The 57,671-nt window shown below is 59.0% G+C and carries 43 protein-coding genes and 1 pseudogene; 12 read left to right on the forward strand and 32 right to left on the reverse strand.

Annotated features, from left to right (window positions below; translation table 11 throughout):
- Positions 1-141: 141 nt before the first annotated feature.
- Positions 142-2,448: a GAF domain-containing hybrid sensor histidine kinase/response regulator gene (locus NY78_RS23740; RefSeq protein WP_082140021.1), complete on the forward strand. Its 2,307-nt coding sequence runs from the start codon at positions 142-144 to the stop codon at positions 2,446-2,448.
- A gap of 1,153 nt (positions 2,449-3,601) precedes the next feature.
- Here the strand turns inward: NY78_RS23740 and NY78_RS13355 are convergent.
- Positions 3,602-12,370, reverse strand: coding sequence for a glycoside hydrolase family 94 protein (locus NY78_RS13355; protein WP_197084246.1), 8,769 nt, complete (start codon positions 12,368-12,370; stop codon positions 3,602-3,604).
- A 412-nt stretch (positions 12,371-12,782) separates the two neighbouring features.
- On the reverse strand, positions 12,783-12,959 hold the full coding sequence (locus NY78_RS25515) for a S24 family peptidase (protein ID WP_331428927.1): 177 nt from the start codon (positions 12,957-12,959) through the stop codon (positions 12,783-12,785).
- On the opposite strand from NY78_RS25515, the gene NY78_RS13360 reads away from it, so the two are divergent.
- Positions 12,900-13,088: a hypothetical protein gene (locus NY78_RS13360; protein WP_082140006.1), complete on the forward strand. Its 189-nt coding sequence runs from the start codon at positions 12,900-12,902 to the stop codon at positions 13,086-13,088. The two genes, NY78_RS25515 and NY78_RS13360, sit on opposite strands and share 60 nt — an antisense overlap.
- 712 nt (positions 13,089-13,800) lie before the next feature.
- A complete protein-coding gene (locus NY78_RS23750; protein WP_197084247.1) occupies positions 13,801-15,600 on the forward strand; it encodes an NHL repeat-containing protein in 1,800 nt (599 codons plus the stop codon).
- Between the two features lie 418 nt (positions 15,601-16,018).
- Here the strand turns inward: NY78_RS23750 and NY78_RS13370 are convergent, their stop codons facing one another.
- The 10 genes from NY78_RS13370 to NY78_RS13415 form a co-directional block, all read right to left on the reverse strand.
- The gene (locus tag NY78_RS13370; protein ID WP_043636877.1) at positions 16,019-17,260 is read right to left on the reverse strand and encodes an ABC transporter permease; all 1,242 of its coding nucleotides are present in this window, start codon (positions 17,258-17,260) and stop codon (positions 16,019-16,021) included.
- 15 nt (positions 17,261-17,275) lie between these two features.
- Positions 17,276-17,680, reverse strand: coding sequence for a hypothetical protein (locus NY78_RS13375; protein ID WP_043636880.1), 405 nt, complete (start codon positions 17,678-17,680; stop codon positions 17,276-17,278).
- Entirely contained in the window at positions 17,677-18,342 is a 666-nt protein-coding gene (locus NY78_RS13380; RefSeq protein WP_043636883.1) for an ABC transporter ATP-binding protein, read from the reverse strand. Before NY78_RS13380 ends, NY78_RS13375 begins: the two co-directional genes overlap by 4 nt.
- Positions 18,335-19,585: an ABC transporter permease gene (locus NY78_RS13385; RefSeq protein ID WP_082140008.1), complete on the reverse strand. Its 1,251-nt coding sequence runs from the start codon at positions 19,583-19,585 to the stop codon at positions 18,335-18,337. Before NY78_RS13385 ends, NY78_RS13380 begins: the two co-directional genes overlap by 8 nt.
- A 21-nt stretch (positions 19,586-19,606) precedes the next feature.
- A complete protein-coding gene (locus NY78_RS13390) occupies positions 19,607-20,077 on the reverse strand; it encodes a Spy/CpxP family protein refolding chaperone (RefSeq protein WP_043636888.1) in 471 nt (156 codons plus the stop codon).
- Positions 20,074-20,592 (reverse strand): anti-sigma factor family protein, encoded by a 519-nt coding sequence (locus NY78_RS13395; protein WP_043636891.1) that lies wholly within the window; start codon positions 20,590-20,592, stop codon positions 20,074-20,076. The genes NY78_RS13390 and NY78_RS13395 overlap by 4 nt, the downstream gene beginning before the upstream one ends.
- Before the next feature lie 27 nt (positions 20,593-20,619).
- Complete coding sequence (locus NY78_RS13400) at positions 20,620-21,309, reverse strand: ABC transporter ATP-binding protein (protein ID WP_043636894.1); 690 nt, start codon at positions 21,307-21,309, stop codon at positions 20,620-20,622.
- A 3-nt stretch (positions 21,310-21,312) separates the two neighbouring features.
- Positions 21,313-22,515, reverse strand: a complete 1,203-nt coding sequence (locus NY78_RS13405; RefSeq protein ID WP_043636897.1) for an ABC transporter permease — start codon at positions 22,513-22,515, stop codon at positions 21,313-21,315.
- Positions 22,512-23,669: an efflux RND transporter periplasmic adaptor subunit gene (locus tag NY78_RS13410; RefSeq protein ID WP_043636899.1), complete on the reverse strand. Its 1,158-nt coding sequence runs from the start codon at positions 23,667-23,669 to the stop codon at positions 22,512-22,514. The genes NY78_RS13405 and NY78_RS13410 overlap by 4 nt, the downstream gene beginning before the upstream one ends.
- A 167-nt stretch (positions 23,670-23,836) precedes the next feature.
- Complete coding sequence (locus NY78_RS13415; RefSeq protein WP_043637128.1) at positions 23,837-24,391, reverse strand: RNA polymerase sigma factor; 555 nt, start codon at positions 24,389-24,391, stop codon at positions 23,837-23,839.
- Here NY78_RS13415 and NY78_RS25520 point away from each other — a divergent pair.
- Positions 24,335-24,481 (forward strand): hypothetical protein, encoded by a 147-nt coding sequence (locus tag NY78_RS25520; protein WP_231583998.1) that lies wholly within the window; start codon positions 24,335-24,337, stop codon positions 24,479-24,481. The two genes, NY78_RS13415 and NY78_RS25520, sit on opposite strands and share 57 nt — an antisense overlap.
- A 1,056-nt stretch (positions 24,482-25,537) precedes the next feature.
- On the opposite strand, the gene NY78_RS13420 is transcribed toward NY78_RS25520, so the two are convergent.
- Positions 25,538-25,999 (reverse strand): Lrp/AsnC family transcriptional regulator, encoded by a 462-nt coding sequence (locus NY78_RS13420; RefSeq protein WP_043636902.1) that lies wholly within the window; start codon positions 25,997-25,999, stop codon positions 25,538-25,540.
- A gap of 116 nt (positions 26,000-26,115) precedes the next feature.
- On the opposite strand from NY78_RS13420, the gene NY78_RS23755 reads away from it, so the two are divergent.
- Both NY78_RS23755 and NY78_RS13425 read left to right on the forward strand, forming a co-directional pair.
- Positions 26,116-26,739, forward strand: coding sequence for a LysE family translocator (locus tag NY78_RS23755; protein ID WP_082140010.1), 624 nt, complete (start codon positions 26,116-26,118; stop codon positions 26,737-26,739).
- Between the two features lie 38 nt (positions 26,740-26,777).
- Positions 26,778-27,095, forward strand: coding sequence for a cupin domain-containing protein (locus tag NY78_RS13425; RefSeq protein ID WP_043636904.1), 318 nt, complete (start codon positions 26,778-26,780; stop codon positions 27,093-27,095).
- Positions 27,096-28,515: 1,420 nt separating this feature from the next.
- On the opposite strand, the gene NY78_RS13435 is transcribed toward NY78_RS13425, so the two are convergent.
- Together NY78_RS13435 and NY78_RS13440 are read right to left on the reverse strand one after the other, a co-directional pair.
- Positions 28,516-29,856 carry an ATP-binding protein gene (locus tag NY78_RS13435; RefSeq protein WP_043636907.1) on the reverse strand — a complete coding sequence of 447 codons (1,341 nt, stop codon included), beginning with the start codon at positions 29,854-29,856 and terminating at the stop codon, positions 28,516-28,518.
- Complete coding sequence (locus NY78_RS13440) at positions 29,853-30,515, reverse strand: response regulator transcription factor (protein WP_043637130.1); 663 nt, start codon at positions 30,513-30,515, stop codon at positions 29,853-29,855. Before NY78_RS13440 ends, NY78_RS13435 begins: the two co-directional genes overlap by 4 nt.
- Before the next feature lie 100 nt (positions 30,516-30,615).
- On the opposite strand from NY78_RS13440, the gene dsbD reads away from it, so the two are divergent.
- Together dsbD and NY78_RS13450 are read left to right on the forward strand one after the other, a co-directional pair.
- Positions 30,616-32,391 carry a protein-disulfide reductase DsbD gene (gene dsbD, locus NY78_RS13445; protein WP_043636910.1) on the forward strand — a complete coding sequence of 592 codons (1,776 nt, stop codon included), beginning with the start codon at positions 30,616-30,618 and terminating at the stop codon, positions 32,389-32,391.
- 38 nt (positions 32,392-32,429) lie between these two features.
- A complete protein-coding gene (locus tag NY78_RS13450) occupies positions 32,430-33,065 on the forward strand; it encodes a DsbA family protein (protein WP_043636912.1) in 636 nt (211 codons plus the stop codon).
- 262 nt (positions 33,066-33,327) lie between these two features.
- Here the strand turns inward: NY78_RS13450 and larB are convergent, their stop codons facing one another.
- The 12 genes and pseudogenes from larB to NY78_RS13510 form a co-directional block, all read right to left on the reverse strand.
- On the reverse strand, positions 33,328-34,083 hold the full coding sequence (gene larB, locus NY78_RS13455; protein ID WP_043636915.1) for a nickel pincer cofactor biosynthesis protein LarB: 756 nt from the start codon (positions 34,081-34,083) through the stop codon (positions 33,328-33,330).
- A 21-nt stretch (positions 34,084-34,104) separates the two neighbouring features.
- Entirely contained in the window at positions 34,105-34,677 is a 573-nt protein-coding gene (locus NY78_RS13460) for an asparagine synthase-related protein (RefSeq protein ID WP_043636918.1), read from the reverse strand.
- A gap of 23 nt (positions 34,678-34,700) precedes the next feature.
- Positions 34,701-35,624 (reverse strand): annotated as a pseudogene (locus tag NY78_RS13465) (LarC family nickel insertion protein); the annotation flags it as partial.
- Between the two features lie 147 nt (positions 35,625-35,771).
- The gene (locus NY78_RS13470; protein ID WP_043636920.1) at positions 35,772-37,199 is read right to left on the reverse strand and encodes a lactate racemase domain-containing protein; all 1,428 of its coding nucleotides are present in this window, start codon (positions 37,197-37,199) and stop codon (positions 35,772-35,774) included.
- A 69-nt stretch (positions 37,200-37,268) separates the two neighbouring features.
- Complete coding sequence (locus NY78_RS13475) at positions 37,269-38,021, reverse strand: ABC transporter ATP-binding protein (protein ID WP_082140011.1); 753 nt, start codon at positions 38,019-38,021, stop codon at positions 37,269-37,271.
- Positions 38,022-38,116: 95 nt separating this feature from the next.
- Entirely contained in the window at positions 38,117-38,878 is a 762-nt protein-coding gene (locus NY78_RS13480; protein WP_043636924.1) for an ABC transporter ATP-binding protein, read from the reverse strand.
- Positions 38,854-39,666, reverse strand: a complete 813-nt coding sequence (locus NY78_RS13485) for an ABC transporter permease (protein WP_197084248.1) — start codon at positions 39,664-39,666, stop codon at positions 38,854-38,856. The genes NY78_RS13480 and NY78_RS13485 overlap by 25 nt, the downstream gene beginning before the upstream one ends.
- A complete protein-coding gene (locus NY78_RS13490) occupies positions 39,663-40,505 on the reverse strand; it encodes an ABC transporter permease (RefSeq protein ID WP_043636927.1) in 843 nt (280 codons plus the stop codon). Before NY78_RS13490 ends, NY78_RS13485 begins: the two co-directional genes overlap by 4 nt.
- Before the next feature lie 117 nt (positions 40,506-40,622).
- Positions 40,623-41,768, reverse strand: a complete 1,146-nt coding sequence (locus NY78_RS13495; protein WP_053062210.1) for an ABC transporter substrate-binding protein — start codon at positions 41,766-41,768, stop codon at positions 40,623-40,625.
- Positions 41,769-41,885: 117 nt separating this feature from the next.
- Entirely contained in the window at positions 41,886-43,841 is a 1,956-nt protein-coding gene (locus NY78_RS13500) for an alkaline phosphatase family protein (protein WP_043636929.1), read from the reverse strand.
- A 1-nt stretch (position 43,842) separates the two neighbouring features.
- Positions 43,843-44,919: an NAD(P)-dependent oxidoreductase gene (locus NY78_RS13505; protein WP_082140013.1), complete on the reverse strand. Its 1,077-nt coding sequence runs from the start codon at positions 44,917-44,919 to the stop codon at positions 43,843-43,845.
- A complete protein-coding gene (locus NY78_RS13510; RefSeq protein ID WP_053062211.1) occupies positions 44,820-45,833 on the reverse strand; it encodes a LacI family DNA-binding transcriptional regulator in 1,014 nt (337 codons plus the stop codon). Before NY78_RS13510 ends, NY78_RS13505 begins: the two co-directional genes overlap by 100 nt.
- A 426-nt stretch (positions 45,834-46,259) precedes the next feature.
- Between NY78_RS13510 and NY78_RS13515 the strand changes: the two genes are divergently transcribed.
- Entirely contained in the window at positions 46,260-47,009 is a 750-nt protein-coding gene (locus NY78_RS13515) for a sulfite exporter TauE/SafE family protein (protein WP_043636934.1), read from the forward strand.
- Positions 47,010-47,183: 174 nt separating this feature from the next.
- Here the strand turns inward: NY78_RS13515 and NY78_RS25525 are convergent, their stop codons facing one another.
- A complete protein-coding gene (locus tag NY78_RS25525; RefSeq protein ID WP_231583994.1) occupies positions 47,184-47,912 on the reverse strand; it encodes a glutaredoxin family protein in 729 nt (242 codons plus the stop codon).
- A gap of 60 nt (positions 47,913-47,972) precedes the next feature.
- Between NY78_RS25525 and NY78_RS13525 the strand changes: the two genes are divergently transcribed.
- The 3 genes from NY78_RS13525 (at position 47,973) to NY78_RS13535 (ending at position 52,816) form a co-directional block, all read left to right on the forward strand.
- Complete coding sequence (locus NY78_RS13525) at positions 47,973-48,596, forward strand: TetR/AcrR family transcriptional regulator (protein ID WP_043636937.1); 624 nt, start codon at positions 47,973-47,975, stop codon at positions 48,594-48,596.
- Positions 48,597-48,704: 108 nt separating this feature from the next.
- Positions 48,705-49,760, forward strand: a complete 1,056-nt coding sequence (locus NY78_RS13530; RefSeq protein WP_231583995.1) for an efflux RND transporter periplasmic adaptor subunit — start codon at positions 48,705-48,707, stop codon at positions 49,758-49,760.
- Positions 49,760-52,816 carry an efflux RND transporter permease subunit gene (locus NY78_RS13535; protein WP_047960186.1) on the forward strand — a complete coding sequence of 1,019 codons (3,057 nt, stop codon included), beginning with the start codon at positions 49,760-49,762 and terminating at the stop codon, positions 52,814-52,816. The genes NY78_RS13530 and NY78_RS13535 overlap by 1 nt, the downstream gene beginning before the upstream one ends.
- 289 nt (positions 52,817-53,105) lie before the next feature.
- Here NY78_RS13535 and NY78_RS13540 read toward each other — a convergent pair whose 3' ends face one another.
- The 4 genes from NY78_RS13540 to NY78_RS13555 form a co-directional block, all read right to left on the reverse strand.
- Positions 53,106-54,389, reverse strand: a complete 1,284-nt coding sequence (locus NY78_RS13540) for an MBL fold metallo-hydrolase (protein ID WP_053062212.1) — start codon at positions 54,387-54,389, stop codon at positions 53,106-53,108.
- A 270-nt stretch (positions 54,390-54,659) separates the two neighbouring features.
- Positions 54,660-54,908 (reverse strand): hypothetical protein, encoded by a 249-nt coding sequence (locus tag NY78_RS24715; RefSeq protein ID WP_043636940.1) that lies wholly within the window; start codon positions 54,906-54,908, stop codon positions 54,660-54,662.
- Positions 54,909-55,189: 281 nt separating this feature from the next.
- Positions 55,190-56,860 carry a PocR ligand-binding domain-containing protein gene (locus tag NY78_RS13550; protein ID WP_043636942.1) on the reverse strand — a complete coding sequence of 557 codons (1,671 nt, stop codon included), beginning with the start codon at positions 56,858-56,860 and terminating at the stop codon, positions 55,190-55,192.
- A 92-nt stretch (positions 56,861-56,952) separates the two neighbouring features.
- Positions 56,953-57,612, reverse strand: coding sequence for a response regulator (locus tag NY78_RS13555; RefSeq protein WP_043636944.1), 660 nt, complete (start codon positions 57,610-57,612; stop codon positions 56,953-56,955).
- Positions 57,613-57,671 lie beyond the last annotated feature (59 nt).

A 57,671-nucleotide genomic window follows, 5' to 3' on the forward strand; every position in this document is an offset into this window, starting at 1 on the left:
CACAGTGACAAGTCATGGTTGGATTTGCTGCATTTATTTGAAGGAAGTGCTTGTAAGTAGCTCCCTGAACGTTGGTGCCACGTGTGCCAGGACTGTTTTGAAGTGTCTTTGTCCGCGAAATTATATACGAAGAGGGTCGGTATGAATGGTGCCGCGAAAACACGAAATATTTCTAGTGGTGAACATCTCAATCTAGAGGGTGAACACGATTCTGTTGTTGAAAAAAACAATGATACCTGTCCGCCTCGGTCCTGCCCTATTGGTGGCTGGCGTGACGCTTCATTAGATGAAGTCTTGCGTAAAACGAAAAGAGCTGTTCGTGCGTTTAGTGCTTCATCAGCTTTAATTGCGAAAGTAACGGAAGAAGAAGATCTTTTGAACCGCGTTTGTCGTCTGATGGTTGATGATGTTGGTTATCGTATGGCGTGGATCGGTGTAGCTGCCAATGATCAACAGAAATCCGTTAAGCCCATTGCCCAGTATGGTTTTGAAGATGGGTATTTGGAAAAGATTCATATCTCCTGGGATGATAATGAAAAAGGCCGGGGGCCGACTGGAATGGCTGCGCGCACGGAAACTCCCGTAGCTTGCCATAACATGTTGACGGACCCCAGACTCATTCCTTGGCGCGATGAAGCAGGCCGACGGGGCTATGCCTCTTCGATTGCACTTCCTTTGATGGTCAATGGCAGCTCTTTGGGTGTGCTCACAATCTATGCGAGTGAACCAGATGCTTTTGAAGGCGACGAATTTGATCTTCTGGTTGAGTTATCCAACACTCTTGCCTTGGGTCTGTCTTCTTTGAGAGCGCGCGTCGAAAAACTAAAAGTTGAACAATTGTTGCATCAAAATGAAGAGAACCTTCGCTCATTATACTCTTCTATGAATGATGGGCTATGTATCCATGAGATTGTTTACGATGAAAGCGAACAGCCTGTCGATTATCGGATTCTGGAAGTCAACCCTAAGTATGAATCAATTCTTGGGATTAGCCGAAGCGAAGCTATTTATGCATTAGCTACATCTCTTTACCGTGTTGAAAAACCGCCGTATCTTGATATTTATGAACGTGTTGCCAGGACTGGTGAACCGACTGCTTTTGAAACGTATTTTTCTCCTTTAAATAGATATTTTTGGATTTCAGTCTTTTCTCCTCGAAAAGGTCGATTTGCAGTGCTGTTTAATGACATTACTGAGCGTAAATGCACAGAGGAGAAACTATATCAGCTAAATATAACACTTGAACAACAAGTTTTAGACCAGACTAAAGAGCTTAGGATAGCCAAAGAGGAAGCAGAGGCGGCCAACAGAGCTAAAAGCGAATTCTTGGCCAACATGAGTCATGAGATCAGAACTCCCATGAACGGGATATTAGGCATGACTCAATTAGCTCTGAAACGTGAATTACCTGATGAAATTAGGGAATATCTTGAGCTAGTCAAACAATCTGGGCATTCGCTGCTGGCCATCATAAATGACATCCTTGACCTCTCCAAGATCGAGGCTGGAAAGGTCGTGCTTGAAAAAAGCAACTTCGACCTCATCGAGATGGTCCAGGCTTCCTTGAAGCCACTGGGGGTGATTGCCAAGGACAAAGGACTCGCATTCCGTTATTTCATCGCGCACGACGTTCCGGCCAACGTCGGGGGCGACAGTGGACGGCTCCGGCAGATTCTGACCAACATCGTGGGCAATGCCATCAAATTCACCCGATGCGGCAGTGTTGAAGTTACGGTGCATACGAGTGAAACCAAGGATCCGACAAAGCCACGCCTACTGTTTCAAGTCAGGGACGAGGGTATCGGCATCTCCCAAGATCAAGTTCACGCCATCTTCGACAAATTCGAACAAATACCTTCCTCGGCGCACATCCAGTATGGCGGGACTGGACTCGGACTGGCAATTTCCAAAGCCCTTGTGGAGATGATGGGTGGTTCCATCTGGGTTGAGAGCGAAATCAACAAGGGGAGTACTTTTTCCTTTATTGTTGAGTTCGATCAAGCCATTGAGACTGATTCGCCACCTCAGGACACCCCAGCACCTATACCCGACTATTTCTCCCCCCTGAAGATACTTCTCGTCGAGGATAATGAAGTTAATAGATTGTTTACAAGCTATATGATTAAAAGCTGGGGCCATAACGTTAAAGTTGCCGTAAACGGACAACTCGCCATAGAAAAATTACAGGTCGAAAAGTTCGATCTCGTGCTCATGGACGCTCTCATGCCCGAGATGGATGGAATAGAAGCCACGAAACTCATCCGTTCCGGCCAAGCAGGCTCCCCAGATATCCCTATTGTGGCCCAGACTGCCTACGCTCTCCAGGGTGATAAAGAACGATTTCTAGCCGCCGGAATGGACGACTATATATCTAAACCGATAGACCTGGAGGAATTGCAAAATGTTTTGGGAAAGATTATGAAGAAAAAGAATTGTAAGACAGCTTGATCATGTTGTGTGTAGACGAAGTCCGGGACTTTAAAGATCATTTGGTGCTTGATAAGGTGAGCCTCCGTCTCCAGAGATCCCCCCTTCCCAATCTACATTGCTTCCGTTTCCCTACAATTTGTTCCACTCGGCAGTCCCGACGATGCCTTTGAATCCACCGATCACCTTCGGTTCCTTCTCCTTTTTCCCACTTTTCCGATTTGCGCAGGTTCCTGCACTTTTTTATCATACTGTTATCATAGTATTCTTTTGATAACGGCTGTGCCACCGTAGGAGAGGGACTCTGTGTGTCAGGGATTTCCTACTGGATAACACTGAAATAGGTTCTCCAGCCCTGAAGAACCGGCATTTTGGATAAACTCTGGAGAACCGGAAATGTCCCAGCGGGGATCGATTTTGTCCAAGGGGCGGTAGTTGTTATTCTGAAAAATTAAATGATTTCAGTATATTAAAAATTCAGTCGCGGCCTTCTAAGCAGACGGCCACAGGTTCGAATCCTGTCGGACGCACCACAAGTATTTCAAGGGGTTAGGTCGTTTTCGGCCTGACCCCTTTTGTCATGTGGATAACCGGGGTGGATAACATCTTGGCCAACCCTACGGGATAACGCGGGAATTTTGGATAACATTCGGGCAGATGCTATCCTGCGTATGGGCAGACGGCTGGGGAGGCGGCCCGGAATTACGGATTTTTCTAATCGGACTGTGTTGCGCGGGCACTTTGCGGGACCGCTGTTGGCCAACGGCGCGGGGCTTGATGCCGCCGCACGGGGCCTTGCGGTTTGTATCGTCTGCGGAGCACTTTTGTTGTGCTGCCAGCAATTGAGGCCTACCAGTTTCAGAAAATGTAGTAAATAATCAAGGGATGCCAGGGGTGCTGACAATGTCCAGGTGCCCCTGGCCAGAGGGCTATGTCTTCCTCCTATGCCGGATAAGGGACCTGTCCGGGCAGATGCTGTTCCGTGTTGAGGCAGACTGGCACGAGTGTCGCTGAATATGAGATTCCAGGTGTCCATGGTGCTGCTCTTCCTCCTGAATTTTGGGGAGATCCAGGTGGAAGGAGCAGCCGGGGCAGGATCACGGGCACGACGAGGCCCTGGAAATCGGACTTTTAGGCCGGGGGCTTCCTGCGTTTATGAAGGGGAGGGGGTGCGTTATGCATCCAAATGTGACGTCGGCGTCCCACATGCGCTCCCGCAGCCGATATGAATCTTGACGGCGTGCTCACGGTGGTCGTCAAGAAGCGGGACGGATTTGTCCGTCTGCTCAACACCATCCGCGATCACACGCATAGGCCCGCTCTCGCCATCGGCTTTCATAACCACGATGTGGTAGACGGTTTCCAGATAGCGGTAGTGCATGGTGAACCCTTCCCAATGCTGTGGCAGACACAGCTCAAACCGCAATCTGTCCCCTTCCAGCCTGACCCCCAGCAAAGACTCCACGATCAGCCGGTACATCCAGGCGGCGGACCCCGTGTACCAGGACCAGCCGCCGCGTCCGACATGGGGGGCGGAGGCGTAGACGTCGGCGGCAACCACGTATGGTTCCACCTTGTACAGGGCCGTTTCCGCCTCAGAGCGGCCATGGTTGATCGGGTTTATGAGGGCAAAGAGTTCCCAGGCGCGGCGCGCGTCGCCCATTTGGGCAAAGGCCATGGCCGCCCAGATGGCTGCATGGGTGTATTGTCCGCCGTTTTCCCGTACCCCGGGGACGTAGCCCTTGATGTAACCGGGTTGCAGGGACGAAGTGTCGAAAGGCGGCGTCAGCAGCTTGATCAGACCGTGTTCGCGGTCGACAAGCAGCGCCTCCAACGCTTCCATCGCTTGGTGCGAACGGCCGGCGTCCCCCCCCCCGGAAAGGACGGACCAACTCTGGGCAATGGAATCAATCCGGCATTCGGGGTTGTTCGAAGAACCAAGTGGCGTGCCGTCGTCGAAATAGGCCCGGCGGTACCACTGGCCGTCCCATCCATGGACGTCGAGATTGCGGCGAAGCTCTCCAGCGTGCGTCTGACAACGTTGCGCAAAGGCCATATCGCCGCGTTTGGCGGCCAGCGGCTCGAACTGCCTGAGCACCTCAAACAGGAAGAACCCGAGCCAGACGCTTTCACCTGCACCCTTTTCCCCCACCAGATTCATGCCGTCGTTCCAGTCGCCGGAGCCCATGAGCGGCAGGCCGTGGGCGCCGAACCGAAGGCCGTTGGCGATGGCCCGTGTGCAGTGCTCGTAAAGGCTCGCCGTCAGCTCCGAGCGACCGGGCAGATCGTAGGAGGATTCTTCCTCCTCGCCAAGCGTGCGGCCCAGGAGAAAATGGACGGGTTCGTCCAGCACGCCAATGTCGCCGGTAGCCTGGACGTAGCGGCAGGCGGCCAGCGGCAGCCAGAGGTAATCGTCGCTGCAACGCGTGCGTACTCCGCGTCCTACAGGCGGATGCCACCAATGCTGGACATCGCCTTCCTCAAATTGGTGCGCCGCGCACAGCAGCAGGTGCTCACGCACCAGATGCGGTCTGGCGTGGATCAGCGCCATCACGTCCTGCAACTGGTCGCGGAAACCAAATGCGCCCCCGGATTGGTAGGTGGCGCTGCGCGCCCAGAGGCGGCAGGCCAGGGTCTGGTAGAGAAGCCAGCCGTTGGCCAGCACATTAAGGGCCGGGTCAGGGGTTTCCACATGCACGGCGCCCAGGGTGTGCGTCCAGTGCTGCCAGGCCACGTCCAGGGCGTTTCGGGCGGCAGTTGAGCCTCGAAAGCGCAGGACCAGGGCTCTGGCCTCGTCGGCATCGCGCCCGACGCCGAGCCGAAAGACGATTTCCCGTTCTTGTCCGGCAGCCAGATCAAAGGCTACTTGGAGAGCGCCGCAGGGGTCGAGGGCCGGTCCCACCCGACCGGAAAGGTGTCTGCGGGTCATGGCGGCCGGGGCGCGCAGGGTTCCGTTGCGACCCAGAAATTCCAGGCGGTCGCCGCTGACGGTGCGCATGGTTTCGTCTACGTCGAAAAAGGCCGTGCGGTTGCGAAACTCGGTGTTGTAGGGATTTCGGGCGAAAAGCGCGCCGGTTTCCGAGTCGATGTCCGTGACGACATGCATGGCCGTTTTCGACCGCAGGTCGCCAAGCACCCATTCGGCGTAGCCGGTGGCGGAAATCCGGCGGGAGCGGCCCGAATCGTTGCGGACCTTGAGCACCGAAAACTTGATGGCCGCGTCCATGGCCACATACACCCACAGTTCCGAGCGGATGCCGCGTTCTGTGTGTTCAAAAACGCTGTAGCCGAAGCCGTGGCGGGTGACATACGGCGTGGCCCCGCGGCAGGGCAGAGGCGTTGGCGACCAGTAATGGCCCCGTTCCTCGTCGCGAAGGTAGAAGGCCTCGCCTTCGCCGTCGCTCACGGGGTCGTTGCCCCAGGGCGTGAGTCGGAACTCGTGTGCGTTTTCGCTCCAGGTATAGGCCGAGCCGCTTTCTGAAATAACCGTCCCGAAATTGGGGTTGGCCAGGACATTGACCCAGGGCGCAGGCGTTAACTGCCGACTGGCGGTGGTGATGACGTATTCCCGGCCGTCCGGGGTAAAGCCGCCCAGCCCGTTGTAAAACGTCAGGTCATGGCGCGGCAGGGGCGCAACCGGCACAGGCTCGCTCCGATTGGTCCGAGTCGGGATCAGAGGGAGTACGCCAACGCCCGGCATGGGGCGGCCGTCGGCCTGATCCGATAACGTCCCCCGGCTGTCGGTAAGGATGGCGCGGGCCACCGTCTGGAACAGCACCCGGTCCTCGGTTGCGATTTGGTCGATGGAGCGGACAAAAATACCGCCAGGCCGGTCAGCCAGGTCGGCCTCGATGCCGGCGGCGATCAGACTCATGATCTGGTCGGTAAGCAGTTGCCGGTACCCGGCGTGGTCCATGTTCCAGATCACCAGATCCACGGCCAGTCCCTTGAGCCGCCAGTAGGCGTGGGCCTGGACAAGCTGGCGCACCAGATCAAGGTTGGCCGGATCTTCGATTTGCAGCAGCACGATGGGCAAATCCCCGGAAATGGAATAGCCCCAAAGCCCGGATTGTCCCTGGGTGTTTTGCAGCAATGCCGGCTCGGCGCGCAAAGAGGCATTGGCATAGAGGATCGAGCCGGCGATGCGGCAATAGAGCTGGGCATCGGCCTGGGTGGCGTTGATCTGGCGCAGGAGCACCTGGCTGTGCGTCCAGGCCAGATCGAAGACGCGATCAGCCAGCCGGCGGTCCTGGTATTTTTCCACCAGGTCCAAGGCGACATCCCGGTTTTCGCCAACGCCGGACACGATGTTTATAGTGGCTGATTGTTCCGGCTCGATGGTGATCCGGTAGCGGATGGCGACAATGGGGTCGAGCACCGACCCCTGGCTGTCCGAGAGCGGCCCTGGCGCGTCGCTTACGGCCTGGGGATCGGCCACGGTGTTGCCCCGCCCGATAAAGCGCATTCGGTCGGTCTCGTAGGAGATACTCCCCACGGTGGCCTCATGGGCGGCCATCAGGTGCAGCAGGCAGGGCGACGGCTCGCCAAGGGACCGGGGGCGGCGGGTGCAGAGTATCGCCCGCTGTTCCGGGATGATCTCGGTCTGGACAAAGAGATTGCTAAACGCTGGATGGAGCGCGTCGGCGGCCGGCGGGGCCAGGACCACTTCGGCATAGCTCGTGACGTCAATAATTCTGCGACGGCGGGAGCGGTTGGTGATGGTGATGCGCCGCACTTCGATATCGTCTTCGGGCGACACCACGACTTCGGTATAGGCGTCAAGGTCGTTGTGGCGACAACGGAATTCGGCCCGGCCTTCCGAAAAAATCGTTTCAAATTCCTTGGAACGCCGCCGCGTCGGCTGGTAGGTCGTGGACCAGAAGCTGCCATTGTCCACGTCTTGGATATAGCAAAACGATCCCCAGTTGTCGCAGGCGCCGTCCTCGCGCCATCGGGTGACGGCCAGATCCTTCCAGCGGCTTGAGCCGCCGCCGGCATTGGTGAGCATGACGTGGTAGCGACCGTTGGAGAGCAGTTGCACTTCGGGAAACGGGGTGTCCGGGCTGGGGAAAACCCGCATGGGCATATCCGTGCCGCCGCCCGGCCCCAGTTCGGCCAGTTCGGTGGTGTGGGCGAGAACAGCCGTCGTCTTGGGCACCCGTTCCTGGAGCAACAGCATCGTGGCTTGAAACTGCGGCTGGGCGGCGAACCGTTGCTGCATGGGGCGGCCAAGGAGCTGGTAGCTCAGGGAGAGCAGGCTCATGCCCTGGTGGTGGGCCATAAACGAGCGGACCACGGCGCTGGTTTGCCCATGGGGCAGGCGCGAGGCCGTGTAGTCCACGGCTTCGTAGAAGCCGTACGGCCCTTCAAAACCCGCTGCGGCCAGCTGTTCCAGGTTGGCGCAGGCCTGTTGCGGCGCAACCATCAGCGCCAAGGCCGTGGCATAGGGCGCAATCACCAAATCCTCGGACAGGCCGCGCTTGAGGCCAAGGCCCGGGACGCCAAAGGCCCGGTACTGATAGTTCTGGTGCACGTCGATGGCGTTGTAGCCGCATTCCGAGATGCCCCAGGGCGTCCCGACCTGCTTTCCATACTCGATCTGGCTGGCCACGGCCGCCCGGCAGGTCTGGTCGAGCAACGTGTTCTCGTACATCGGCATGACCAAAAGCGGCATGAGGTACTCAAACATCGACCCGCTCCACGACAACAGGATCGGCTCGCCGCCTGTGGTGGTGAACAGCCGGCCCAAGGCGAACCAGCTCTCCTGGGGCAATTCTCCTTGGGCAATGGCCACAAAGCTGGAAAATCGCGCTTCCGAGGCGAGCAGATCGTAGTAGCTGGCGTCCTGGCGATGATCGCTGACATTGTACCCGATGGACAGGAGTTGGCGGGGCTTGTCAAAGAGGAAGCCGTATTCCATCCGGGCCAAGGCATCCGCTTGGCCGGCCAGAGTTTCCAGAAGCGCCATTCTTTCCGTGGCCCGGCGACCGGCTTTAACGAGGCAGGGGCGAAGGGCGTCAAACCAGGTCTGCAGTTGCGGCGTCGCCTCTTGGGCCAGCCGGCGTTCGAGGTCCGGCAGATAGGTTTGGGCCAGGACGGCGATCTGGCGTACGGTTGCCAGGCCGTCCAGGCCCGAAATATCCCGAGGCCGGTGCGGCGACGACAGGAGCGACGTCCACGGGGCCAGCAACGAAAGCTCGTCCAGGCCGTCGCGGCACTGCTCGATGAACGCCTGCCCCCACCAGCGCAAGGGACTCCCCACAGAGGTGTTTCCGGCTTCGATGGCCGCAGCTGTTTGCGCCGCCACGACGGCCAACCGTTCAAGCAGCGCCCGGGTCGCCTCAAGGCTTTCCGGCCAGGGACCGGCCGTGAGATCCGGTTGCAGCCGTTCCAGCTGTTCTGCCAAATCCGGCTCGGTCTTGCGGGCGACATCCAGCAGGACACGCACGGTGTCGGCTATCCCGACAAAGAGGCGCGGACCGACGATGGGATCGTCGGCAAGGGCGCGCAGCCCTTGCCCGAGCGTCAGCAGATGGCCGGCCAGATTGCCGCTGTCCACCGATGAGATGTAGCGGGGGGACAGCGGGGTGCGCGACAGGGTGTCGTACCAGTTGTAGAAGTGGCCCCGGTAGCGTTCCAGGGAGTCCATGGCGCGAAGGCCGTGCCCGGTTCGGTCAAGGCACTTTCCGGCTGTGATGTAGCCAAAGTCGTAGGCGGTCAGGTTGGCCAGCAGGGAAAATCCCATATTGGTCGGTGAGGTGCGGTGGGCGATGACCGGGGCGGGCTGCTCCTGAAAGTTGTCCGGCGGCAGCCAGTTCTCATCGGCGCCGACGAAGGTTTCAAAAAAGGACCAGGTTTTTCGGGCGATCTGGCGCAGAAACAGGGTCTGCCCGTCAGTGAGTCGCGCTTCGCGGCGGGTCAACGGCCGGCTGATCCACCAAGCAACCACGGGCGAGATACACCAGAGCGCCGCAACGGGCACGGCCACGGCCAGGACGTCGGGGCGCAGGAACCACAAGGTCGCGGCCACGGCTGCGGCCAGGACCGGGCCTGTCCACATGGCCCGGCACGAGCCGGCCAGACTGGTGACGACACGACGATTCGGACTTCCCGAAGGGTTCCATTCGAGCAACCGGCGGCGCGTGACCAGCAGACGCCACAGGGTGCGCAAGATTGCATCCAGACTGTACGCGGCTTCGAAGGGGAGGCAGGCTACCGTGAAAAGCGCCTGGACAAGGTGGCGGCCGGTTGCCTGCATGGTCAGGCCGAGGTGTTGGGCCAGCGTCATCTCGGCGGGCTTTTGCAAAATACCCACGGCAGTCGCGAGTAATGACGGCAGCAGGATGATGCCGAGCACTGCCATGGTGGCCAAAAAGGGCGCGGGCGACAGGGTCCAGCCCAGCGCCAGCAGGAGTGTTAAGGCCGCAGGTTCGAGGCTGCGCCGTAGATTGTCAAAGATCTTCCAGCGTGAAAGTATGGTGAGCGGATTGCGATGCAGGCTTCCATCCGGGCCGGCAATGATCGGCGTCGCCCACCGTGCGATCTGCCAATCCCCGCGTATCCAGCGGCGACGGCGGCTGGCGTCCTCGGAGTAGCGCGACGGATATTCTTCATAGAGCCGCACGTCGCTTATAAGGCCCGACCGAGCGTAACACCCCTCCAGGAGATCGTGGCTGAGAATCCGGTTGTCCGGGAACCGTCCTCCCAGTGCCCGCTCGAAGACGTCGACCTCGTAGATTCCCTTGCCAATAAACGACCCTTCGCCGAACAGATCCTGGTACACATCGGAAACCGCGCGGGTATAGGGGTCGATACCGCGTTCGCTAACGCACAGCCGGGCGTAGCGCGACTGGATGCCGGCGAGGCTGACCGCCACGCGCGGCTGCAAAATGCCGTAGCCGGCGACAACGCGTCCAAGCGTTTCATCGTAGCGGGCCCGGTTGAGGGGATGGGCCATGGTGGCCACGAACTGGCGGGCGGTATCCCTGGCCAGCAGCGTGTCCGTATCCAGGGTGATCACGTAGCGGACCGAGGGCAGGATCGCCGTTGCCCCGACCACCAGGGCGAAGCGTTCCCTGGGGTCGGCCTCGGGGCCGACGCGCAGCAGCCAGTTGAGGTCCGACAGCTTGCCGCGCTTGCGCTCGTATCCCATCCAGACGCGGTCCCGGGGATTGAACCGGCGCGGACGATGAAACAGGAAAAAGGCGTCGCCATGCGTCTCGCGGTACCGCACATTGAGGGCTTCGATGCCACGCCGGGCTTGCTCCACCAGGATTGCGTCTTGCGGCAGTGTTTCCGTCGCCGCATCAACGAGGTCGGTCAGCAGGCCAAAGTGAAGATGGGCATCCCGGTTGGCCAGGAAACGGACTTCCAGGGCTTCAAGCAGGGACTCGATCGCCGGCGGACTCGTCAGCAACGTTGGGACCACAACCAGGGTGCGCAGCTCAGGCGGTATCCCGTGGGAGAAATCCAGGCGTGGCAGCAGGCTTGGCGTGGCCAGCACGGTGACCAGCCAGTTGACCAGGGCTACGGCCAGACGGCTGGTGCAGACCAGGGCCAGCAGGACGCTCAGGCCAAGCGGCCAGCCCGTCACCCCGCCAGCATACGCCGTGGCGGCTAGACTGGCCGTAAAGACGGCCGTCAGCAGCCAGATACCGCCGAGATAGAGGGCCCCGGGATACCTGCGGCCGGTGTCTCCAAACAGTTTCGCCAGGGACGGACGCATTCGGATTCGGTCGTTGAGCTGCGCCACGCCCTTGTCGATCAGGTAATACCCGACATGGGCCTCGCGGTCGTCGCCGCCCTTTTTCGCGGCCGCTTCCCGGGCCAGCCCTATGGCCTGGCGGGCCACCTCGTTTTCAGGTTCCGGGCTGTTCCTGGCCGCCTGCTCCACCACATGGCGGTACCGATCCCTGGCGGCAAAATCCATCTGGCTGTATACGTCGCCCGGATCTTCCCGCAAGGTCTGCTCGACCACGCTTAACGTCTCAACAAAGGTGCGCCAGTCCATGGCTCCCAGTGCCCGCAGGCTGCCGATGCTGTTGCTCATCGACACCTGATCGGTGGCTTGCAACTGGTTCTCCAGGCGCACGAGTTGTTCGATGGTCTGGCCGGATTCGGACAACTGCTGTTCGATCCAGGTCAGCGCCAAGGCCAGAGCCGGTCCCTGCCCCTGCACGCGACGGGTGAACTCCGCCACAAAGGAACTGTCCATCGGGGGCTTGGACCGGGCCATGTCGGCGATGGCCAAAATCATGTCCTTGGGCGTTTTGGCCGCGACCTCGGTGATCTGGTCGGCCCACTGGCCGGCAAGGTGTCGATCAGCCTTGTGCGTGGCAATCCGGGCGGCGACTCGCCTGAGATTTTCGATCAGGGCCAGACGCAGCATGATGGGAATAGCCCAGAGTTCTCCCAATTGAAGGGTCGTCGTCGTTTGGTAGGCGGCGACGAAATTGTCCAGATTCTCCGGATCCACCCGGCCATCGTTATGGGAGATCACCTCCAGGGCGAGATCATAAACTCGAGGCAGTCCGGCCGAGGGACCTTTTCGCAAACGGGGCAGCTCGCGGCTGTAGCCTTTGGGCAGATGCCGCTTGGCTGTGCGGATCTGTTCCTCGATCAGATAGAAGTTGTCGAGCAGCCATTCCCCAGCCGGGGTAATGCGGCGCTCGACCTTGACGGCCTCGGTAAGGAGGTTGCGGACCCCGAGCAGAACGCGTTCATTGGCAGCCAGCCGGCTCAGCAGGCGTTCCTGGGGGCGGCCAGGGCGCAGGGTATGCGAAGCCGCCAGGGCCTTGCCGTGGAGGGCCATCTGGTCGGCGCTGAGCAACTCCGACCGCAGCGGCGGCTCGTCAGTGAGGTCTTTACGTGCGGGACCGTTTCCGGCCTGGAGCGATGGCGATCCAAGCAAAGCTCGGCGAAGCGTCGTCATGCGAAACATCATAAGCGAGGAATCCTTTGCCACTGCGCGGAAAAACCAGAAGAGGCAAGAAGTCTGGATGGTTATGAGAATATCGGCAGCGCGTCAGCGCAACTGCCGGCTCCAATGCTGGTCCTCTCTCGGCAGCAGGGGGGTGGCCAACGTGATCTGACTGCTAAAGGACAGGAGAAGGTGTTTTCGTGGATGCCTCTCGTAGCAAAGGCACTGGAATAAGCGGCATTGAAACAAGTAAAGCACTGGAATATAGATATAAACTTCGATGCGATGCCGCAGTGGCTCTGCAAAATCGAAGTGATAACTACAAAATAATATCCAATATAAAACACATTTTCAGCGAAGATATGTCAAGGATATTTTTAAAAATAAAACAAGGTTCGATGAGTTGTTTCGTGATAAAGTGATATAATATATGGTGTTAAGTCGATTGTGTCCTGGGTCGCTGTGACGGTTGGTTGAGGATTACGATTTTCCCCGGTCGAGGCTCTCTCACCCGATCAGCACTCAGGATGTCCCCGGTTTGGATGCCGGCGGCATGCATGAAATCGCCGCTTGCCCGAACATAAAAAGTAGCCGCCGGGTTGCTGATGAGCAGTTCGTTGAGGTCAAAGAAGAAGCAAAAGAGATGGATGACCTGGTTGGTAAGGCCCTAAAACTTGTTGACCAAAAGCTCGAAGATTTCGCGAAAGCCAACAGTCTGGCTCCCTCAAAATACGAAAAATGACCGCGCTTTTGGTCTATTTTTGGTCTAGTGACGATGGAAAAGGACGGGATAAGCGGGGCAGCGGTGGGCAAGTAATAGACTAAAATGACGAGGATTTTTTAAAAAAGTACAAGGATTGCGAGGGCTTTTCGACCGCCTTCTAAGCAGACGGCCACAGGTTCGAATCCTGTCGGGCGCACCAGAATAAAATCAAGGGGTTAGGTCGTTTTCGGCCTGACCCCTTTTGTCATGTGGATAACCGGGCTGGATAACATCTTGGTCAACCATACGGGATGACGCGGGAATTTTGGATAACATTCGGGCAGACGTTGGCCGTGCTTGGGCAGGCGGCAGGAACGTCGGATCCCGAAAATTTCTCTACGCCTTCGGAATTGCGCGCGTTCGCCAACCTGAGAGACGGTTGACCGGCCGGTCGCCTCTCTTGCCTGGCCTGCCCCGTCCAGGCGGCACGCATCCTCCCTCCCGTTGCCGGTGCAACGCTTTTCCCATCCCGAGCGACGCTGGGCTGTCCCTGAATTCCCTTACGCAAGATCACGGATTTTACTGACAGCTTTTCAACACATGTTGGTGTTAACGATCCCAGAGAATAACGATGCCATCAGGAAAATCGGGGGAGGGATAACTGCCGGTTCTTCCCGCACGCCGCTGCGGCCTTGTCGACGGCACGCCGCTTATGCTTTCTTCGCATGCAAACTCTGAAGAGGTACAAGCCATGAAAAACAATGGAAGGCACAGCTTGCTTTGCGTCTCGATGCTCCTTGCTTTCATCCTGTGGACAGCCGTGCCCAGTGCTGCAAAACCACTGAGTTTTTCAAGGGCAGCGCCCGTCAATACCAGCCAGTTCACCTACGGCGTGGGAACGGCCAAAAACGCCGTCGTCAAAAGCGACGGCACGATGTACATTCTCAATGTAACGTATAACGAAATAGAGAAACGCGATAGCGCAGGAAACTGGACAACCATCGCCGGCCCAGACACAAGTATCGGTGTCATGGAAAATATGATCGCCGTTGATTCTTCAGGAACGATATACTCGCCTGACAGTACCAACAGTCGCATTCTCGTCAGGGACGGCAACGGCAACTGGACCACGATTGGCTCCAGCGGCTCGGGACTCGGTGCGTTTTCCACCCCGCACGGCATCGCGGTGGACAGCGCCGGACAACTCTACGTCGCCGACAGCGGCAACAACCGCATCCAGGTCCGCGACACCTCCAATCAATGGACGTCCTACGGCTCCTATGGCACGACCACCGGCAAATTCAGTTTTCCATGCGGCGTCACCGTGGACGGCTCCGGCAACATCTACGTGGCCGACACCAGCAACAATCGCATCCAGATCCGTGACGCCTCGACCGGGACGTGGTCGACGTTCGGCTCTTCTGGCTCTGGCACGGGACAGTTCTATTGGCCGGAAAGCATCGCCGTGGACGGATCGGGCAACATCTACGTCTCCGACAACTACAATGGCCGCATTCAAGTCCGCGACACATCCGGTTCTTGGACCGCCACCGCCTACAGCACCTTTCCGAACCTCTATAGTCTGGCCCTGGACAGTTCCGGGAACATCCTCGTCGCCAGCAATGACAGTGTGTTTGTCGGCACCATGGCGACGGAAGGCGTCTGGCCGATACTGTGGGGCAGCACAAGCAGCGCGGTAGGTTATTTTTCCAACCCCGCCGGTCTGGCCACGGATACTTCCGGCAACCTCTATCTCGCCGACATGCTCCACCACCGCATTCAAATACGGGATACCACCGGCAACTGGACGGCCACCGGCAGCGAGGGCTACGGCCTCGGAGAATTTCTCGCCCCCAATGGCGTCGCCGTGGACACCGCCGGCAATGTCTACGTAGCCGATACCGTCAACAACCGCCTCCAGATCCGCGACGCCTCAGGTATCTGGTCGAGCATCGGCGAAAATGGCACCGGTCTCGGACAGTTCTTTCACCCCACCGGCATTACCGTGGATACTTCCGGCAACCTGTATGTCGCCGACGCGGGGAACAACCGCCTCCAGGTTCGCGACACGAACGGCACCTGGACGGCCATCACCACCCCCGGCTCGGACCTCGGGAGTTTCTCCTCGCCAAACAGCCTGACGCTGCGCGCCGGCAAACTCTACGTCACGGACAAGTACAACAACCGTGTCCTGGTCCGTGACGTCGCAGGCAATTGGACGGCCATCGGGTCGGAAGGCACGGCGCTTGGCCAGTTCAAATCACCCTCCGGCGTGGCCGTGGACGCCGCCGGCAACCTCTATGTCGCCGACTCGGACAACAATCGCCTCCAGGTCCGCGACGTCTCGGGCAACTGGACACGCTACGGCGGCGGCGATTCCGGTTCGGCCGCCGGCAGGGACGACGGGCAATTCCATACTCCGGTAGGCCTTGCCATCAGCAATGCCGGCGTATTGTACGTGGCCGACTCCGATAACAACCGCATCGAAGCGGCCGAGATCGCCAAGCCGACGACATCCGTTGCCCCTATGCTTATGTTGTTGTTGCAGTAGCTGCCGCCGTAGGAAATGGGCTTCCGTTTCACAGGGAAGATCCCACCCCCGTGCACTTCCGTCGGGATTGTCTCGCCGTTGACGCGGTAATCCGGTGTTGCAGCCCGGTAGCTGCCATTTGGGCCGGCTGCGGGAGGCCGTAGACGTCCTTAGGAAGACCGGACCGTCTCGCCAGCAGATGGCTGCGAGCGACTGGAAAACTTTCTGGCATGGCGACACGGACCCCGGCAGTCTTCACGCTGGCCCTCGGGGGCGCGCTTGACCACAAATGGATGTTCTGAAGAGTAGAATTCTCTCGTTAACCCGGTGGGCCTGGCCCATTTTTCGTGTGGATAACCGGGGTGGATACCATTTTGGCCGGGCCGACGAAAAAGCGAGGAATTTCAAGGGGGCTTGGGATGGATAACAGGGGGCACATTCAGGTGTAACCCTCCCTTAAAATGTCTGCTGGTCGCATCCTTGTGGCAACTTTTCCCAGCAGAAAAGCTGCAACGAGGCCTGTGACAATCGAGCAGGCCAGGGCTGCGGTCACCAATTTCCACGAAAGCTGAATCGGCAGCTGGATTGCCTGGTTGGCCAACGCTCCGATCTTCACCGACGCAGGGACTGGGTTGAGTTCCCAGGCCGTATTCATCGGAATGGAAAGTGTCCCGATGCAATAGGCTCCGAGATACCCGAGCCCTATGCCGATCAGCCCTCCGAGCAGACATTGGACCATGGCTTCCCCCAGAAGCTGCCCCTGAACATCCTTCCCTGTCCACCCGACCGCCTTGAGCACCCCGATTTCAGGAAGACGCTCCCCAAGACTGGCCAGCATGGATTTGAGGATGAGCAGGATCGCGCCCACCAAGGCGATCAGCGAGGCCACGACGGAGAACTTGCCGGTGATCACCGAAACGCCGCCCATCAGTTCCAGAAAGCTGTCGGAACTGCTGGCCGACAAGCCTGGAAACGCGGCCAGGACTTTCTGTTGTACAGCTCCTTGCATGGCGGGATCACGCAGCCGTAAGTAAACCACGTTGATCGGGGCCTGCGCCTCGGGAAGCAGCGACTGGGCATCGGCAAGCCGCAGGTAAATATTGGCCGCAGCAACCTGTGCGCCTTCGCGTATCTCCAGCATGCCGACGACGGCAAAAGGCTTGCCCCCAATCTCCAGGGAATCACCCAGGTGGATGCCGCGAAACTTGGCGAAGTGTTTTTCCACCAGGGCCTCGCCGGCCTGCTGCGGCGCATGGCCTTGGCTTGTCCACTGCGTCAGGTGCACAGGCCCAAGGTCGGGCTGTGCGGTATCCAACCCCATGATCGTTCGGAATCCTCCCGAGACAAACTCCCAGAGCAAAAGGGAGCCGGAAGCGGCGGCAACACCATCCACGCGGCTCAAGGCGTCAAACTCCTCAACGGATATGACCTGATTGGAAAAAGGCAGTTTGATGCCCCGCATGGACAGGGTCCCTTGGCCGAGCTGCCGGTTCTTTTCAGCGCGCTGCACGACCAGATCAGCACCCAGATTTTCGAAGGGGAGGCTGACCGCTTTCTGGTAACCGGCAGAAACCGCGTTGATGGACACAAAGAGCCCGACCCCGACGGCTATGCCCAGGATGTTGAGAAGCGTTCGGTGCGACCTGTGCCGCAATTCATGTACAATGTAGGAATAGCGCATGCCGATGGCCCCGCTTCAATTTTGCTTCGTGACCATATCAAGCGCCTTGGTCAGGAGTTCAAGCGTCCACTTCCCCTGAAACATGGCTGGCCCAGCTCCACTGGGGAAACCGGAAAAGGTGCACGGTGCGCCGTCAATTTCCATGGTTTCCTTGCCGTTGATCCAGATCACAAGAGGGACATGGCGCGTGACACCCATTTTGGCCATGAAATCCTCTCCTTCTCGACTTTCAAAATCATGCCAGCGGACAGTGAGCCTGTCGTCATAAGTGGCCAAGAGATCTTTCATATTGTTGAGTGTCGGTCGCAGGGGACCATGATTCATGAAAAGGACATCGATCACCGCCGGGCCAGAGGCCTTGGCCAGCCCAGGCAACACCAGGGACAGCACCATGGCCGCAATGACAACGACTTTGTTCATGACAGCATCTCTCCATCCTGCATGCGAAGCACGCGGTCGGCTGTTTGGGATAATTCCAGATCATGGGTGACCATCAGGATGGTCATCCCGTGTTCCTTATGGAGCGTTCCCAGTATCCGCATTATGGCTTCACCCGTTTGTGAATCCAGGTTGCCGGTCGGTTCGTCGGCGAAAATGATCTTGGGATTGTTGACAAGGGCGCGGGCTATGGCCACCCGCTGCTTCTCGCCTCCTGATAAAGCCCCGGGCAGATGGTCCTGGCGATGCTCTAGCTGCATTTGCTGCAGGAGGGATATTGCCCGCTCCCGGCGCTCCTCCTCCGCCATCTTGACAGGGAAAAGGGGGACGGCCACGTTTTCCCAGGCAGAAAGCGTCGGAATCAACTGGAACGATTGGAAGATGAACCCAATATTGGCCCGTCGGAAAAGAGCCAATTCGTTTTCCGAGGCGGTGACGATATCCTTGCCGCAAAGGGTGACCTGCCCCGAGGTCGGGTGATCCAACCCGGAGATCAAGGACAGGAGCGTTGTCTTTCCGCTGCCTGATTTTCCGACCAGACTCACGAACTCCCCAGCTTTCAAGACAAGGGATACGCCTTTTACCACCTCGACGGGTCCGAAGGTCTTCTTGATATCCGTAGCAGACAGGATGTGATCATTCATGGCGAAGAACCTCTGAAGGTTTGATCCGGGTTATGCGCCCGATGCACAGAATGCTGGTGATGGCGCCGACCAGGAGGGAAAGGACCAGAGCGAAAACGGCAATGGACCAGGAGAGGTTGGCAGGCAGCGCCACGGTTTTAAACACCGGTTCCCCGCCTCCGGGGAGAAAATGCGGCGTGGGGCTCATCTCCCAGGGGATAGGGATATTGACCTGCTGAAATCCCAAGACGAAGCATACAACCCAGGCGATACCAAGGCCAAGGAGACCAGCCAGAAAGCATTGGGTCATCGACTCCGCCAAAAGCTGCCCGATGATGTCCCCGTTGGTCCAGCCCAGGCATTTGAGCACGCCGATCTCCCGGGCTCGTTCCTGAATGCCGCCGGCGATCGTTTTGAAAACCATCAGAAAGGCCACGACCATCACGATCAGCGAGGTCGCCGCAGCGAACTTGTCGGACAGGGCGAAGAGATTGCCAAGCTGTCGCAAGAACGACTCCGGGGTCGCGACTGCGGTCTTATCCCCCAGGAGTTGTTTAAGTGCGGCGGCCAGATCGGGAATCACTTCCTGATCCGCTGTGACGAAAACAAGATTCACATCCTCGGCGTCAAACGGAGAGACACCCTGGACCTGGGGCGAAGCCTTCGCCATCATTTGCGCTTGCGCCAGGGGCAGATAGACGTTGGCCACGGCAATCTTGGAGGCGCGCGAAGCATCGACCAGCCCAACGATCGGATAGGGCTTATTTAGGATCGTCACCACGCCGCCGACGTCGAGTTGCCGGTCCCGGGCATAGGTTGCATCCACCAGAGTCTGGGGAGCGTTCCCTTCAAGGAACCGACCTTTGGTGACAAAATTTCGAAGCTTTCCAGGTCCCAAGGGATTTGTCGGATCAAGCCCCATCACCATGGCGAACTGATCCTTGTCAAAGACCCACATCAAAAGCGCCTGCCCAACGGCACGGACTCCAGGCATCTGGCGGATTTGCTCCACTTCCTGGCGCCGGATGGTCACGGCCGAGCAGGGAAATACCGCTCCTTGCAGTTCTTGGGGGACATCGCCGGATCGCTGGATGCTGATGTCGGCTCCGATTTCCTGAAGCGGCATCCGCGCCGCTTCTTTGTACGCCCCGGCCAGGACCTGGAGACCGACCAGAAGGGCCACTCCCACGCTCAGTCCGAAAATTGCGGTGAGATGCCGTCTCCTTCGCAAGGAAATTTCCCGCCAGACATAGGAAAATCGCATGGTTGATGGCCTCCAGGCCGTTTATTGGCTACAGGGAAGGTTTTGCTGGATGAAACTTCGGCGCATCACCTGGAAAAATTGCTTCTTTTGATCCTGGTTCAGTATTTGTTTCATTTGCAGAATATGGTCGAAAACCATTTGCTGCATCGTGGATTGAAGCTCCAAAATACCTTGCCGGACTTGATTGGCTTTGGACATATCCACGTTATCCTGTTCCATCAGAGACATCATGATGTCACGCTTCCCGTGGATTTCAGTTGATAGCGCGCCAATCTTTTCATGAAACTTTTGCGCCAGGGGTGTTATGGAGGCGAGCTGGTCGGGAGAGAGACCAAGTAATGCATACAAACGATCATCGTTCGAAACAAGGGGACATCCGTTTGGAGGGGTCACACCTCTTGTCTGAATAAATCTCAGGCCGAACATGGCGGCAACACCCAAATTCATGGCCAGGGAAGCCGCCAAAACAGAAATCAATATTTTGTTTTTCATTGTTTCACCTGCGTAACTTCACTTACCAGCACGAAATAACCCTGGGCCAGAGAGCCTCTCGGCGTTGGCGCAAAAACATCCAGCGCGTCCAGGGTCACCGCCTGCTCTTGCGATGTCGCTCCTGTAGCCAATGGTCCAATCCCCTCTTGCCAAAGACTCCGTCCCATCCAGCCCCCCATCATGAGCCCGAACAGGACCATGGCGGCTATAGCGGCGGGAGCGGGAAACATATTCGCCAAGGCATTTCGCCAATCGCGATGGCTCGATGGGGATTGCTCGGTGATTTTTCGCATAACCTCCCGAGCGAATTCCGGTCTTGGTTGCACCGAAATCGAATCGTCCAGGTCCTGCCAGAGTTGCCGCAACTCCACCAAGGCCAGACGGCAGTCCGGGCACTCCTTGAGATGCGCTTCTATTGCCAGAAACCAATCAAACGATACTTCGCCGTCTGCAAAGGCTGACAGCTTCCTGCGAACCGAGGCGCAGTCTTTTTTTGAGGCTGTTGGCTTGTTCATACCGTTCACTCCGTTTGTCGGGGCTGCTCAATGCACTTCATGGGTGATCCGGCCATCACGAACTTCAAATATTCTGTCGAACCCCTCGACCATGCGGTGGTCATGGGTAACAACCAGGATGGCTGATCGGTTTTCCACAGCCAATTTTTTAAGGAGCGCCATGACGTTGTGGCCGTTTTCTGTGTCTAGGGCGGCGGTTGGTTCGTCAGCCAGGATCACCTTGGGCCGGTTGGCCAGCGCCCGGGCGATGGCAACGCGTTGCGACTCACCGCCAGAAAGGGCGGTTGGGTAGTTGTTCAGCCGATGTCCCAGATTCAGTGCTGACAGCAATTCTGCCGCCCGCTCCTTGGCTTCCTTACGGGGGATGTGATTGATTTCGAGCGCAACCATCACGTTTTCCATGGCGGTCAAAAAAGGGATAAGGTTGTGCGATTGAAAGATGAATCCAAGTTTCTCCCGCCGGATGCGTTTGAGATCCTGGCCCGGCGTCCAACCATTCGCGGCAACGACTGTCCCGTCAATGACCACCCGGCCACAGGTGGGTTCATTGATAAGCCCGATGGCGGTCAGAAGCGTCGTTTTCCCAGAGCCGGACGGACCGAGAATGGCCACCAGTTCTCCAGGCGCGACCTGGAACGTGGCGTCCGCGATAGCCGTCACCTCTGTCTCGCCCTTGCCGTAGATTTTCGTCAGACTTTCGATCTCGACCGCGTACATGGACTAGCCTCCCAGGGCTTCCGCCGGTTCGACCCGCATGGCCTTGCGGATGCCGACCAAGCTTGAAATGGTGCAAATGGCCAGGATGAGGACAAAGAGTCCTTGGAGGTCAGAAGCCTCCAGAACGATGCGGCGCGGGAATTTTTCATAGGTCAAGGTGATCAGGGCATAGCCGATGCCGTAGGCCAGTACCCCCATGAGCAAGGACTGCTCCAGGATCATACCCACAATCACCCCATTGGGAGAACCAATGAGCTTGAGTGTGGCGATGACCCGAATCTTGTCGATGGTCGAGGTGTAGATAATAAGCGAAATGATGACCGCCGAGATAACCAGCAGGATAATCCGAAAGAGACCCAGCTGCATTCGCGCCTTTTCGATCAGGCCCATCGTCAGGATGCGGGTTTGTTCGGCTTCGGACATGGCCCGGTAGTGATTCCAGCGACTGATCCGTTCCTGCACGGCTTCCAGATCCGCCCCCGGGGCGAGCCGGGCCACCACGGTGTTCACCACGTGGGTCGATCCGGTGATGCCGGAAATAACCGAGGCCATGGCTGCAGCCTGGGGAGGAGAAAGTGTCTTAATGTCGCTTAGGGTCGCAGCATTCCTTGCCCGATCATTGCGAATGGCATTATTGTCTTTCTTGAATTGAATATCCTGGGCATCAGACAAGCTCACGTAAGCAAGGGGATCTCCACCGGAAGAGACCATTTTCCCGGTTATGCCGACCACCGTATAGTCATGCAGGCCGAGATGGATTGTCTCGCCAAGCTTCATCTGCATCCCCTGAGCAACCACCATCTCGTAATGCTTCTGTCGAATGCCCCGGCCAGCCAGGATAGCCGGAGGGCCGCCAAGGCCTTGCAAGTCGTAGCCGACCAGGAAGAACCGGAACAACTTGCCTTGGCGATCAACCTGAATGGTCTGGAAGGATAAAGGCGAGGCCTCGGCCACGCCGGGAACGGCGGCAATGCGGTATTTCAGGTCTTCTGGTACGCGGGAATTTTCAGCGAACGGGCCATTGGTGTCCTGCTGCACCACCCAGATGTCCGCTGCTGTGGCCTCGCTGATGGACATGGCGTCGGCAAACAGGCCGCGATAGATGCCGCCCATGCTCATCACCACGCCGATGAGCAACCCGAGGCCCAGGGAAGTCAGGATGAAACGCCCTTTATTGTAACGGATATCGCGTACGGCCAGATTCATTGCAACACCTTGGCCCGCTGTCCATCTGCAAACGCACTCATGGCCTGCGTTGGAGCGACCACGATCTGCTCGCCCTCCTCAAGGCCGCTTCGCACCTCCACGAAATCTCGCCGGTCCTCAATGCCTATGTCCACGGCCTTGAAACCAAGCCGACCGTCCTTGAGAACCCATACCCCGCGTGTCTTACCGCGTGAGGCAATCGCTACGGAGGGAAGCGACGGGACGCTGTTTTTCGCACCGGTCACAAGGAACACGTCGGCCTGCTCTCCCAACCGGAAGTGTTCAATGGGTGGTTCAAATATCACATCCACTTCGGATTCCTCGGTGACCCGGTCGCTTTGCCGGCCAATCCGGGCAACCCGCCCTGGAAACTGCTCGCCAGGGGCGCTCCGCAACGTGATGATAGCGGCGTTTCCGACCCGCACCCCAGCCATGTGCGATTCGTCGACATTGGCTTTGATCCATACCGTCCTGGGGTCCGTGAACTGAAAGATGGTCTGTCCCGGAGTCACGATGGCCCCCTGTTCCAAGTCCCTGGACAGGATCAATCCATCACTGGGGGCGTATATCCGGGCATCTGCGAGTTTCGCTTGAGCAAACCTCTGGCTGGCTGTACCCAGTTTCTCGTCCATCCGGGCCGATTCAAGGGCGGCATGAGCCCGACTGACTTCTTCTTTCGCTACCTGGAAAGCAACTTGAAGCTCTTCTGTATCTTTTTTGGGAACATAATCCTTCTCCAGCAGACGTTCGAAGCGTTCGGCGTTTTTTTTCGCCAAATCCACATTGGCCAGGGCCTTTTGCAAAGTGGCTGCTTCAACGTTTTGGGCTGCCTGGGCCTTAAGCACAGAAGCCTCGGCTTGGCGCACCTGCTCGGACAAATCGTCGTTTTCCAACCGGGCCAGCAGCGAGCCCTGCTTGACCAGGTCTCCTTGGTCTGCCTGGAGTTCGACAATCTTCCCCGTGATCTTGCTGGAAATCCCCACGACAATCTTGGCCTCGACCGTTCCATTGCCATAAACCTGTGCCGTCAGATCCCGGCTGACGAGCTTGGTGACCTTAACGGAAACGGGCGCAAAAATGGTTGTCTTCACCAAAACAGCCGTTGCCACAAGAGCGGCCGCCGCAATCCAATACTTTTTGCCGGGTCGTTGCATGGGTACGATTCCTCAAACCGGTTGGTCAGGCAGCAGCCTGAACGCCAAGGACAGAAAGGGGCATGACCGCGCCAAGCCCGATGCCAAAGGAGCCACTACCATTGGCCGGGACTGACTTTTGGCCGCTCCTCAAAAGTGGAACCGGCGAAAGAGAAAAAACCTGCGGTTTATTTGTGGTGGGCGGCCAATTTTTTTAAAAGACTGGCTTTGGCCCTGGCCAGGAGGGCATCCACGGCAGGGACCGAGCAGTCCAGAATGGCCGCAATTTCCTGGTAGGACAATTCTTCATACCGCCTAAGCACCAGGGCCAGCCGCTGGTTGTTGGGCAATGACCGGATGGCGGCCAGGACCAGCTGACTTTGCTCCGCCTGGAGGAGCGCGTCTTCTGGCGAGGATGTGGGGACGATGGGTTCGGGGAATTCCGGAGCGGCAGCGTCACCGGCAGTCCAGAATGATCCGATGAGCCGGATATGACGTCGCCACAGCGATTGCGCTTCGCTACGGCAACAGTTTGCGGTCACCGTGTACAGCCATGTGGTGAATTTGGCTGTCGGGACGTAGTTCCCGCAATGACGCCAAACTCGCAGAAAGACTTCCTGGGCCAGATCATTGGCCACGTCTTCTTTTCCGAAAAATCGATAGATGATTCTGAAAACGGAGGCCTCATGGCGACGGATCAGGCAGGTGAAGGCCATCCTGTCGCCATCCTGCACCAAAGACATGAGTTCTTCGCTGGACAGGCCAGTGCAATCTTTTTTCACGATGTTCTACATGTGCTCGCATCGCTGCAGAACATCAATGGCTCAAAATAGGACCAGGGACAGGCCCATTCCGGTCAAGACCACCCAAAGCACGTCGACATTGCGCCGCAGGGCCGCAAACGCGGCTGCACCGAGCAAGGCGGCAGGACTGTCCAGGGGACGACAAGGCACCGTGTACCGGTGATGGCGGCCATCAGTCCTGCCCGCGTAGCTAATCGGCACGGTGGCCAGGCTCGCTGACGGCGTTTTTTTTCAGGATGCATCTGACATATCCAAATGTCCAACCAGGAACTTTTTGAACAAAAAATATAAATATTACAATGAATTGCGGCAATGCCCCCCCCTCGCCAAGGAGCAAAAATCGTTCTTGGCCAGCCATCTTAGTGCAAAAAACGAAAGGCCCCGACTGTAGAAGCCGGGGCCAGTAAAGTTGCGATGTAAAAATGACTAATGGGTTGTTGTGGCGGCCTCGACTAAGAGTGTAGAGCTCGTGTTTACCACACGTGGAGTTTGCCAGATTGTATTTGTTGCTGGCCTCTAAGTGCTCTACTGCGAGGGAGACTGTCCGACATTTAATTCACCCAATGGCATTCCCTCCGTTAAGATTGCAGACAACCTTCACAAAGGACACGACTAAGATATAGGGCCGGGCCGCAACTCTGTCTAGTGCTTTTTTTGAGGTGGATTCAAAAGAATCACCGTGAATTCAGGCAGTCTGGGAAAAGCTCAATAAGTTCGCTGAGAAATTTGTGCGCATTCCCTGCCGACAGGCCAAGCCCACGGGAAATTGTGCTTTCAGCCTAGGGGGTCCATCCTGGAGCGGGGATGGGACCGGGGGCAAAGGCCCCAGGGCCAGGAAAACGGTCCAGGAAGGGGGCGTAGGTTGCGAATTCAGGGGGGGGGCGGCCGGGGCGGCGCTGGGGGAGAGGACGAGCTGGTCCAGGAAGACCAATGGGGCCGGGTAAATTCCCAGCCACTTTGAATCGCTCCGGCTGTTCCTGCGTCAAACACTGCATCAGGGTCAGTCTTCGATGCCCGTGCCAATGAACCAAATTGTTAAAGTAAGGCTCAGATCATTTAAAAACCGAGATGAAAAACCCTAACCTTTTATCTTGCTATCAATGGAAGAGAACGATCCTTGACAACGTTTTTCATTACGAGAGTCGATGTAAGTCGCTGAACGCTTGGCAGGGTAGAAAGGTGTTCGTCGTAAAGCCGTTGAAAAGAAGGGAGGTCACAAGTTACAATATTCAGGAGATAGTCGAGGTCTCCAAAGAGACGCTGTGCGTCAATCACTTCCGGAACTTTCATGACTGCATCTTCGAACGATTCGACGGCTTGGCGATTACCCTCACGCAAAGTAACAAAAACGAGGGCGGAAAAATTCAGACCTAGCGCACCGGGGTCAAGATGTGCGCGATACCCTTTTATCACACCTGACTGCTCAAGCGCGCGTATGCGGCGATGGCATGGAGAAAGGCTTAGCCCAACCCTGTCGGCCAACTCAGTGACTGAGAGGCGACCGTCGAGCTGAATCTCCGCAAGAATTTTTCTATCAATCTCGTCCATTCGAATAATCCTTCCAAAATTTTCTCCATTAAAGGGAAAAATTGCAAGCACATTCTAATTAAATCAGCATATCCTTTGGCCAGTTTACGACTCCATTACAGCATAGGAGTTCAGACATGGCTATAGGAATTCTCGCGGCATTCTGGGCTGTTTCATTTCTGCTGGTGATATCACCAGGGATGGATTGGGCATACACAATCTCAGCTGGGATGCGCGGTCGGATGGTTTTACCAGCCGTGATCGGGTTATTAATCGGCTATTTGATCATTACAGCAATCATCGCAGTTGGCTTTGGAGTGTTAATTTCGCAGAATGTTATTATCATGACAAGTATAACGGCTTTAGGAACTATATATCTGCTATGGCTTGGAATAAATACGCTGCGTCATCCTTCTGTCCCTCAAGTTGGTGAGGCGCAAGAATCCGATTCATGGTCACGCTGGGCAATAAGGGGCGTTGGTGTGAGCGGCCTAAACCCCAAAGGGTTCATACTATTCTTCGCACTTCTTCCACAGTTCACCGATCCAGCAGCCTCTTGGCCTATCGCTGCTCAGATCATGGCACTAGGAATTGTTCACATTATCAGCTGCGGCGTCATTTATTTACTTGTCGGCTATTGTTCAAAAGCAGTTCTACAAACGAGTCCTCGCGCTGCACGAATAGTGAGTCAATTTTCTGGGGCTTCGATGACTGCTATCGCACTATTGCTATTTGCTGATCAAATCTTGCGTCACTCTTGACCTCTTGATTAACTTCAGAACTAAACGAAGGAGGAAACATGATCGTTAAATCAGAGGATGCGCAACAGAGGAGCTTTCTCGGCGTTGACTTTGTTTTGCTATCACACGGATCCGAGTCCATGGTAGCCAAAATGCTCTATAAAGCAGGGGATAACGTTCCTTTTCATAAACATCCAAACGAGCAAAGCGGCTATATAATTTCAGGAAAATATCGCATCATCTTCAACGATCAAGACCAAGAGATAGGCCCAGGAGATTCTTATACTATTCCTAGGAATGTCGAACATCGCATCGAAATCATATCTCCAGGCGAAGTTCTAGACGTTTTTAGTCCGCCTAGGGCAGATTATATATGACCAATGAAGTTTCCAGGCACTGCGGCTGCTGTTCATTCACGAGTGCGCGTAAAACAAGTCAACCACTAGGATTGTCAGAACAATTTCGGAAGTAAAAGGAGAAGGTCAGCGAAGGGTTCTTGCTGGCCTTCTTTATTGGAATGGGATGTTTGCCGGGGGAAATGAACAAGGTTGATGTTTCCACCCAAGCAAATTTTCAGCGGATGCATCCGAAATATCCAAAAGTCCAACCCGGTGCGAACCCAAAGGAAATCGGGCTTTCAGCCGAGGAAGCACACCCTGGAGCGGGGATGGGACCGGGGGGATAAAACTCCAGCCCCAGAGGAACGGCCCAGGAAGGGGGCGTAGGGCGCGAATCCAGGGGGTGTCCGGGCTGGCGGCCGGGGAGCTGGACAGGAGGAGCCCAGTGTTCGGGAAAAGAGATTTTCATCAGGGCCGAACTTGCGCAACCACGCACTCGAAATGTCCTAATGTCCATCGTCAGGTCGCAGCCGACAGAAATATTCTGCGAAAACAGAACAATAGCCGCATGCAAACGAAACCCAGCGACGCGTAGGTGCGTTCTTGCCGCTGGGCACCGTGACGCCGTTCATTTTCCGCCGCCAACGCATCGGAAATGGCCAAACGTCCAAATCAAGACAGGGAATTTGGGGGACTGTTGGAATTTTTTCCAGGTAACCTCTTGAAAATTTTCAAGAGGTCGCCCCCGGGGTGGGGAGGGAAGCGAGTCAGCCGGCCGGGGCCTGGGCTGTCAGAGCCAACAGGAACGTTGGCGGTGAGTTGGCACGGGGCCAAAGAAAAAGGGGTTACCGATTTCTCGGTAACCCCTTGGCATGCTTCGTGGTGGAGCTGGAGGGAATCGAACCCACGACCTCTTGAATGCCATTCAAAATCCTCCCGAATTCCGATCAACCCCTCAACCATTTATAATTCCTGGAGAATTAGGAATCACTCCGGAACCCTGGGATTTGTTTGTTTCACCCGCTATAAAATGACACAGATTTTGGTCTATTTTTGGTCTAGCAATCACGGAAAGGGACGGGAAAAGCGGGGTAGCGGTGGACAAGTAATAGACAAAATGACGAGGATTTTTAAAAAAGTACAAGAATTGCAGGGTCTTTTCGACCGCCTTCTAAGCAGACGGCCGCAGGTTCGAATCCTGCCGGGCGCACCAGAATAAAATCAAGGGGTTAGGCCATGTTTGGCCTGACCCCTTTTATCATGTGGATAACCGGGTTGGATAACATCCTGGTCAACCATACGGGATAACGAGGAAATTTTGGATAACATCCAGGCAGACGTTGTCCTGCGTAGAGGCAGACGGTGGGGGAGATGGGAATGCGGGGCTGGATACCATGGGGCAGAAAGAGGCAACCGGCCAAGGCCATTTTCCCAGAGCCCGCACTGCCTCCAGACAACCTCAAGGGCATGAACCGGTGGCGCGTGGCAACACAGCCATGGCCTTAAGGCCTCGGCCTCCTTCTCTATTTTCCAGAACAAGACCACCTCCCATTTGCTGCAGCACTGCCTCGACGATTGCGAGCCCCAGCCCGCACCCTGTGGGGGGCTGCCGTTTGCCGCGAAAAAAGCGTTGTGTCGCCAGGGGAAGTTCGTCAGGGGCCAGGCCAGGCCCTTCGTCCTCGATGATCACGCCCTGTCCGTTCGGCATGACATCCCAGGTGATCGCGCCACCTTCCGGCGTATGCTGCACGGCATTTTCATGGAGATTGCGCAAGGCGATGCCGAGCGTTTCCCGGTTCGCCGTGACTATGAAGTCTCGCAGGGCGGGAGCGATGCGGACCGTGACGATCCTTGCCGCCGGCTGCGCCGGTTTGCTGATCTCCTCGATCACGACGCCGACGCATACGCACTCGGCTTGAATGGATTCCAGTCCGCTATCGAGCTTGGCCAGGGTCAGCAGCTGGCGCACCAGGCGTGTGGCGCGGTCAACAGAAAGCAGGATATGCCGCAGGGCTCCTTGCCTGACGCTTGGATCGTCGGCTGCCATGGCGATTTGCGCCTGCGTCTTCAATCCGGCCAAGGGCGTGCGCAGCTCATGAGCGGCGAAGGCCGTGACGTCCCGTTCGTGGCGTCGGGCCGTCTCCACCTTGGCGAAGAGGCTGTTTAAGGCCTCGGCCAGAGGGCGCAGCTCGACCGGGGCGTGTTGTGCCGGTAGAGGCCGCATGTCGTCGGCTTCCCGGGACTTGAGTTCCCCGGCCATGTCGAGCAGTGGCCGCAGTCCGCGTCCCAGGCTCAACCAGATGAGCAGGCTGAGCACGGGAAGCATGAGGAGCGCGGGGATGGAAAGGCCCTTGACCAGATCGGCCACAAGCTGGTCGCGTTGGCCGAGGCGGTCGCCGATCATCACGCGCACGCCCTTGGCGGGATTTTCGATGGTATACACCCGCCAGTTCTCGCCGAGGATGCGGCGATCAGAGAAACCGGTCGCCTTGTCAGTCATGGAGACGTCCGGCGCGCTGCCGGACCGGGCGATGAGGCGTCCGTCCAGGGACCATATCTGGCAGGAAAGCTGGCGTTCGTAGTGTTCCGGCATTGCGGCGGCGCTTGCTGCGGCGGCAAGGGAGGGCTCGCTTTTGGCCACGAGGGAATCGACCATCCGTGCCGCCTCCTGAAGGCGGGTGTCGAGCACATGTTCGAGTTCCGCCTTGGCCCCCACGAAAAGCCAGAGGATGCCGCACAGCCATATGACGCCCGTGGCAGCGACCAGGATGGTAAAAAGACGCCGACGCAGAGACGTCATGGGGCGACCCGCATCCGGTAGCCGAGTCCGCGCACCGTTTCTATTTTTTCCCGGCCTACCTTGGCCCGCAAATGATGCACATGCACCTCCACTGCGTTGCTTTCCACTTCCTCGCCCCAGCCGTAGAGGCGATCCTCGATTTCACCTTTGGAGCGGATCGCGCCGGGATGCTCCATGAGGAGCGCCAGGACCGCGAATTCCCGCCGGGACAGCATGAGGGGCTGGCCATCCAGGGAGGCGGCCAAGGTTGACGGGTCAAGCTCGACGCCGGCGGACCTCAGGGAAGGGGCTGCACGGCCGGCGCCACGCCGTCCGATGGCCCGGATGCGCGCGGCCAGTTCGTCCAGATCAAAAGGCTTGCCGAGGTAGTCGTCGGCGCCGAGGTCGAGTCCTTTGATCCGATTCGAAATTTCATCAAGGGCGGTGAGCAGAAGTATCGGGGTGCGATCTTCCCGTTGGCGCATGCCCTTGAGCACATCAAGCCCGGAACCGTCCGGCAACATCAGGTCGAGCACCATGGCGTCGAAGGCCGTCGTGGCCAGTGCCTCACGGGCTTGAGCGCAGGTGCCGACCAGGTCCACGGTCATTCCGGCCAAGCCAAGTCCCACCTTGAGCCCGTCGGCAAGGACCTGATCGTCTTCGACAATAAGAATCCGCATGTCCGTTTCCTCCACCCGCCCCGGTTTCCTTTTTGCGCCTTAAGGCTGGCTTAAGGTGGGCAGTGAAACTGAGGGAAACTTCATTCAAGGAAGGAGCAGCATGTCAAGAGCATTTCCGTGGACGTACAGCCTGGCCTTTTTTGTCGCGCTGATCCTGCTTCCCGCCGTAGTGTCCGCCAAGACGCCGCCGCCAGCCGATGCGGTATTCCGACTGAGCGTCGTGCGAGGCGGCGACAAGGCCCTCATCTGCACCTGGGACATCGCCCCAGGGCATTATCTGTATCAGGACCGGATCGATGTGAGGACCGACGACGGCAAAGCCGTGTCCCTCATGCTGCCCGCCGGGGTGGAAAAAGACGATCCAACCTTCGGGACCGTACGCATTTATCATGATCGCGTGGAGGCGCCCATTGCCCGGGCGACCCTGCCTTCCTCGGGCGCGATCCATGTGACCTACCAAGGTTGCGCTGCACATGGCGTGTGCTACCCCCCCGTGCGCCAGAGAATCGATCTGTCCACGCTTTCGGTGACTCCGGAAGCAAAGGGTTTTGCACCGGAACCAGTCCGGTCCGCCGGGCCGGGGCAAACCGCGCAAGGCAAGACGGATGGGGTGTTTGCGTCCAAACTTTCCGGCGGCATGCCCTCTCTGCTGCTCAGCTTTTTGGGCTTCGGCCTGCTTTTGGCCTTCACGCCCTGTGTCTTCCCCATGGTGCCGATCCTTTCCGGCATGCTGGCCCGGTCCGGCCAGGAGCTTTCGGCCCGGAAAGGACTTGTCCTTTCCGCCGCCTACGTGCTGGCCATGGCCCTGGCGTATGCGGCCCTTGGCGTTGTGGCTGCCTGGTCGGGTCAAAATCTTCAGGTTTGGCTGCAAAGGCCCGTGGCGATCGTCGTGATGGGCCTTGTATTCGTGGTCCTCTCGCTTTCCATGTTCGGCCTGTACGATCTGGCCTTGCCGGCATCCCTCACTGCGCGCCTGTCACGGGCCACGGGTGGAGGCGGGGGCTCCGTCGGCGGCGCAGCGCTGCTCGGTTTCGGATCGGCTCTCATCGTCGGCCCCTGTGTGACGCCACCGCTGGCCGCGGCGCTTTTGTACGTGGCGCAAACAGGCGATGTCGCCAGGGGCGCGACGGCCTTGTTTGCCTTGGGCCTTGGCATGGGGATGCCGCTCCTTGCCTTCGGCGCATTTGGCGGCAGGTTGCTGCCCAAATCCGGGGCTTGGCTTGTCATGGTCAAGCAGGTTTTCGGTTTTCTCTTCCTGGGGTTGGCGATCTGGATGCTGGGGCGGGCGCTGCCTGGGCAGGTGACCCAAGGATTATGGGGGCTATTGGCGATCACGGCCGGGTTGTGGTTCGGCCTGCTGCGAAGCCATGGGCACGGGATGCGTCTGGCCGGCGGCGGGGTTGCCCTTTTCGGGACATTCCTGCTTGCGGCCAGTTTGGGCATTTTCCCTCTTTCTTGCCCGCTTGCGGCCTGCGTTGATGCGCCGGCGGCCTCCATGGGCACGGCGGGCGGTTTCTTCCGCAAGGTGAGCACTACCGAGGGGTTTAATATGGCCATGGCCGAGGCCCGAGCCAAGGGCCAGCCTATCCTGGTCGATTTTTCCGCCGACTGGTGCGTTGCCTGTCGGGAGATCGACCAGGAGGTCATGGCCGATTCGGCCGTTCACTCCCGCCTGCTCAATGTCTCCATCATCCGCGTTGACGTAACGGCGGACACTCCGGAGAGCCGCGCGCTCATGCAGCGTTTCAACGTCATAGGACCGCCTACCATGCTGTTTTTCAATGCCCATACCGGCCTGGAGATGGACAACAGCCGGTCTGTCGGCGCGGTTTCCGTCGAACAGTTTCGCCAAGCCCTTGAACAGGTCGGTGCATAAGCCGGCTTCCCGTAAACCACGAAAGAAAGGATGCACACATGAAATCGACTGGTTTGTTGGCACTTCTCGTCTGTTTGGCCCTAGTCGCCGCCATCACGCCGTTGCGGCATGCCGTCGCAACGCAACAACCTGTGGATGCCGCCGCCATAATCGACGATCCATCCGCCCCTGTCACCGGCAATCCCAAAGGTGATATCACCATCGTCGAGTTTTCCGACTATAATTGTCCCTTTTGCAAGCAATCTGCTGCGGCTCTTGAAGAATTGATCAAGTCAGATGGCAAAATTCGTGTTGTCCACAAGGATTGGCCTGTGCTGACGGATGCCTCGGCCTATGGGGCGCGACTGGCCCTGGCCGCAGGTTATCAGGGGAAATATGCCGAGGCCAATGCGGCGTTGATGCGCATCCCGGGTATGCGTATTTCCAAGGAACGGATGTTGGAAGCCGTCAAGGCCTCGGGTGTGGATATGGACCGTCTGGAAAGCGATCTCAACACCCATGCAAAGGAGATCGTCGCCCTGTTGGAACGCAATTCCGAACAGGCCGAAACGCTGGGTCTGCAAGGGACGCCGGCATTTCTCGTCGGCCCCTACCTTGTCCCCTCCGCTCTTGGCTACGACAGTTTCAAGCAGGTCGTCGCCGATGCGCGGACGAAAATGAAAGGCGACAAGTAAAGAGACTTTCTGGGGTTGCTCCTTGCAGACGGTCCAGGTTCGAGTTCTGGCAGGAGCACTACAGGCATTTAAAGGGGTTAGGTCGTTTTGGCCTAGCCCCGTCGGCTTTTGGGATAACCTCTCGGGGTAATATCTTGGCCAACCTGAGTTCCGTTCGGCCAACTGGAGTCGGGGAATTTTTTGCCTAACCCCTATTCTAGAAATGTATGCCAGACAGGCTTCGAACCCCGGGCCGGGCCGTCCGCGTCAGGCGGAGGCGTCGTCAGTTCGGGAAGATGTTGTTGATCTTGCAGGCCGCGCAAGCTGCGCCGAAACCGTTGTCGATGTTGACCACGGTCACGCCGCTGGCGCAGGAAGTGAGCATGCCAAGCAGCGCGGAGAGTCCTGAGAAGCAAGCCCCGTAGCCCACCGAGGTGGGCACCGCCACGATGGGTTGGGACAGCAGCCCTCCAACGACGCTGGCCAGCGCTCCTTCCATGCCAGCCACCACGACGAGCACCCGGGCCTTGCGAAGCTCGTCGAGCTTGCCCAGGAGCCGGTGGATGCCGGCCACGCCCACGTCGGAGATGACAAAGGCCCGACTGCCGAGCATTTCACAGGTTACGCGGGCTTCTTCGGCTACCGGGAGGTCGGAGGTCCCGGCGGTGATGATGCCGATCTCCCCCGCCCGGTAAACGATATCTCCCCGGACAGCGGTCAAGGTGCGCCCAAGGGGGTTGTACCGGACTTCCGGACAGACGGATTGCACATGCGCGGCCATTTCGGGCGAAACCCGGGTGGCCAGGACGTTTGCGTGCTCACGCATGCGAACGAATATGTCGCCCACCTGTTCCGGGGTCTTGCCCTCGCCGTAGATCACTTCGGGGAAGCCGTTTCGCAGCGCGCGGTGCAGGTCGATCTTGGTGTGGCCGATGTCCAGGAAGGGGAGATCGCGCAGTTGCTCCATCCCCTGTTCCACATCGAGGCTGCCGTTTTGGATGCCGGTCAGCAATTGCTTCAACGTTTCCTGTGTGTTCATGGTCTTCAATCTTGTTTTCGCTTACGCGGTCTTTTCGTTAAGGCTGCCCATGCGGTAGCCGGCGAGATCCACGGTCACATAACGGTAGCCCAGCGCCTTGAGTCGGGCGTCGATCCCATGACGCCTGTCCGCTTCGACCATCCCGGCGACCCGGTCGTGCGGCACTTCAATGCGAGCGAGATCGCCATGGCTTCGCAGCCGCACCGCAGTCAATCCCAGATTTTTCAGGAGGGCTTCGGCCTGGTCGATGCGCCGCAGCTCCACGGACTCGATGCGTGTGTCGTGGGGAATGCGCGAGAGAAGACACGCCCCGGAGGGCTTGTCCCAGACAAGGCCATGTTCCCTGGAAAGATCCCGGTGGCGGACGTTTACGGCCTGAGCCGTGCGTTTGGCCTCCTCGACCTCCGATTCCGGCGTGTAGTCGGCGGCGATGGTGACGGCCAACACGTCGTCAGCCAGGGCTTGCCTGGCGGCATGCAGCAAAAAAGTACTGTCCAATCCACCCGAGAACGCGACCACGACCTTTTGCATGGAGCGCAGTTCGCAAAGCAGGTTCCGGTACTTTTGGTCTTTTGGCGGCAGAGAGGGCGTCATGTCCTTCACCCCTTTCCAGGCCTGTCGACCTCGGCCAGGTGGACCCGCAGGATATTGGGAATGTCCATGTCTCGGTGGCCGATGCCGTAAGCGGTCTTTTCCGTCACCATCGTTGGGGTTAAGGTGAAGGTGTCCACCAGGGTCGCCAGGATAGCCGCGCCCGTCGGTGTTGCGGTTTCCTGTTTCACCGCGCCTCGGGTGGTCGGGATGCCGTGCAGGATCTCCATCGTGGCCGGCGCGGGGACCGGGATGCAGCCGTGGGCGCAATGGACAAAACCGCCCCCCAGTTCCACCGGGGACGCCCACACCGCGTCCACGCCCAACTGGTGGAAACAGATGGCCGCGCCCACGATGTCCACGATGGAGTCGGTGGCTCCCACTTCATGGAAATGGACTTCGTCGACAGTCTTCCCGTGGACGCGGGCCTCGGCCGCAGCCACTTTGCGAAAGATGCGCAGACTCGTGGCCTTGATCGCATCATCCAAGGCGCTCCCCTGGATAATGGCCTCGATATTGGCGAGATTCCGGTTCGGGCCATGTGCGTGACGGTGTCCCCGGTGCGCCTGGCCATGTTCGTGCCCGTGCCCGTGCTCGTACTGGTGCGCTTGGCCATGTTCGTGCTCGTGCGCCTGACCATGTTCGTGCTCGTGCCCGTGCTCGTGCGTATGCACGTGGTCCCCATGGTGGTGGTCATGGGTATGCTCGTGCATGGCGGCGGCGTGTCCGTGATCATGGCCCGCCGCCTCATGCGTGAGCACAACGTCCACCCTGGTGCCGACAATCCCGTGGCGGGCGTCGGTGGCGACGCGCAGCGCGAATTCATGATCCAGCCCGAGTTTGGAGAGCTCGGTCCGCAGAGACTCGGGATCAACGCCGAGGCCGATCATGGCGGCCAAATTCATGTCGCCGCTAATCCCGGCAAAGCAGTCGTAAAAGAGTATTTTCATCGTTCGAGGCATTCCCTGGCGTTGGGACCGTGGTTTGTTGATCGGGGAGCATATGACGAAGGGGGCGAGGGAACCCTGTGGCGGCAAAAGAGGCACGGGGGCATCCTGCGTCCCTCTTGCCGCACAGGTCTGTTGGCGGAGAACGTTCTACTTCTTCAGATGCAGATGCACGCCCATACCGCCGGTGAAGCAGTCCGGCGTGCAGAGAATGCGGGGGGTCTTGCCCACGTGGCGCTGGGCCATGGCCATGGCCTCCTTGAAGGTTGCCGTGGGGGTGAAACCCATGCCCCGGGCGTATCCGGGAGCCTTGGCTCCGGCAATGTACACAGCCGAGGTCCGCTGGGCGGGCACGCTGCCGCCGCTGATCATGGACATGGCATGGTAGGGGTGGTAGGTGTTGTAATTGGAATAGGAGTAGCAATATTCGGGGTTGGCGGAGAGGGCGTCGGCGTCCTTCGAAGTCAGGAATTCCGCCGGGGTGCAATACTTCTGCAACGCCTCGTAGGTTTCCGCGTAGGATGGGAACCATTTGGGATTGAACCAGCCGTCGCACACGGCCGCGGCGATGATGACCCCGCCTTCCCGGAAGGCGCCCCAGCAGCGCGAGAGCTGGCCGCCGATGGCCAGGCTCATGAGAATGGGGTTGGAGCCCATGCCCGGGCCGTAGTGGAAATTGCGGGGCAGGCCCATGATGAGCACGTCGGCCGGTTCGGCGGCGTCGAGGGCGTAGTTCGTGCGCTTGTCGGCCAGCGGCCAGGTGGCTTTTTCGATCTCGCCGAGCAGGCCGGCCTGCACGTCGAGCACTTGCGCCTTCTTGCCGATCACGGCGTCCACGCCGAAGATCATTTTGCCGATGCCTTTTTCGATGGCTTCGCCGATGGAGCGGAACTGGTGGCGCTGGTGCGAGTGGGGGGTCGCGCCCAGCCAGTCGTCGCGGTGCATGGTCTTGGGGCAGTGGTGGGAGCTGATGCAGCGCCAGGTGGTATGGCCGGTCACGAGCATCTTGTAGCCGCCGGAATAGCCGCCGTAGGGGTTGCCGGAGCAGTGTCCGACCACGATGGGCAGGTCGGCCTCGGCCAGGAGGCGGCTGACCTGCACGATGTTGCCCATTTCGTCTTGGCCGAGGTCCACGATGTCCGGGGATTCGGCGTCGTGGTTCAGGAGCCTTCCCGGCCAGAACATGTCCACGATCTCTTTGCCCAGGTACCAGTACCATTCTTCCAGCGTGTTGTGCCGGTGCAGGCCCGGGGCGCACAGCAGCGTGATGTCTTCCAGGCGCACCCCGGCGGCGAGCAGCTCCTCCACGATGATGGGGATGGCCACCCGGCGGTGGCACTGCGGCCCGGCTCCGCCTTTGACGCGGTCGGGGAAGCCGATGACCACCTTTTGGCCGGGCTTGGCCAGTTCGCGCAAGGGCGGCGTGCCCAGGGGATTGGCCAGGGCCCGACGGGTGGCCGCGGCCGGATCAACGGCCGGCGGGTCGGTGTCCACTTCGGCCAGCCGCAGCACGTTCGCGCTGTCGGGCAGTTCCACGCGCATCTTCGTATCGCCGTAATCCAACAAAACGTCTTGCATGACTGTCACCTTGGTTTGCGTTGTCCGGCAGGAGGCCTGTCGGAGCCAATAAAGCGCGGGAAGTCCCCGCTACCACCACTTGATTTTTTCCGTCACGGCATTGCGGATGGCGACGAATTTGGGATCGTCGAAACGTCGCGGCCTTGGCAGGTCGACGATCACCTCTTCCTTGATGGTTGTCGGCTTGGTGGAGAGGATGAGGATGCGTTGCGCCATGTAGACGGCTTCCTCGATGTTGTGGGTGATAAAGACCACGGTGGTCCCCAGCTCCTGCCACAGGCGGATGACCTCGTCCTCCAGGAAAAACCGCAGCTTGACATCCATTTGCCCATAGGGCTCGTCCATGAGGAGCAGATCCGGATTCATGGCGAAGGCCCGGCCGATGATGATGCGCTGCTCGGAGCTGACCGAGAGTTGATGGGGATAGCTGTTGCGCAGCTCCTGGAGACCGAGCATCTTGATGATCATTTCCGTGCGTTCGTCGATGACGTCCTTGGGCAGCTTCTTGATCTCCAGGCCAAAGCGCAGGTTTTTTTCCACGGTGAGCCAGGGAAACGCCGACGGCTCCTGGAACACGAAGGCCAGGTTGTGTTTCTTCGGATCGGCGGATTCGCCGTCGATGAAGAGGTCGCCGCGCGTGGGGCTGTAAATGCGGGTCAGGAGGTTTAAAAAGGTGGTCTTGCCGCAGCCGGTGGGGCCGACCACGCAGACGAATTCCCCTTTCTTGATGTTGAAAGAGATGTCGTCGAGGACGTGCAGGTTGCCGAAGTATTTGGTCAGGTTCTTGACCTCGACCTTGATCTCGTCGGGTTGCGTCGTCATTTCGCGCTCCATGGAAGGCCGCGCGAGTCCGCGGGCCCGTGGTCCGAGGGGTGAAGGGCTTTTCGGAGCATGATGCCGTCGTGTCCTTGGGCGGCCTAAAGGGCCAAATCCATGTTGTCCGCGATTTCCTTGCGGATGGCCAAAAAAGCCGGGTCCGTCATGTTGCGCGGACGGGGCAGGGAAATGTCATAGATGTGCTTGATGCTCGCCGGACTGTTGGAGAGCAGAACAATGCGGTCGCCGAGATAGACGGCTTCCTCAATGTTGTTGGTCACGAAAAGCACGGTGCGTTTTTCCTGCTGCCAGATGCGCTGGATCTCGTCTTCCATGGCGTAGCGCGTCTGGGCGTCGAGCTGCCCGAAGGGCTCGTCCATGAGCAGGATTTCCGGATTGCCCGTATAGGCGCGGGCAATGCCGACGCGCTGCTTCATGCCGCCGGAAAGCTCGAAGGGGTAGCATTTCTCGAACCCCTGCAACCCGACCAGATCGATGTACTTCTGCGCGTTCTCCCGCCAGACGGCCTTGGCTATGCCGGCGATCTGCGGGCCGAAGGCCACGTTGTCGAGAACGGTTTTCCAGGGCATGAGCGCCAGTTTCTGGAAGACCATGGCGATGCGGGGATCGCTGCCCACGATGCGGTTGCCGTCGAGGAAGACCTCGCCGTCGATGGGTTGTTCCAGGCCGCCGATGATGTTGAGCAGCACGGACTTACCGCACTGGCCCGGCCCCAGGATGACGAGGAACTCGTTGTCGTAGACGTCGAGGGAGACGTTCACGATGGCGTCGCGCACTTCGTTGTTGACGACGTAACTCTGGGAAATGTGCCGCAAGCTCAGCTTGAGGATTTTTTCATCCATGGACACAGTATCAACTCCGTAAGTTGGGTGACCACCGCAAGAAGGGCTCCGACCAGTCCGATGAAGATCATGGAGAGCAGCACCAGCGGCATGTCCAGGGAGTCCATTCCCCGGATGATGAGAAAGCCCACGCCCGATTTGCCGCCGAGCATCTCGGCCGCGAGCACCACCATCCAGGCCGCGCTGGTGGAGGTGCGGATGCCGGCGAAAATGGCGTCCAGGGACGAAGGAATGGCGATCTTGTAGAGCTTCTGGCGGGCGTTGGCGTTGAAGATGGTGCCCACGTCCAGGTAGATTTTCTGGACGTAGCGCATGCCGGCGTGGGTGTTGACCACGATGGCCGGGATGGCGCCGATGAAGACCAGCAGGATTTTGGGAAATTCCCCCAGTCCGAACCAGATGGTGATCAGCGGAATCCAGGCCAGGGGCGGTATCGACCGGAAGGCGGTGAAAAGCGGCGTGAGCAGGGAGTCGCTTTTCCGGTACCAGCCGGTCAGGATGCCAAAGCCGATGCCGAACACCCAGGCGCAGACCAGGGCGATGCACACCCGTTGCAGGCTGGCCCAGACATGGCCGAAGATGTTGAGTCCCTTGATGGGATGCTCCATGATCAGCACGAAGCGGTCCCAGGTGGCTGTGGGCGAGGGGAATCTGGCGTGTTCGCCGTGGGAGACAAAGACCCACAAGGCCAGCAGCAGGGCGACGGACACGAAGGGCAGCACCATGCGGATGCGTTGCCACCTGAGCTCGTGCCGCTCCATTTTGCTCATGATAACTGGTGTTTTCATTGCTTTTTCCACCCCAGGACCCTGTTTTCCACCAGATCAAGCAGCGCCACGAACAAGGTACCGATGACGCCGATGACCGCGATGCCCAAGATGACGATGTCGGCCCGGGCGAACTGGCGGCCCATGATGATCATGTAGCCAAGCCCGCTGTCCGCCGCGAGCATCTCGGCCGCGACCAAGGTCGCCCAGGAGTTGCCGAGAGCCACGCGGATGCCGGCGAAGACCATGGTCATGGCCGAGGGACAGCCCACTTTCAGGAAGATGGTGAAGTTGGACGCGCCGCAGGTCTTGGCCACGTTGATAAGCGCCGGGTTCGTCTGGCGGATGCCCGTGTAGGAATTGATGAGGCAGGGCACGAACGCGGCGAAGAACACGATGAAGGCCTTGGCCTGGAGGTCGATGCCGAGCCAGACGATGGTCAGGGGAATCCAGGACACGGGCGGGATGGGCCGGATGATCTCGAAGATCGGGCGCATGAAGCTGTCGAAGGCCTTGTACCAGCCCATGAGCAGCCCCAGGGGAACCCCGATGACGATGGCCAGCCCAAAACCCGTCAGGGCCACGGTGAGGCTCGACAGGATGTTGACGCCAAGGACGGCGCCGTCCGGACTCGGATCGACAAGCTTCACGAAAAACAAGCGGACGATCTCAATGGGCGAAGCCAGGAAACGTTCCGACAGCAATCCGGACGCCGCAATGGCCTGCCAGATGAGCAAAAACCCCAGGATGCCCAGGACAGACAGCGCGATGGCGGTTTGTTTGTCCTTTTGTTTCTGGCGCTTCACCAGTGCGACGCGTTCGGCCTCGCTGAGCCGGGCCGCGGACGGTGGTTGTGTCATAGCCGTATTGTCCCCCTGTTCCGTCGCCCAAGCATCGACGGGAGATTATCCGTATTTTCTCCAAACTCGCCGGTGCGGACCGAGGGGGCCCAAGCCCCCTCGGCGGTCCGCGTGCGCTTACTGCGCGGCAAGGCCCTGCGCCTGCATCACCTGCTTCGCCGCTTCGGCGATGGCCGGATCAATCAGGTGCTCCTTGATGATTTTTTCCTTGTCCTGGGCGCTGTACTTGTTTTGGGAGATGAAGAAATCCATGCCGGAGAAGATCTCGCGCTGGGCCTGGGTGAGGGGAATCCCCGTGTAGAGGCCGCTGGTGTCCGTGGTGGCCACGGTCATGGTGTCGATGGCCTGCTTGAGCGGCTGTCCGGCGAACCACTCCATGACGCGCTGGGCGATGGTCGGCGTGCAGGCGATGCCTTCCTCCTCGCAGTTTTCCTGGAAGTAGTGGGCCGCCTTCTTGAGGTTGGCGTCGTTGGCCTTGATCCACTGGCAGGTGAGGTGGAAGACGAGGTAGGCGGTGGTGAGCAGTTCCTTTTTCTCCTTGAGGGACTGCTCGGTGGCCAGGGTGGCGCAGGGGGCCATGACGTCGAGGCTGCGGGCGTCGGCGATGCGCACGAAGCCCTTGTCGTCGGCGGTGAAGGCGATGGCGTTCCACACGCCCAGGCCGTCGCCCTGCTTGCCCGTGAAGCCCGTCAGGGCGCTGGCCACGTCCATGTTGACGGACTTGACGTCCGAAAGCCCGAGCCCGACATTTTTGAGCGCCGCCACGAGGGTGGCCTGGGCCGTGGTGCCCAAGGGATAGAGCCAGGTGGTACCCTTCCAGTTGTCCGGATTTTTCGCGTCCTTGGCCAGGGGGCTGTCGGGGCGCACGAACAGGGCCAGGTTCTTTTCGTAATCAGAGATGCCGATGACCCGCAGGTTGTAGCCGACCATGCCGGCCAGCATGCCGCCCAGGCCGCAACCGCCGATGTCCCAGTTGGCGTTGGCCTCCATCATGGCTGGTCCGTTGGTGAACGTTTCGTACTTCAGTTCGATGTTGAGTTCCTTGAAAAAGCCTTCCTTGTCGGCGATGTAGAAGGGGATGGACAAGGGGGAGCCGGCAAAAAAACCTACCCGCAGCACCTGTTTTTTCTCATAGGGCTTGAGGCCGAAGGTTGTTTTGGCGCCACTGGCGGCGGGGTCGGCGGCAAAGGCGGGGGCGCTGGCGCAGGCCAACACCAGCATGCCGCAAAAAATGATGGCCAAGAAACGGTGTGCTCTGTGCATGGTAGCCTCCTGTGTTTGGAATACGCACATCGTAACGGCGCTAGACCAAGACGACCCACTGCCGGGGAATGCGCCGTTTATTGCTGATAACCTCTGGCAACGTCCTGCCCGCGCCCCTTATTCGGGGCCGGACGCGACGGCCGCGCCCATGACGTTGCCCTCGCAGTCCTTGGGCTGCGGCACGCCGAGCAGGGCGGCCACGGTAGGCGCGATGTCGATGATGTTGGCCGGAATGTCGCGTTCGACGGCGGCCACGCCGGGACCGTGCATGACGAGCAGGCAGTGCATGTCCGGTTCGTGGGGGAGGGCGGTGTGCACGCCCGTGAAATGGCGTCCGAGAACGGCCGGTTCGAACATCTCCGGGCTTTCGATGACGCGCTCGGTGCCGTCACGGTATTTGACGGCCGCGCGGTAGACGAAGGGGCAGTTCATGTACCGGCGGCGGATGGCGAACAGCACGTCGCCCACGCGCTCGAATCCCTGGCGCTCGTACACGCCGAACTGGGAGGCCAACTGTCGCGGCAGGGCGACCTCCACGACGCGTTCGCCGGTTTCCGGATCGCGCCAGGCGAGCAGGGCGTCGATGATCTCGTTTTGCACCTTTTCGTAGTCAGCCGGATCGACGCAGCCATGCGGATCGCGGCCGCGTAGGTTGACAAAGAGATGGGCGTGGCAGGGTTCCAGGGGGAAGCACTTGGTCTTGCTCCAGTCGATGACCATCTCTCCGGTGGCGGGATCGATGGTATAGGCGAGCAGCCCGGCTTCCTTGAGGAATTTTTTCATGTAGGGACTTGAGGCCAGGGCGGAAAAGCCATGGTCGGACACCAGGACCACAAGGGTTTCGTCCAGGTCGACGTCCTTGAGGATGCGGCCGACGGCATTGTCCACCTGGACGTAGCCCTGGCGCAGTATATCCGTCCAATATTCCACCCGTTGCGGATCGTAATGGGGCGAGGAGGGATCGAGCGCCCCGTACATGACGTGCTGCAGGTGGTCCACGGTGCCGACCCAGGTGTAGACCGAGTCGATGTCCTCGCGCTGCAAGGCGTACTTCGTGGCCCCGCCCCACCAGTCGGCCAGTTGGCGCAGCTGGTCCATGTAGGTGGGCAGTTCCAGCCAGCCGTCCATGAAGGACCAGGGGTCGTCCACCTCGATGTAGGGGCCGGCCGCGGCCTCGACCTCGGGGGTGATGGACGGGGGCAGGGTATAGGACTCGGCGGTGTTGACCGCGCTGTGGAAGAGATGGAAGGCCGTGGCGTCGGCCGACAGGGCGGCCAGGTGGAGGCGGAAGCGGCCCCGGCGGGGCTTGCCGTCCTTGTCCGTGAAATCCTCTTCGATCCAGTCGCTCCAGCCGCCCGGGGACAGCACGGCCACGGCCTTGGCCGCATCCTTGGACGGGGCGATGGTCATGGCGTCGTAGCCGGCCGCGCCGCTGGCGGTGATCACGACGTGGTAGCGCGGCCCCTTGGCGTAGACCGGCGGGACGTCGATGGTGAATTCCAGGGGCGGCAGGGCGCTTGCGGGGAGATTTTTCCAGTCCGTCGCCGGCGTCGGGGCGACCGGCACGGCCCGGCCGGGAACCTGGTCGCAGGGGAGCTTTTCCGGCGCGAAGACCGCGCTGCCGGCCACGTCCCAAAGGGGCATGTAAAAATAGCGGAAGGGAGGGTTGAGCGAGGCGGCGATCTGGATGCCGTGCTCCTCGGGGAGCTCCATGGGCCAGGTGACGGGCCAGTTGATCAGGGCCACCCGGCGGCCGACCCTGTTTTCGCTTTCCCAGAGGGTCTCGGCCATCAGCAGGCGTTTGTCGAAGGAGGTTTGCCAGGAGTTGAGCTCCTCGCCGGGCATGCGCACCATGAGGCTGGGGATGCCGCAGGTGCCGGGGCCGGCTCCGGTGACGATGGCGCACCAGGCCGCCGCGGTGAGCGGCGGGAAGGTGGGGATGACGCGGGTGCTGAATCCGCCTTGCATGAGGCGGGCGATGTTGGGCAGGCTCCCTTCCGCGGCGAACCGCTTGACGTAATCCGGCAAGGCGGCGTCAACGCCAAGCATGAGCAGTTTTTTCGCTTTTGCCATGTTAGTGCCCTCCCTTCCAGAGATTGCCCAGGCATTTCCACATGACGGAGGTGTCCTCGTCGCCGTAGCCCTGGGCGCAGGACGTCCGGTTGAGGAAATCCACGGTGCGGCCGAGAAGCGGCGGCGCGCCGGCTTGTTCGGCCATATCCACGCCCAGGCGCACGTCCTTGGCCAAAAGGGCCACGGTGAAGGTGGGGTCGCCGTAGCGTTCGTCGCTCACGCGCTGGCCGAGTTCGCGAAAGAGATTGCTGACGGTGCCGGCCTGGCTGGCGGTGATGACGTCGTAGAGTTGTCCCGGCTCGATGCCGACCTTCTGCGCCACGGCCATCATCTCGGCGGTCATGCCGTTGATGGCCCCGAACATCATCTGGTTGAGCAGCTTGACCTTGTGGCCGGCGCCGCTGTCGCCCATATGCACGACATGGGCGGCGATCAGGCGCAGCAGCGGTTCGACCCGCCGGCAGGCTTCGATGTCGCCGCCGACCGGCAAGGCCCATTTGCCGACGGTGGCCGGCCGGCCGAGGACCGGGGCGTCCAGGTAGTCCACGCCCTTTTGCTTGGCCGCTTTGGCCATGTCCCGGGTGGTGTGCGGCGCGCTCGTGCACATGTCGATGATGACCGTTCCCGGCGCGGCCGAGTCCAGCAGCCCCTCCGGGCCGCTCACGCAAGCGGCGATCTCCGTCGGGCCCGGCAGGAACAGGATGATGCGGTCCGTGGCCCGGGCCAGTTCGCCCAAGCTCCCGTGCATGGCGATGCCCATGTCCCGGCCCTTTTCCCGGCACGAGGCGAAGGCGTCGTAGCCGTGGACAGACAAGCCATGCTCCAGAAAAGCGGCGCCAACGGTCCGCCCCATGACACCGGTTCCGACAATGCCTACCGTTTCCATAGTAACCTCTGTACTCCATCGTTTCCGGCCCATGCGCCGGCTGTCGCCAGATGCCCTTTCCGCCAGAGAGGTCTCCCTTGCGCCGCGCGGATCTAGATCGGCCGGCAGGACTTGCGCAGCATGAGCTGCGTGTCCAGGCAGAGCCTGCGGGGCACGCCGTCGCCGGATTCGATGAAGTCCATGAGCAGGCATACGGCGAGATGGCCGATATCCCAGCTCGGGACGTGCACCGTGGACAGCGGCGGGGAGGTGTAATTGGTGAATTCGATGTCGTCGAAGCCCATCAGGGAAATGTCTTCAGGCACCCGCAGTCCGAACTCGCGGATGGCCGCCAGGGCGCCGATGGCCAGAAAGTCGCTGGCGGCGAACACGGCCGTGGGGGGATTGGGCTGGTGGAGCAGGCGGCCCATGGCCTCCTTGCCGTTGAGCATGGTGGGCCGGCATTCGATGATGGAGGCGGGATCGCAGGGGATGCCGTGGGCCTCCATGGCCGCCACGAAGCCGTCGTAACGCCTCTTGGCCCGCAAGATGCCCGAGCGCGGCCCCACGATCAGCCCAATGCGACGATGGCCCAGGCCCAGAAGATACTCCGTAGCCTTGAAGGCCGCCTGAAAGTTGTCAATGCCCACATAGCTCAGCGGCACCGACTCGGGGAGGATTTCCCAGGCCACCAGGCAGGGCAGGCCCTTTTCGGCCAAGGAGAGGATGAGCGACTCGTTGGCCTGGCAGTAACCGGTGAGGATCACGCCGGCCAGACGGCGTTCCAAGCATTTGTGCAGCAGCACCTCTTCGATATCGGGATCGTAGCGGGTGTTGCTGACCATGACGGGGAAGCCCCGCTCGTAGGCGTATTCCTCGATGGCCCCAACGGTGCTGGCGAAGACGGTGCCGCCGGTGGTGGGAATGAACACGCCCAGGACCGAGGATTTCCTGCGGGAGAGATCCGCGGCGCCGGCATTGTATATGTAATTGTTTTCGCGAATGATGCGTTCGATGTTCTCGCGGGTCGCCTTGCTGACGAGATGGGGGGAATGTAGGGCCCGCGACACCGTGGCCGGCGATACTCCGGCCAATTGGGCAACGTCCTGGATGGTGATCTGCGCCATGTGATTTCCTGGTGCTTGATGCCAATGCGGGATCGCCTGCGGTCTTTGGACTGGGCCTTCACCTGCCGCGCCTCGGGGGGGAACGGGAGTGAGGTAGCCAATGAAAGCGTTTTCATTCAGCAGCCTGTTTTTGTCAACAGAAAGCCATAATAGGGCTTCGTTTTTATTATCGTACGAATCGTACCTTATTCATGCTATGTTTTAAATTCTTTTATATCATAATTAGCAATTATTTTTACTTCGTGTTATATTTTGCTATGATTCTCCAATTGCGATGCGGGAGAAACCAGCTAGAAGGCTTGGTCGGGCCGCTGCAAAGAAATGAGCCTTATATCCTTGACAATTTGGCGGTCATGCGGCGATGCAAACGTTTACACCGTGATGGCGGCCCAGCCATGGCGGGGAGCCAGCCTGGGAGGCGGTGCTATGGTGGCTTTGGCCGTGACCGTGTTTGTCGTCGGCGTGTTGACCGGCTTTACGGGTGTGGGCGGCGTCCTGGTCATTCCGGCTCTGCAGGCCGCCGCCGGCCTCCCCGTGCAGACCGCCATGGCCACCGCCATGTGCAGCTTCTTCGTCGTGGGGGGGCTGGCCGTTTGGCTCCAGCAACGACGCCATGCCATCGACTGGGCCCCGGCCCGGCCCTTGGCCCTGGCCGCCGCCGTATCGAGCCTGCTTGGGGCCGTGGTCAACTCCCGCGCTCCGGTCGAGCTCCTCAACCTGAGCCTGTCGTTGCTCATCATTTTTGCCGGGGCATCGGCGCTGTTTCCGTTTCGGCGCGGCACCCTCGTCCGTTACGACGGCCGCCTGGCGCGTCACAAGGCGATCATGGCCGGCATCGGTGCCGGCGTGGGGTTTTTTTCGGGTCTGACCGGGGCGGGCGGCCCCGTCCTGTCCATACCGATCATGGTGGCCTTGGGCTTCCCGCCGTTACTCTCCATCGCTGCCGGACAGGTGCTGCAAGTGGCGGTGGCCGGCAGCGGCACGCTGGGTAATCTTCTTTGCGGGTCCATAGATTTCACGGTGGCGGCCTGGATATCGGTCTTGCAGTCCGCCGGGCTTGTCATTGGCATCCGCCTGTCGCATCGCGTCGCGCCCCATCGTCTCCGGCAGATCGTCGCCAGCGTTTGCTTGCTTGTGGGGCTGTACGGTTTCATGCGGCACCTTGCGTTGTTTTGAGTAGCGCGGCAGGGCCTCGTCGCGTTTTCCCAGTCAACGTCGCTCCCTGACCTACGTTTTGACCGAAACGGTCGTCTTGAGTCCCCCGGCCAGGGGGCTTTCGGATGGTGGGGCGAAGTGTCTGCCGCCCTGCGCCTTCACCTGTCCAATCTCCAACCGGGGAAACCGTAGGCATTACGGTTGCTGCCATGTATCGCCCGGAAGGTCCGTTTCCCAGCCGTATTCTCTGAGGGCGGCTGCAATCCCGTCTGGACGAAAGCCAATAACGGTCTTGTCACCAATGATGATGGTGGGAAATGTCAGCTCCGGGTTGAGTCTGCGTATGGTGTCGAGGGCCTGGGTGCGCTCGTCGCCGACCGTCAAATCCACGCTGACGCTGTCATAGGGAACCTTCCGCGCTTCGAGGTACTCTTTGGCCTGGGTGCAGTGCGAGCAGGTGGAGAGGGTAAATATTTTGACATGGGGAAGCATAGAGGCTCCTTGAGCGTGACGGACACGTTGTGGTGCGATGCGATACTTTCGTATCTCTGTTTCAAGGCGCAGGGTCAAGGACAGCTGGCGGCTTCGAGCTCCCTTCCGTGTTGTCCGGCCGGGGATGGTAGGGAAATTTATCAGCTCAAAAATGTCGGTGAATTTCATTGAATCCGGCACTGCATTAAATATTCTTTCGGCTAGCTCCTGTCCTATGTCGTCGAGCCGTAGATTTTTGTTGTTCTCTTTCGCCCATGTCCGGGAATCCTGATGGCCGAACTGGGGTACGGACGGTTCTCCTGGAAGCGTAACGCTGGCGGAATCGTCGCCGAACTTCACCGTATATACTTTAAAACATTGTAAATTTATGCTGTCAATCAGCGGGGAAAAATGGTCTTGACTTGTAAAATGATAAATTATAAAAATCATCATTAAATTTGAATCAAGATTTAGCCTCGGTCCTAAAGGGGCCATATCCAGAGAGGGCGACACATGGGACGTAAAAAAACTTCCGAGCTCGATGCCGTAGCGACCAAGCAGAGCATTGTTGCCACGGCCGAGCGGCTTTTCCGGGATATAGGATACGCCAAGACCACCGTGGCTGACATTGCCAAAGCCCTGGGCATGAGCCCGGCCAATGTCTATCGCTATTTCCCCACCAAGGCAGCCATAAACGAAGCGATCTGCGACCGGCTGGTGCACAGTATCGAAGCCGAAAGCTGGGAATCGCTTGGTGAAGAGGGAACGGCGACGGAGAGGCTGACCCGCTTTATCGTCGCCTACCATACCATCATCAAGCGCAGCATTATCAAGGAGAAAAAGCTCTACGATATGGTTGCCGTGGCCATGGACGAACATTGGGATGTCGTACAACAACACAGTTACCGTATGTGCAATTATATCAGTATCATTCTTGAGCAAGGAATGGCCGCCGGAGAATTCCGAAGAATGGACGGCTATAAAATGGCAATCGCCCTCCATGAAGCTCTGACAGTTTTCCTGTATCCATCACTGCTTGAACATCGGGTGAATGAAAGCGACGGTGGCAGCAGTATGCTGGAGGAGCTTGAACAACTCCTTGATCTCCTTTTTTACGGCCTCAGCGCCAAAGCCTGATTTTTTTTTCACCTTCCAACCTGGATGGCGTCTGCTATGCCTTTGTGCACCAAATTTCTGTCGCCCCAATCCACAGTGGCAACCCGTTGGGCGAGATTTCTCCCCCTTGTGTTTTGCCTCTTGCTGCCCGGCTGCCAGGAAGCCGACGGCAACCGTCCGACTGTTCCTGTGGTCAGGACCATGCGGGTCAGTCTGGATTCGGGCGTTGAAAACCGTACCTATTCCGGCGTGATCGTGGCGCGCCATGAGGTGGAGGAGTCCTTCCGGGTGGGGGGGCGAATCGAAAAACGTCTCGTGGATGTTGGAGACCGCGTCCAGGCCGGGCAGATGCTGGCCGGCCTCGATGAAAAGGACCTGCGGTTGGCTACGGAAAGCACCCTGGCGGAATGGAAGGCCGCGATTTCCAATCAGGAGCAGGCCGCCACCGAGGAACGGCGCTATACCACGCTGCTGGCCCGGCATGTGGTCAGCCAGTCCGAATACGATCTGAAACACCTTGCCGGCGATGAGGCCCGGGCGCGTCTGGAGAAGGCGGAGCGAACCCACAAGCTGGCCGTGAGCCAGCTGGGCTACGCCAAGCTCCTGGCCAGCACGGACGGGGTGGTCACCAAGGTGAGCGCCGAGGCCGGGCAGGTCGTGTCCATGGGTCAGAGCGTTGTGGCCGTAGCCAAGGACGGTGCGCTGGAAGTCCAGGCAGACATTCCCGAACGGCGGCTGCAGGACATTAAGAATACCACAGCGGAAATCACGCTCTGGTCGAACCGGGACGTACACTACCGGGCTGTGCTGCGGGAAACCGCTCCGGCCGCTGATCCGGCCACCCGGACCTATGCCGTACGCTATTCGCTGCCGGACACCGACGGCGCGGTACGACTGGGCATGACGGCGACCCTGCGTCTGGCAGCTCCCGCCAGCGGACGTATCTTCCGCATTCCGACCAGCGCCCTTTTTAACCAGGGCGGCGGCCCTGGCGTGTGGATTGTCGAACCGCAGACCGGGCGACTGGCGCTTCGGCCGGTGACGATTGACCACTACTCCGACAGGGATGCCTTCGTACTCGGGCAGCTTGCCAACGGCGAGGCCATTGTCACCTCCGGCGTCCAGAAGCTCGATGCCGGCATGACCGTCCGTCTGGCCGACGCGCCGAAGGAGGGCGACAAGTAATGCGCGTAAACCTGTCGGAGTGGGCCGTCACCCACCGTCCGCTCACGCTCTTTCTCATCCTTGTTGTATCCCTGGCCGGCATCTGGTCCTATCGGCAGCTCGGGCGGGCCGAGGATCCCGAGTTCACTGTCAAGTCGATGATCATCAGCGCCAACTGGCCCGGGGCCACGGCTGACGAGATGCAGCGTCTGGTGGCCGATCCCATCGAGAAAAAGCTCCAGGAAGTCCCGTATTTCGACAAGGTGAAAACCTATTGCCGGCCGGACAGCGTGGTCATGCAGCTGCTCCTGCGGGACAGCGCGCCGGCAACGGCAGTGGGCGAGAGCTGGTACCAGGCCCGAAAACGTGTGGGCGACATCAAGGACACTTTGCCCTCGGGCGTGCTCGGTCCGTTTTTTAACGACGAGTTTGGCGATGTGGACTCTGTGCTGTATCTGCTGACGGGCGACGGCTTCACCATGCGTGAACTCAAGGACGAGGCCGAGGACATCCGCCAGGCCTTGCTGCGCGTGCCGTCCGTGACCAAGGTCCGCTTTTACGGGGAACAGGCCGAGTGCATTTTCGTCGAACTGAACCACGCCAAGCTGGCCACCCTCGGACTGACGGCCCAGACCGTCTTCAACTCCATCGCACGGCAGAATGCCGTGACACCGGCCGGGAATCTGGACACGGATACGGACACCGTCCATCTGCGCGTGGACGGCGCGCTGACCGGTATCCAAGCCCTGGCGGAAGTGCCCATCCAACATGCCGGCAAGGTGTTCCGGCTCGGGGACATCGCCGCCTTGCGCCGGGACGCCCAGGACCCGCCGACATTTGTCGTTCGGCATGAGGGCAAGCCAGCCATCGCCCTGGGCGTGGTCATGGCCAAGGGCGGCAATATCCTGGAGCTTGGCCAGCACCTCAACCAGGCCATTGAGCTCATCCGCAAAGACCTGCCCCTGGGCTTTGCAATCAGCACGGTGGCGGATCAGGCGGAAGTGGTCGATGCCTCGGTGTCCGAATTCCTCCGCTCGTTTCTTGAGGCCCTGGTCATCGTCCTGGCCGTGAGTTTCCTGTCGCTGGGCTGGCGCACAGGCATTGTCGTGGCCCTGGCCGTGCCGCTGGTGCTGTCCATGGTTCTGGCGATCATGGCCGCGCTTGGCATGAGCCTTGAACGAATATCGCTTGGTGCGCTCATCATCGCTCTGGGCCTGCTGGTGGATGATGCCATCATTTCGGTCGAGATGATGGTGGTGAAGATGGAACAGGGATTTGACCGGATCAAGGCGGCCACCTTCGCCTGGAACGCCACGGCCTTTCCCATGCTGACCGGCACGCTGGTCACGGCCGCCGGCTTTCTTCCCGTCGGGCTGGCTAAGTCCTCCTCAGGGGAATACGCGGGCGGCATTTTTTGGGTGGTGACCATCGCCCTGCTCTCGTCCTGGCTCGTGGCCGTGGTCTTCACGCCGTACCTTGGCTACAAGCTGTTGCCGCAGTTTCACGGCGCAGCCCATCAGGTTGGCGAGGCCATTTACGAAACCCCGACATACCAACGGCTGCGCACCTGCATCACCTGGTGCGTCATGCACCGAAACGTCGTGGTTGGCGCGACCCTGGCGTTTTTTCTCCTGGCCTGCGTCGGCGCAGCCTTTCTGTCGCTTCAGTTCTTCCCGGCCTCTTCGCGTCCGGAACTGCTGGTGGAAATACGTATGCCGGAAGGCTCGTCCTTCAAGGCCACGGCCGCTGCGATAGAAACCATGGAGACATTCCTCAAGGACGATGCTGCCATCAAGACCGCCACCAGCTATATCGGCTCCGGTCCGCCGCGCTGGTTCCTGCCCATGGCCCCGGAGCTGCCCAATGCCAGCTACGGTGTCGTCGTCTTAAATACCAGGGATGCCGAGGCTCGGGACCAACTGAAAAGCCGCGTCGAGGCCTTCGTCGCCAAGGGTGGTCTCTCCCAGGCCCGGGTGCGGGTGACGACGCTCTTTTTGGGGCCGCCGGTGGGATTTCCCGTGCAATTTCGTGTCATCGGGCCAGACCCGCTCAAGGTTCGGGCCATTGCTTACGAGGTCCGCGAGGTCATGCGGGCCAATCCCAAGGTCTATGACGTCAATCTGGACTGGAACGAGCAGGCCAAAGCCATCCGGCTGGTGGTGGACCAGGACCGGGCCAGGGTTCTCGGCCTGACCCCGCAGGATATCGCCGAGGCCCTCCAGATGCTCCTGTCCGGGGTCACCATCTCCCAGGTCCGGGACGGCACCGAATTGGTCAATATCGTAGCCCGGGCCGTTCCCGAGGAACGACTGCGCCCGGAACTTCTCGCCGATCTGACGATCAGCGCCCGCAACGGCCAGCCCATTCCCCTCTCCCAGGTGGCCAAAATGCAGTATATCGCCGAGGAACCCATCCTATGGCGGCAAAACCGCGACCTCAATATCACCGTCCGGGCGGAGGTCATCGACGGGGTGCAGCCGCCGGACGTCTCCATGGAACTCCTACCCCGGTTACAGCCCATCGAAAAGACGCTCCCGCCGGGCTACCGTATCGAAACCGGCGGGGCACTCGAGGAAAGCAGCAAGGCCAATGCCGCCATCGTGGTGCTGTTGCCGCTGATGGCCGGGGTCATGCTCGTGCTGTTGATGTTTCAGTTGCAAAGCTTCCCGAGTTTGTTTCTCGTCGTGTCCACGGCTCCCCTGGGTCTGATCGGGGCGGTTGGCGCGTTGCTCGCCTTCAACCAACCCTTCGGTTTTGTGGCCATGCTCGGTGTCCTCTCCCTGGCCGGCATGATCATGCGCAACACCGTCATCCTCGTGGATCAGATCTCCCAGGACAGGCGGGACGCGATTGCGCCCTGGGAGGCCGTCATTGGCGCCACCCTGCGACGGAGCCGGCCGGTGGTGTTGACGGCGCTGGCGGCGATCCTGGCCATGATTCCCCTCACGCGAAACGTTTTTTGGGGACCCATGGCCTTTGCCATCATGGGGGGGCTTTTGGTGGCGACCCTTTTGACCCTGCTTTTTACGCCGGCCCTCTATGCCATGGTCTTTCGCATCCAGAGACCGACTAAATAGGGCCATACCCGGCCTGCTCCGGAATGCTCCCGGCCGCCGTGTGTATCGTGAGGCCCCGGGCCGATCGCCGGGCAAGCCGCCTGTGCGCTCGTCTTTGAATTGGCGGGAATCGACTGTGGCTTTGCGCTCAAGCTTGGCCCAGCCCATTTCCCGGCCGCGAAGCAGCCAGAGGACAGCCTGGGTCTTATGCCGCGCCCAGGGCAGGGGCAACTCCAGCAACAGGTAGCCAAAGCGTCTGTGGCGCGCCTGCCAACGGTCATGTTGGCGCGTCAGTGCGATTAAAAATAGCTTACGCCTTGGAGCGACCAAGGGGTTTGCCAATGCCGATCTCCATCAGGTCCTCCCCAACTATCAATTTTCCGGAGAAGTTCTCTTGGGCCAGTCTCAGGCGTGCCACTGGCGCGTTGGCCGGCGCTATGTGACTTAATACCAGGGTCTTGACGCTGCACTGTTGCGCTACTCTTCCGACATCAGCGGTGCTTGTGTGCGCGGTTATGACGTGATGGTACAACGGCCAAGCTGGCTCTCCCTTCTTGACACCCTTGAAGCTGGCCTTGATCCAGAAGTCATCGATGACCTCGTGGACAAGAACATCAGCTCCCTTGGCCAGTTTCTGGAGGTTTCCCCTGGTGTCGGGACCGGTATCGCCCGAAATGACCAGCGATCCGTCTTCGGTATCGAACCGGAAGGCAAAGGCGGGGTAAACTTCAAAGTGATCGACGAGGATGGCCGTAACGCGCAGTCGGTCGTCCTTGTAGATTTCGAAGGGATCCATTGACGGGCAGGTGATGTTCGATGTCCACGGTTTGTTCGGATCGGGAATGACAAAGCTGGACGGCCAGGGAATCGTCGTGGGATCGCCGATTTCCTTGACGTCGATGATTTTGGGGATGTCCGGATAGCCCTCATCTTGAGCGCAATCGTTGAAGGTCTGAGCGAAGGCCTGGAGGATGTGACTGGTCATCATCTTGGTGCCAGGAGTCGGGGTGGTGAAAGGCGGATTGCAGCTTTCGGCTTGGATGACAGTGCCCTTATAGCCGGACAAGTTGTCGTCGAGCCTGCCACGGTCACCGGGGCCGATGATCACAAGTGGCTGCTTCTCTGCGTAGCCGGCTCTGGCACCAATTTCCAAAAAGGTGGGGTAGTCGCCCAGGTGGTCCATATGGAGATGGGTGAAAAAAACCGCCCGCATGTTGGAGAGGTACGTGGACAGTTCCAGTTGTGTCCGCTGGCCGCCGATAGTTATAAAGTGCCCGAAATTGAAGGCTTCGGCGAGACGAGCGCAAGAGCCAAAACCCAGGTCAATAATGTACATGGCGTCCCCGACGAGCAGGGCCTGGGAATTACTGGCCCGGCTCGAACCCGGCCACCATGTCATGCCGCCCGTAGTGCCGAGTAGCACCAGTCGTGTATTATGACTTCCCTTGCCAATCTTGGGCTTGTCGTTTGGCTGGGATGCAAGCACATTTTTAGCGCCGAGGCCTGTCATGAGCGGTGCCAACGCCAACGCCCCCATCCCCTTGAGCAATGTCCGACGCAGCATTTTCGGCCCAAAACCTTTATGGGAATGCATGCTATTCTCCTTGGTCTGGTTGGAAATGGTCAGAGGGGGCTGTGGCTGCCTGCCAACGGCCATGTTGGATGCGTCAAAATCCAAGAGTTGAATACGTTAGCTTCCGCTGCCATATCGATCCGATGAGGTCCGCCATCTAACTGCATGTTAGAATGGAAAGTTGACTCATCCAAAGACGGGTTGTTGGCACATAGTGTGCAAATTTTACTTCTTTTTCAACCAAATAAGGCAGATAATCTTGTGGACAATCTCCAGTGGTTGTCTTCTGAGTCAAGTCACGAGTTGGCATTGCCCATTCCGCTCCGTGCTTTGATTGTACCCGTAAAGAGATCCTGCCGTGTTTAGGGTAAAACGGAAATTCGTCAAAGGCGTCGCACTGTCGCTCATGATAATCATCATTGATAGTCCGGAAATAGCTTGCTTTTCAACCAAATCGATCAGCATATCCGTTGGCTGTTGCTTGTTTTTATTATATCGATCTTTCCTGCCCGCCAAGTAGTCTTTTCCAAGTCTCTCCATATTTCGTATCCGCAGATAATCATTATGTTAATACTTAAGCAGCCTGGAGGAGAATACCCAGGCATGAGATGGTCAGAAGCCATAAGCGCGAATCCAGACTTGTCAAAAGGACCGCTCATAGCGTTATTGTAATTGGATTAAATATCATAGGCTACGTAATAAGAGACTTCAGGATGGCTAAGCTGCTTGCGAATATCTTGGTTTAGTCCGGGCAGACGGCTTTTTTGGTCTTGGGGGGAGCTTCCGTCCATGCCGAAATGCATCCAACGGTATTGTGGTCGCTAGTGGGGAAGGATCAGATGGAATTCGACGCCAGGAGAACGGGACTTGCTGTCCGAACGAGACGGCGTGCGGCAGAAGATGAAGCCCTGGTGCGCTTCTACGACGAGCTTGCTGAAGGCGAGGCCGAGTCCGATCCCTCGCCGGCCCAGGCCCTCTTCGGTCTGGATCGTGAAGAATTTTTCGAAAATGGTTTCCTGGTAAGCCTCGGGGACGCCAAAGCCGGTATCCGAAATGATGATCCAGAGATAACTCCGGCTTGGCACAACCTTTTGCCGGTACGTTCCGGGCAGGTAGGGGCTGAGCCCAAGGGTGCTGCCATTGATGACAGTGGTCGAGAGGTCAATGCCGCCGCCTATCACGTTGTAGTTGATGGCATTGGCAAGGATGTTGCTGATGGTCCTTTTTATTCGGAACAGGTCGCAATATAATTTAAGAGGCTGTCCCTGCTGTTGGAAGGAAACGGTCAGTTCCTTCTCCTCGGACAGAAGGGAATATTCTTCGATGCATTGGTTTATGATCTTGTTGATGTCGTAGTAATTTGCATGGAGTTCGAAACGGCCGCTTTCATCGCGGAAGATGTCGAGGAAGGCGTTGACCATGCTGCTCAACTGGTCGTTGGTATTGATGGCCAGCTTGAGGATTTTCTCCTGATTGCTGCTAACCGGCCCGAGGCGGCCGTTACACAGCAGCTCCAAGGCCCGGTCTATGGCCAGGATGGGATTGCGCATGTCGTGGGTGAGCATGCCAACCAAGTCTTCCTTCATCTTGGCGATACGTTTTTCCTCGGTGATATCGCGCAGGATGGCGACGTAACTGACGGCCTTGCCTGATTCGTCGTTGACGCGCGAGAGGGATATTTGAGCGGGGAAAGGTTTTTTGTGTTGCGTCAAGGCCGTCAATTCAAAGCGGTAGTTGTCCTGCACGCCCAGGTCGAGATTCTGCTTATAGGCGTTGAGGATCTTGGAATCCTGGATGAAATTGAGCAGGGACTGCCCCGTAAAGGAGCTTGGCGGGCAACCGAACACGTCCGCGCAGCGGTCGTTGTTGACGGCGATAGAGAAATCTGTGTCCACGGAGATGATGCAGTCCGAAACGCTGTTGATGAGCTTGTTCAAATATTCCTTGGATTGCAGGGTCAGCAGGATCTGCTGCAAAGCCATGTCGCTGATGGTCTGCGTGATGACCGACATGAGGTTGACGATCTTGCGAAGCCGCGAGCGTTTTACTCGGGGTATTTTTTTCAGCGCCAGCAGGTAGCCGTCCAGATCCGTGATGCCGATGCTTTTGGCGCGCAGCACGGCTTCGTCCATGGGGATGGCTTCCTCGAGAACCTGGCCGCCATTGAGGTTCCCGATGTGCTGCCCGGCCACGATAATAGGGGTTGCGCAGTCGACCAGACCGGCATTGAGGCAATCGTAAACGTAGGGTTCCTTGTCGTTGAGCGACATCTTGCCGCCATAGGCATCGCTGGCATAGCACTTCAGCCGTCCTTCCGTGGTCGCCCGGCAGTAATCCTTGCAGAAGGTGCAGAAATTGGATTCGCTGGAAATGGGTCGGCCCTCGGTATCGGCGATGACTGAGCCGATGCCGCAGGCTTCGTTGACGGCTTGCAGGATCTCATCGAGTTTTTCTTTGGATATCAGATCCAGAAGTTGGATGGACTGCTTCATGGCGTCGTGTCTCCTGGGCCTGACGCATTTCGGGCCAGTGGGGGCTGGGGATTGCGAGGATCGTTTCGGAGCCAAGCGGCATGCGGGGGCCGTCAATCGAGCAGCTTGGCTTCCCGGGCCGCGATCACGGCTTCGAACCGGTTGTTGACGTGGAGTTTCCTGAAAATATGCTTGATGTGCGACTTGACCGTCTCGATGCTCAAGAAAAGCACCGTCGAGATATCCTTGTTGTTTTTTCCCGCCGCGATGGACCGCAGAATCTGCAGCTCGCGATGGGTGAGCGCTTCGACGGGGTGGTCCGGCCGGGCATCTTCGGGGGTCAGATCGATGGATAGATTGACCAGATAGGGGGAAACGATGGGCTGGCCAGCATGGAAGGCCTCGATGAGGCGCGCCAGGTTGTCGATGTCGATGGTTTTGAGCACGTAACCGTCGGCTCCGGCCTGCATGGCGTTTTTGATGTAATTGGTGTCATTGTAGGTGGAAAGGGCCAGGATCTTCATACCCGGCATGACCTTGCGCAAGACGCGAATGGCCGGGATACCCGAGAGGCCTGGCATGTCTATGTCGATGAGGGAAACGTCGGGGGCGGTTTTCTGGACTTTCTCGATGGTGTCGAAACCGTTGTCCGATTCGCCGACAATCGTAATGGTGTCTATGCTCTCGAAGGCCAGGCGCAGGCCGATGCGCAGCAAGGGGTGGTCATCGGCGATAAAGAGCTTGATCGGAGGCTTGCCTGATGTCGGTCCCATGAGCTTCCTCCCTGCCGATGTGTCTTGCCGAGGCGGCTTTCAAAGCATGCGATATCCTG

The organism is Desulfovibrio sp. TomC (assembly GCF_000801335.2).
GTDB lineage: Bacteria > Desulfobacterota > Desulfovibrionia > Desulfovibrionales > Desulfovibrionaceae > Solidesulfovibrio.

Coding starts and splice junctions, on each gene's coding strand:
- NY78_RS13435 (WP_043636907.1), bottom strand. CDS start 29,856: ATGACGTCTCTGCGTCGGCGTCTTTTTACCATCCTGGTCGCTGCCACG.
- NY78_RS25520 (WP_231583998.1), top strand. CDS start 24,335: ATGGCGACGGATCAGGCAGGTGAAGGCCATCCTGTCGCCATCCTGCAC.
- NY78_RS13510 (WP_053062211.1), bottom strand. CDS start 45,833: ATGGCGCAGATCACCATCCAGGACGTTGCCCAATTGGCCGGAGTATCG.
- NY78_RS13525 (WP_043636937.1), top strand. CDS start 47,973: ATGGGACGTAAAAAAACTTCCGAGCTCGATGCCGTAGCGACCAAGCAG.
- NY78_RS13450 (WP_043636912.1), top strand. CDS start 32,430: ATGAAATCGACTGGTTTGTTGGCACTTCTCGTCTGTTTGGCCCTAGTC.
- NY78_RS13555 (WP_043636944.1), bottom strand. CDS start 57,612: ATGGGACCGACATCAGGCAAGCCTCCGATCAAGCTCTTTATCGCCGAT.
- NY78_RS13505 (WP_082140013.1), bottom strand. CDS start 44,919: ATGCCTGCTCATGGACTTCATCGAATCCGGCGACGGCGTGCCCCGCAG.
- NY78_RS13370 (WP_043636877.1), bottom strand. CDS start 17,260: ATGCGCTATTCCTACATTGTACATGAATTGCGGCACAGGTCGCACCGA.
- NY78_RS13425 (WP_043636904.1), top strand. CDS start 26,778: ATGATCGTTAAATCAGAGGATGCGCAACAGAGGAGCTTTCTCGGCGTT.
- NY78_RS13385 (WP_082140008.1), bottom strand. CDS start 19,585: ATGCGATTTTCCTATGTCTGGCGGGAAATTTCCTTGCGAAGGAGACGG.
- NY78_RS13535 (WP_047960186.1), top strand. CDS start 49,760: ATGCGCGTAAACCTGTCGGAGTGGGCCGTCACCCACCGTCCGCTCACG.
- NY78_RS13540 (WP_053062212.1), bottom strand. CDS start 54,389: ATGCATTCCCATAAAGGTTTTGGGCCGAAAATGCTGCGTCGGACATTG.
- NY78_RS23750 (WP_197084247.1), top strand. CDS start 13,801: ATGAAAAACAATGGAAGGCACAGCTTGCTTTGCGTCTCGATGCTCCTT.
- larB (WP_043636915.1), bottom strand. CDS start 34,083: ATGAACACACAGGAAACGTTGAAGCAATTGCTGACCGGCATCCAAAAC.
- NY78_RS13360 (WP_082140006.1), top strand. CDS start 12,900: ATGCATGAAATCGCCGCTTGCCCGAACATAAAAAGTAGCCGCCGGGTT.
- NY78_RS13500 (WP_043636929.1), bottom strand. CDS start 43,841: ATGGCAAAAGCGAAAAAACTGCTCATGCTTGGCGTTGACGCCGCCTTG.
- NY78_RS13495 (WP_053062210.1), bottom strand. CDS start 41,768: ATGCACAGAGCACACCGTTTCTTGGCCATCATTTTTTGCGGCATGCTG.
- NY78_RS24715 (WP_043636940.1), bottom strand. CDS start 54,908: ATGGAGAGACTTGGAAAAGACTACTTGGCGGGCAGGAAAGATCGATAT.
- NY78_RS13410 (WP_043636899.1), bottom strand. CDS start 23,669: ATGCAACGACCCGGCAAAAAGTATTGGATTGCGGCGGCCGCTCTTGTG.
- NY78_RS13515 (WP_043636934.1), top strand. CDS start 46,260: ATGGTGGCTTTGGCCGTGACCGTGTTTGTCGTCGGCGTGTTGACCGGC.
- NY78_RS13395 (WP_043636891.1), bottom strand. CDS start 20,592: ATGAACAAGCCAACAGCCTCAAAAAAAGACTGCGCCTCGGTTCGCAGG.
- NY78_RS13375 (WP_043636880.1), bottom strand. CDS start 17,680: ATGAACAAAGTCGTTGTCATTGCGGCCATGGTGCTGTCCCTGGTGTTG.
- NY78_RS13480 (WP_043636924.1), bottom strand. CDS start 38,878: ATGGATGAAAAAATCCTCAAGCTGAGCTTGCGGCACATTTCCCAGAGT.
- NY78_RS13390 (WP_043636888.1), bottom strand. CDS start 20,077: ATGAAAAACAAAATATTGATTTCTGTTTTGGCGGCTTCCCTGGCCATG.
- NY78_RS13405 (WP_043636897.1), bottom strand. CDS start 22,515: ATGAATCTGGCCGTACGCGATATCCGTTACAATAAAGGGCGTTTCATC.
- NY78_RS23740 (WP_082140021.1), top strand. CDS start 142: ATGAATGGTGCCGCGAAAACACGAAATATTTCTAGTGGTGAACATCTC.
- NY78_RS25525 (WP_231583994.1), bottom strand. CDS start 47,912: ATGATGATTTTTATAATTTATCATTTTACAAGTCAAGACCATTTTTCC.
- NY78_RS13490 (WP_043636927.1), bottom strand. CDS start 40,505: ATGACACAACCACCGTCCGCGGCCCGGCTCAGCGAGGCCGAACGCGTC.
- NY78_RS13355 (WP_197084246.1), bottom strand. CDS start 12,370: ATGATGTTTCGCATGACGACGCTTCGCCGAGCTTTGCTTGGATCGCCA.
- NY78_RS13420 (WP_043636902.1), bottom strand. CDS start 25,999: ATGGACGAGATTGATAGAAAAATTCTTGCGGAGATTCAGCTCGACGGT.
- NY78_RS13475 (WP_082140011.1), bottom strand. CDS start 38,021: ATGACGACGCAACCCGACGAGATCAAGGTCGAGGTCAAGAACCTGACC.
- NY78_RS13470 (WP_043636920.1), bottom strand. CDS start 37,199: ATGCAAGACGTTTTGTTGGATTACGGCGATACGAAGATGCGCGTGGAA.
- NY78_RS13460 (WP_043636918.1), bottom strand. CDS start 34,677: ATGACGCCCTCTCTGCCGCCAAAAGACCAAAAGTACCGGAACCTGCTT.
- dsbD (WP_043636910.1), top strand. CDS start 30,616: ATGTCAAGAGCATTTCCGTGGACGTACAGCCTGGCCTTTTTTGTCGCG.
- NY78_RS13440 (WP_043637130.1), bottom strand. CDS start 30,515: ATGCGGATTCTTATTGTCGAAGACGATCAGGTCCTTGCCGACGGGCTC.
- NY78_RS13400 (WP_043636894.1), bottom strand. CDS start 21,309: ATGTACGCGGTCGAGATCGAAAGTCTGACGAAAATCTACGGCAAGGGC.
- NY78_RS23755 (WP_082140010.1), top strand. CDS start 26,116: ATGGCTATAGGAATTCTCGCGGCATTCTGGGCTGTTTCATTTCTGCTG.
- NY78_RS13380 (WP_043636883.1), bottom strand. CDS start 18,342: ATGAATGATCACATCCTGTCTGCTACGGATATCAAGAAGACCTTCGGA.
- NY78_RS13415 (WP_043637128.1), bottom strand. CDS start 24,391: ATGTCTTTGGTGCAGGATGGCGACAGGATGGCCTTCACCTGCCTGATC.
- NY78_RS13550 (WP_043636942.1), bottom strand. CDS start 56,860: ATGAAGCAGTCCATCCAACTTCTGGATCTGATATCCAAAGAAAAACTC.
- NY78_RS13485 (WP_197084248.1), bottom strand. CDS start 39,666: ATGAAAACACCAGTTATCATGAGCAAAATGGAGCGGCACGAGCTCAGG.